Consider the following 57,671-nt stretch of genomic DNA (forward strand, 5'->3'; position numbering starts at 1 on the left):
CGCCACCGGATAGCCGCGTATGCCCGCGCTGTTCCAAAGCGGGGTCAGCGGAAAGGCGCACATCGTCTCTCCGGTCAGGCCGTCGATATAGGCCATCCTCTCCATCTGCCCGCCCAGATCACGGATCTGCGCGCCAAGCCCCAGATGGTGGAGACACTGGATACCGTTGGGCCAAAGCGATAGCCCCGCGCCGACAGGGCGCACCTCGCGGACCTTCTCGAAAATCCGCACCTCGAAACCGATCCGGCGCAGCGCAATGCCCGCGCAAAGCCCGCCAATCCCTGCTCCGATAATCATCACCGTTTTCGTGGACATGGCTGGCGCTCCCTGTGCAATCTGTTTTGTTCAGGCTAGCTGTCGGCGCAAGGCAACTCCAGCGTGTTCCGGCAGGATTTTTCACTTGTCCGCAAAACCCGTTGGAATTGCCCGTAAATTCGGCAGCAATCGGCAGGGCAAACAAAGCGTGACCCGTGCCTTTAAGCGCGCGGCAGGCTCCTGCATTTTGTAGAGCAGAACGTCTTTGCGGCGACCGGCATACGTCTTGTCGCCAAACCCGCACTCCGAAAGCCCAAGCCTGCAGGGTGTCGGCTGCCCTATCCGCATGAGCCTATCCGCACCATGGCAGATCGCCCCGCGAACGGGAGCACACGCGACATTTACGGATTACAGCGCGTAATAGCTGCGATACCAGTCCACGAAAGACTGCACCCCCTCGCGCACCGACGTTCTGGGCGCATATCCTGTCAGTGATTTCAGCAAGCTGGCATCCGCCCATGTGGCAGGCACATCTCCGGCCTGCATCGGCATCAGATTCTGGATCGCCTCACGCCCGGTCGCCGCTTCGATCGCGGCAATGAATTCGGTCAACTGCACCGCGTTGTTATTACCGATATTGACCACGCGATAGGGCGCCACCGGCGACAAGCTATCGCCCGCGGGCACATCGGCACAACGCTCGGGCACCACATCGACCAATAGGCGGATCCCTTCGACCAGATCGTCGATATAGGTGAAGTCGCGCTTCATATCGCCGAAATTATAGACATCGATCGGCTTGTCTTCGAAAATGGCACGGGTAAATTTGAACAGCGCCATGTCCGGACGCCCCCACGGCCCATAGACGGTGAAAAACCGGAACATGGTTACCGGTAGATTGAACAGATGGGCGTAAGAATGAGCCATCGACTCGGTGGATTTCTTGGTCGCGGCGTAAAAGCTCATCTGGTGATCCGCGCGATCGGTTTCGCGATAGGGCATCTGGGTATTGGCCCCATAGGCCGATGAGGTCGAAGCCAGCAGCATATGTTTGGGCGGATAGGCCCGCGCGGCTTCCAGCAATTCGAATGTACCGATGATATTGCCTTCAAGATACGCCCGCGGATTGTCGATCGAATAGCGGACCCCAGCCTGTGCCGCCAGATGGATCACCACATCCGGACGCTCCTCTTCCATGATGGACATCAGCAGACCGGGGGTCTCGACCATACCGATAATGTCACGGAAATCGGGCGAAAGGCGCAGCTTTGCCAGCCGCGCCTCCTTCAGAGTGACGTCATAATAATCGGTCATCCCGTCCAACCCGACGACACGCCAGCCTTCGGACAAAAACCGCTGGGACACGAAAGAGCCGATAAACCCGGCAGCACCCGTCACGAGAAGCGTCGGCATGAAAGACCTCCAAATTACCGAGGCCGTTATTGCCCCTTCGGACTGATGTGGCAAGCCTCCTTAACTTGCCAGACGGTCCTCTTCGGCGCCGAGGTCCAGCTCGCTACAGCGGAAATACCCCACATCCTCGCTCATCGTGTTGATTCCACGCTGCAACATCTGGACAGCGGCCGAGCTTTCCTCGGCCATCGCGGCATTTTGTTGCACGGCACGGTCGAGGTCGCTTACGGCGCTGTTCATCTCGTTCAGACCATTGCTCTGTTCCTGCGCCGAAGAGGCGATCTGCTGGATCGAATCCCGGATACCGGTAATCGATTCATCGATCGATTGCAGCGCCTCGCCTGCCTGCCCGACAAGCTCGACCCCCCGTCCGACCTGACGGGTCGACGCCTCGATCAGCGTCGCAATCTCGCGCGCGGCATCCGAAGACCGCTGCGCCAGTCCCCGCACCTCGGAGGCCACCACGGCAAATCCGCGCCCCGCATCCCCTGCACGGGCCGCTTCGACCCCGGCATTCAGCGCCAGAAGATTGGTCTGGAAGGCAATATCGTCAATCACACTGGTGATGCGCGAAATCGACTGCGAACTTGCGGCGATTTCATTCATCGCGGTGACCGCATCATTGACCACAAGGCTCGAACGGTCGGATTGTTCTTTCGCCTTTTCCGCCTTCGCACGGGCGGTCAGGGTCATATCGGCAGCCCCGCGCACCGAGGTGGTCAGCTCTTCCAGCGCAGCGGCACTTTCTTCCAAGGTCGCAGCCTGCCGTTCGGACCGGCGCGACAGCTCTGTCGTGCCCGCTGTAATCGAGGCCGCTTCCTGCGCAATCGAGGCCGTTTGTTCCAGAACCCCGACAATCACACGTTCGATCCGGCTGATCGCATCGTTGAACTGTTGGCGCAGCGTGTTGAATTCCCCCAAATCCTGATCGATGCGCGTGCTCAGATCGCCTTCGGACAACCGGCCCAAGCTCTCGGCCATAACGCGGTTCATACGCATGTAAGGCGTGGTATCCACCGCGAATTTCACCACCTTCACAACCTGCCCTGCGGCATTCTTGATCGGGTTGTAGCTGGCGCGAATATGGACTTCCTTACCGTTTTTACCAACACGCAGGAAATCGCCCTCAAGGGTTTTGCCCTTCCGCAAATCTGCCCAATGATCCTTGTAGCTCTGGCTCTCACCATAGCCCGGTTCGACAAACATGCGATGCGACTGACCGATGATCTCGGCGCGCTCGTAGCCCATCACCTTACAAAACAGGTCATTGGCCGAAACGATCTTGCCATAGGGATCGAACTCGATCACCGCCTGCACCCCTTGAATGGCGTGGATCTGCCCTTCCGCATCGGCGGCCAAGTTGCGCGCTTCGGTGATGTCAAAGGCATATTTCACCACCTTGAACGGGCGGCCCTCGGGGTCAATCAGCGTCTCGTAGGTTGCCTGCAGCCAGCAGAATTCACCATCCTTGCGGACACGTTTCACCTGCCCCGATTCCGAAGACCCCTTGGCCAGACGTTGCCAGAACTGCGCATATTCGGGCGTATCAAGCGCGTCCTTGGGCATGAATATCCGGTGAGGTTTACCACGGATTTCCTCAATCGTGTAACCGGTCGCCTTCAGGAAATGATCATTGGCATCCAGCACATTGCCTTTCAGATCGAACTCGATCACCGCCATCGAACGTTTCAGCGCATCGACCTGGCTCCGGTTGTCGCGACGGCGCATATGCATATAGGTGATCTCGCGGGCGGCAATCAGCACATGCTCGCTGACCCCATCCTTGTTCGTGATCGGCGAATAGGTCGTATCCAGCCAGATCTCCTCGCCTTTGGCATTCAGCCGCGGTTCGATCTTGTTGACGGGCGTGCCCTGCTTGAGAACACGCCAGATCTCGTTGAAATCCTCCTGTTCGAGGTCTTTCTCACGCACGAGGGTATCATAGTTGTTCCCAAGGGCGTCCTCACGAGAAATTCCGAAAGTTTTTGCAAACAAATCGTTTATATACAAAAACTTACGATCAAAATCCACGCGTGCAACCGCATGGGAGTTTTCGAATGCACTGACTTCGCGTTTCAGCTCGTCAATCTCTTGATGCAGTTTCTTGGACTTGAACATCGGCTCTCCCGCGAGTCGTAAGAATCACTTAGTACCCACCGAGGCTACGCAAAATATGTTAAGCTTAGCTTTCCGGATCACGGGGGCCTGCCCCTTCCCCGCGGGGAAGATTGCAAAGAGCAGAATTGACAAAATCGGAAAAACACCGCATATAGGCATTGGTACCGCGCTGCCGCGTGAGCAAGCCGCGTCCGTTTGACGCATCGGCACCAGACCCACCCGTTCCCCATCACGCAGGGTTCGTATCGTCCGGCCAAAGCAGACGGGATCCGCCCGTGGCTTTCGAGGTCGCGGCGTCACACCCCTCAGGCCGCCTCCCCGCGGCCACGCCCAGCCATGATGGCATCGGGTAGCAAAGGATATTTATGTTCGATTTCGATATGCTGGGGCTGTCCCCGGCGCTGAAAGATGCGCTGAAAGCGCAAGGCTTTACTGAGCCGACCCCGATCCAGAACAAGGCCATTCCGCTGGCCATGCAAGGCCATGACATTCTGGGGCTCGCCCAGACCGGCACCGGCAAAACTCTGGCCTTCGGCCTGCCGCTGATCGACCAGTTGCTGCAGGCCCCGGGCAAGCCCGCGCCGAAAACCGCCAAGGCGCTCATCCTTGCCCCCACCCGCGAACTGGTCAACCAGATCGCCGACGGGCTGCGCGCGCTGACCAAAGGCACCCGCATCCATATCATCACCGTGGTGGGCGGCCAGTCGATCAACCGTCAGATCGGTGCGCTGCATCGCGGCTGCGACATTCTGGTGGCAACGCCGGGCCGTCTGATCGACCTGATGGACCGCGGGTCGGTCGATCTGTCGCAGACCAAACATCTGGTGCTCGACGAGGCCGACCAGATGCTGGATCTCGGCTTCATCCATGCGTTGCGCAAGATCGCGCCGCGTCTGGGCACGCCGCGCCAGACCATGCTGTTCTCGGCCACCATGCCCAAACAGATGGAAGAACTCTCCAAAGCCTATCTCAACAACCCCCAGCGCGTGCAGGTCAGCCCCCCCGGCAAGGCCGCCGACAAGGTCAGCCAGTCGGTCCAGTTCATGGACAAGGCCGAAAAGCCCAACCGTCTGCGCAAGATCCTGTCCAATGATATGGGCGCGCTGACACTGGTCTTCTGCCGGACCAAGCACGGGGCAGAAAAGCTCAAGAAAAGCCTCGAGAAAGACGGGTATCCGGCCGCCTCGATCCACGGCAACAAAAGCCAGAACCAGCGCGATCGCGCAATCGAGAGTTTCCGTGCCGGTTCGACCACCATTCTGGTCGCCACCGACGTGGCTGCCCGCGGCATCGACATTCCGGGCGTGGCCTATGTGATCAACTTCGATCTTCCCGAAGTGCCCGATTCCTACGTCCACCGGATCGGCCGGACCGCGCGTGCGGGCCGCGAAGGTCAGGCGATTGCCTTCTGCTCCGAGGAAGAAGTCGAACTTCTGGCACAGATCGAAAAGCTGATGAAGATCGATATTCCGGTTGCGGCAGGCACGCGCCCCGAAGGCACCTCCCCTGCCCCGCGTGGCCGTCGTCGCGGCGGTCCGCCGAAAGCCGGTGCCGTGCGGGCCTTCAAACCCGCGAATGAGGCCAATTCCGGTGGCCCGCGTCGGCGCCGGAACAAACCGCAGGGGGCCAAACGGGGCCCCGCCGATCCGGGAGCGGCCAAACGCCGCGCACCGCAATCCTGATCTTTCCTGCGCCCTGCCGGTTCTCTGGCGGGGCGTTTTCCTGTCAGACATGCGCGATAATCTGGACGCGCTGGATCTGGGGGGCCACGCTGCGGATTACCGCCTCCAGCGTTGCCCGCAGATGCGTATCGATATAGCTCGCCTGAAATTCGGAGCCTGCCCGCAGGACAAGCGTCTCACGATCCTCCGAAAGCACCGATAACTGGGCAAACCACGCGCCCCAAGCCGTTGGATGATGGCGCTGCAAACGGCGGGCGACCTCCGACCAGATCCCGTCGCTGGGCATATCGGCCACCCGTAGCGGCACCACATTGGTCTGCGGCGCACTCTGTTCGACCGGAGCCAGACGCTCCACCAGATCTGGCCCGATCTTGGCCCAACCCTCGCGCGTGTCTTCAAGGATCTGCACCACGTTCAGCCCGTAAAGCGCGACCCTGCCCCGTGCAGCCGGACGCTTTTCAACAAGCCAGCCGCGTTTACGCAGTGCCGCCATCTCGCGTTTAACGGTGCGCACATCCACCGACCACAGTTTCGAGATCTCGTTCTGGCCAATCGAAAGTTCATCACTTTGCCAGTTATATCGCGCAGTTATCAGGCAAATCAGGCGCAGCGCCTGTTTCTGGACATGCTTGTCCTGAGACAATGCATAGCTTCCCAATACAGAAAGCAAATCGTATTTACGTGTGGCCGCACCGCGACCCACTGCCTTTTTCATCATGACACTGCTCCGGCGCTTTAGGGCGCTTCATTTTTCGGACGCTATTTTGCGCCTCGTTAGCCGAGAGTAGCACGATGGCCCACCGCAAGACAACGCTTTCCTCTCGATGTTGGCTATTTGCGTCCGCCAATCCGATTCTGTCAAGCCCGTGGCAATTTCAAGACCCCAACCGATAAATTCAAATCTGAAAAAATGGTAATTATAGGTTAAGGGGGACGCCCTGTATGTCCCCTAAATCGCCCCTATTTGTCACCTTAACTCTGCAAAACGCCTCGGTTTTGTCCCCCAAACCCGGGCGGGCGACTCATCCAAACGGGCCGAATCGCAACAGATTCGATTCGTGTTCGGGCAGCGTTATTTCCTTGGGCGCGGACGCTGTTTGAACTTCTCTCTATATTTATAACTTTCTTTTTGCGTCATTGGCAAATCCGGCGTATTTCTGTTGTCAGAGATAATCAACGTCCGAATGAGGCATATATGTTTACGCATGAAAGTCTGGAGGAGCTGCACTCGCGCTCTCTCAAGATGCAGGCAGCGATCCGCAAGCAAACCTTCTCGCCCGAGCACGAGAAGACCCTGCGCCGGTTTTCCAGCTGGGAGGTTTCCGAGCTGATCCTGAAGGTGAACCAGTCCACATTCCGGGGCCGTCTGGCCTCAGACCCCGACCTTCCCGGCGGGGAAGTCGAGGAAGAGGGGCGCCAGCGCTGGTTCACCCTGCCCGAGATCAACGAGATGCGGCGCAAGATGAAGGTGAACCGCCGGTCGCTGCAGCCGCCGCGTCCGCATAACAAGCGCGCCATCCGCGTGGCGATCTCGAATTTCAAAGGCGGCGCGGGCAAATCGACTGTCGCCCTGCATATGGCACATGCCGCAGCGCTTGACGGCTATCGTGTGCTGCTGGTGGATTTCGACCCGCAGGCAACCCTCACCCATTCGATGGGGCTGACGGATGTGTCCGAAGAGCTGACCGTCTGGGGGATCATCGCGCGCGACCTCATCCGCGAAACGGAGCGCATGAATAACGCGCCGCGCGCGGCAGAATCCGGCACCGCCCTGCCCCAGCGCAAGCTGCCCGGCTCGATCCTCGATCTGGGGCTCGATACCCTGCGCATCACCGACTTTATCCGCCCGACCGCATGGCCGACCATCGACATGATCCCCTCCTGCGCCAATGCGGCCTTTGTCGAGTTCGCATCGGCCCAGTATCGGCACCTCAACCCCGACTGGTCCTTCTTCGCCGCCGTCGCGCGCTATCTCGATGCCCTGCCCCATGACAGCTATGATGTCATCGTCTTCGATTGCCCGCCCGCCATCGGCTACCAGTCGATGAATGCGGTCTTTGCCGCCGACGTACTCTATATCCCTTCCGGCCCCGGCTATTGGGAATATGACTCCACCACCTCCTTTATCGGCCAGCTTTCCGAGGCTCTGGGCGATCTGGCGCACGGCTTCGAGGGCACCTTCCCCGCGGGGAATATGACATTGCCGAAGGAATTTCTGGATGTCCGCTTCCTGATGACGCGCTTCGAGCCGGGCAACGACCTGCACCGCGCGATGTTTGAAGCCTTCCGTAATGTTTTCGGGGAACGCTTGGCAGACCACCCGATCGAAATGACGCGCGCCGTCGAACAGTCGGGGCGGTTCCTGTCGTCGGTCTACGAGATCGATTACCGTACGATGACGCGCGAGACATGGCGTCGGGCGCGGGCGTCGTTCGATCGGGCCTATGATGAATTCCGCGCCACCTTCTTGGGCGCATGGGACAAATTGGAGGAGATTGAATGAAGAAGCGTCGGACCTTCGCCATCGACCTTCCCGAAGAGGACGAGGCCGAGACCTTCCCCGCGGGGAATAACACCCCCGAGGTGCCGAGCGCCCATCCGCGGCGGTCGCCGATGGCTGCGGCGATCAGCGAGAATGCCGCCAGCCTGCGCGACCGGACTGCGCTGGAAGCGCAGATCCGTGCGGAAAATGATGCGCTGGCGGCAGAGCATGTGCGCATGAAAAAGCTCGGGCTGATCGTGGATATGATCCCGCTCGGGCAGATCGAGACATGGAAACTGGTGCGGGACCGCGCCAAGGATGATGATTTCGAACTGTCCGAGCTGGTCAAGTCGATCCGCGAGATCGGCCTGTCTAATCCGATCCGTGTTGAGGCGCGGGATGATGGAAAATACGAGCTTATTCAAGGCTTTAGGCGTATGTCGGCCTATAAGGCCTTACTGGAGGAGACCGGCGATGCCGAACGCTGGGGCGCCATTCCGGCGGGCATTCTTCCCCGCGGGGAAGGTCTGGAGGGGCTCTATCGGCGGATGGTCGACGAGAACCTTGTCCGGAAGGATATCTCCTTTGGCGAGATGGCCGGGCTGGCCTTGAATTATGCCAAGGATCCCGGCACCGCACAGATGGACCCCGACAAGGCCGTGGCGGAGCTGTTCGCAAGCGCGGGCTATCAGAAGCGCAGCTATATCCGCAGCTTCATCAAGCTGGTGGATCGACTGGGCGAGGATCTGAAGTTCATCCAGCATGTGCCGCGCTCGCTTGGTCTCAAATTCGTGGCGGCGATGGAAGACCGCCCCGAGATCGTGACGCAGGTGCGTGAGGCGCTGAAGGGCTGGGACAACCATTCCGCCACCGACGAGCTGGAGGTGCTGCGTCAGGTGATTGGCGAGGAAACCGAGCGTCCGGGGCTGGTGGCGAAAGCCGCCCCGAAGCAGCGCAGTGGCAAGGCGCGCACCGTGTTTCAGGTGCAGACGCGGACGGGGGCGGCCAAGTGTACGGCGTCGAACGGGCGTCTGGAAATCCGGCTGGATCGGGATTTTTCCACGGTGGACCGCGCCAGTCTTGAACGCGCGTTGCGCGATCTTCTGGATGGTCTCAAATAGAACCTTCCCCGCGGGGAAGACGGGGGCGGCAGATTTCTCTGCCGCCTTTTTTATGGCCGGGTGGCAGGGCGGTTGTCGGGGGCGCTCTGCGCGGCGAAATAGCGTGCCAGCAGCACCTCTGTCTCGGCCGCTACGCCATCGATATGCTGGCGCATCACCTCGCAGGCGCGCTCGGTATCGCGCGCAAGGGCCGCTTTGGCCAAGGCGACATGATCGGCGCTGCGGTCGCTGAGCTTGCGGATGTCGATCAGCCCCCGATAGCGGCGCTGCGCAATGGCGATCTGTCCGATCAGGTCATGCAGGCGCGGCATCTTGCAGGCCGAGACGAGGGTCAGGTGGAAGTCGCGATGCGCCATTTCCCATTCCGGCGACCCGAAATTCGACTCGGTGTTCTGCAGCCGATAGAGCGCCGCCGTCACGTTGCTTTCCCATGTCAGGTCGCCATCGCGGATCGCGCGTTCCAGCGCGAAACACTCGCTGTTGCGGCAGATTTCCATAACTTCACGGAAATCTTCCATCGAGACATCGGCCACGGTATAGCCGCGCTGGTCCTCGAACTGGATCAGCCGCGTCGCCGTCAAGCGTGAGATCGCCTCCCGCAGCGGGCTGATCGACACGCCAAGCTCGCCGCGAAGCCTGTCGAGATTGATCTTCTCGCCGGGTTTCAGCTCATTGGCAAGCAGGCGGTCCAGCAGCGACTGGTAAAGAGCCGAGACAAGCGTTGTTTTACGCATGGTCACCCAAAGGTACGAGTTATATACATGTTAGCTGGGCAGTATATAGAAAGCGGGGGCCATCTGGCAATATCATCCACGAAATCGGGATCGTCGATGTTGTCGCACCTGCCTCCGCAGTCCTGCGGATGGGGCCCTGCGGATGGGGCTTTGACGCGCGCGCCTGCGCGGGGTAGATCTGGGCGAATGTGAAAGGAACGGTCTATGGCCAAGCTCATCTATATCCTGAACGGACCCAATCTGAACCTGCTGGGAAAGCGGCAGCCGGAGATTTATGGCACCGATACGCTGGCCGATATCGAGATCCGCTGCCGGCAGTTGGCGCAGGCGCAGGGGGCGGAGATTGCGCTGTTCCAGTCCAACCATGAGGGCGAGATCGTCGAGACCATCCACGAGGCGCGCGAGAAGGCGGCGGCGGTCATTATCAACCCTGCGGCCTATAGCCATACCTCGGTTGCGATTCTGGATGCGCTGAACGCCTATGAGGGCAAGGTGATCGAGGTCCATATCTCGAACATCCACAAGCGCGAGAGCTTCCGCCATCATTCCTATGTGTCGGCGCGGGCCGACGGGGTGATCTGCGGTTGCGGCACCGAGGGCTATGAACTGGCGCTGCGCCATGTGCTGAGCCTTCTGGGCTGACGCATGGGCAAGGGGCTGAGGTGGCGCGGGCCGGTTCTGGCCGATGACCGTGGCACGATCCGTCACCTGCAGGAGACCGTTACTGCGGGCGGCGGCGTGCGGGTCGGTGAGGGCGCGGTTTGTGCGATTGCCCCGGGATGGATCGAATGTGCCACCTCCGGCAGCAGCGGTGCCCCGAAACGGATCCGCCGGACCGTTGCAAGCTGGACTACGAGTTTCGCGCTGAACGCTAAGCTTTTCGGCCTCGACGCGCGGTCGGTCGTGGCGCTTCCCGGAACCATGGCGCAATCCCTGACCCTTTATGCAGCGCTTGAGGCGCAGTGGAACGGGGCCGCGCTTGTGGATCTGTCTGTCCATCGCGGGGATCGGCATCTGGCGCATATGGCGCGGTGGGGCACCACCCATGTCTATGCCACGCCAGCGCAGGTGGAGGTGATGCTGAAAGGGCAGGGGGGCTGTCCTTCGCTGCGTTATTGGATCATCGGGGGCGGGCGGTTGTCGGCGGATCTGCGGGCGCGGCTTGCGCTGCGTGTGCCTCAGGCGCGGATCATGCAGTTTTACGGTGCCTCCGAGACAAGTTTTATCACGCTAGATCGCGGCGATGCGCCGGAAGGATCGGTCGGTCGGGCCTATCCTCAGGTCGAGATCGCGGTGGATGCGGCGGGCGAATTGCGGGTGAAAAGCCCCTATCTGTTCACGGAATATGCGCTTGGCAGCAGCCCTGACACCTGCTGGCATGCCGACGGGTTTCTGAGCATTGGCGAGATCGGGCATGTGGATGCGCAGGGCTTTGTCTATATTCGCGGGCGCAAGGGGCGGATCGTGCAGGTGCTGGACCATCTGGTCAGCCCCGAACCTGCCGAGGCGCGGCTGGCAGACTGGTTGGGCTGTGACGTGGCCGTTGTGGCGCAGCCCGATTCGCTGCGCGGGGCACGGCTTTGGGCGATGGTCGGGGAGGGGCCTGCCCCCGAGGCCGTCGAGGCGGCGCTGGTCCGGTTGCGGCAGGAACTGGGGGCGGTGGCCTCTGCGCATGGCTGGCAGCGGGTTGCGCCCTTCCCTCTGCTGCCGACAGGCAAGCCCGACATACGGGCTTTGGAGGCGCGGCTATGAGAGCGGTGCGCGTGGTGGCGGCGCGGCGCTCGGCGGTGGTGCCGCGTGGCGGTGCCTTTGCCGGATTGGACCCGCATCAGCTTGCCGCGCCGGTGATTGCCGCCTGTCTGGCCGATGCCGGTCTTGCGGCGGGGGCGGTTGACGAGCTGATCTGTTCCAATGCCATCGGGCCGGGCGGCAATCTGGCGCGGGTCGTGGCCTTGGCGGCGGGGCTGCCGCAAGAGGTGGCGGGGCTGACGGTTGACCGGCAATGTGCGGGCGGGCTGGATGCGCTTTTGCTGGGGCAGGCGCTGATTGCCGCGGGGCAGGCCGATGTGGTGATTGCGGGCGGCGTCGAGAGCTACTCCCGCCGCCCTTTGCGTGCTTTTGACGGGCCGGAGGGGCCTGAATTCTATACGCAGGCCCCGTTTACGCCCTGGCCAGAGCGCGACCCCGATATGGCCGGAGCGGCGGACCGGCTGGGCCAGATCTGCGATATTCCCCGTGGGGAAGCCGATGCATGGTCCGTAATAAGTCATGAAAAAGCAATGGCTTCGAAATTTCCTGAAATCGTGGAAATAGCCGGTATCGCAACCGACCCCTATCCCCGGCAGATGGCCGCAGGGGTGATGCGGCGGGCTCCGGTTCTGGCCGGAGCGGTCACGGTTGCCAATACGGCGGTGGCGGCGGATGCGGCGGCGTTTTTCGTGCTGATGGCCGAACCGCTGGCGCGGGGCAGGGGGCTTTTGGTCGGGCGCGGGCGCAGCTTGGGCGGGCAGCCCGACCTGCCGGGGCTGGCGCCTGTTGCCGCGATCCGCGCGATTGACGGTGCGGGCGCGGATCGGGCCGAGATCATGGAGGCCTATGCCGTTCAGGCGCTGGCCTGCGTGCGGCAGGCGGGGCTTGATCCGGCGCGGGTCAATCTGAAGGGCGGAGCCTTGGCGCGGGGCCATCCGATCGGGGCCTCAGGGGCGATTCTGGTGGTGCGCCTGTTTCACGACCTGTTGCCGGGGGAAACCGGACTGGCGGCGATTGCCGCAGCCGGCGGGATCGGCACCGCGCTGCTTTTGCACCGCGATCCCTGAGACAGGTCTAGTCGAAGCCGCGCAGCGTGGCATAGCTGTCCAGCGGCTCGCGTTCGGTGCGGAAGCCGTTGATCACCGCATGTTCGTCGGGATAGCCGATGGCGATGCCACAGAGCACCATTTCATCCGGCGGCAAAGCCAGCGTTTCATGCACGACATCGGCGTAATTGGCCATCGCGCCGATGCCCACGGTGCCCAGCCCGCGATCCTGCGCGGCCAGCATCAGCGCCATGATGGACATGCCAAGATCCATGAACCCGCCTTCGCCCATGTGCCGGTCGATCGAGACGATGATGCCCAAGGGCGCGTCGAAGAAGCGGTAATTGGCTTTGAACTGCCGCCGCCGCCCGTCGATATCGCGGCGCTCGATGCCGAGTGCCTGGTACAGCGCGTAGCCCGCAGCCCTTTGGCGGGCCTTCAGATGTGGCGGGATAGGGCGCGGAAACCATTCATATTCCGCGACCTGTGGCCGGTTGTCGTCGATGGCGGTGGTCAGGTTGGTGACCAGCCCCGCCAGCGCGCGGCCTGTCAGGGCGTGAAAGCTGCCCGGTTGCAGATTGGCCCCCGAGGGCGCACGTCTTGCGGCCCAGAGCAGGTGCTCGGTTGTCTCGCGCGAGACCGGATCGGGCAGGAAGGCGCGGGTGGATTGGCGCGCCTTCAGCAGGTTTTCCACGCTTGTCGGCATGCGGTGGGGTCGTCCTTGTTTGTGGCGTTATTTCGCGCGCGAGAGAACGCTTTGTGGGCGGGCTTTGGCGAGCCCCTGAGTGATGAAGCCCGCCAGCACTGCCTTCACAATATCGCCCGGAATGAAGGCAGTGGTGAGCCATGTGGCTTGCAAAATGGTTTTGTCCAGAACAATCGACATACCGATGATGCCCGCTGCATAAAGCACGACGACCCCGCCCAGTACCGAGCCCAGAATGCCCGAGACCGTCAGCGACAGGCCGCGTGTTTTTTCAACGAAGAGGCCGGTGACGAAGGAGGCGATGGGCCAGCCGATCAGGAAGCCCGCCGTCGGGCTGGTGAAAACGCCCAGACCGCCGCGTCCGCCCGACAGAAGCGGCAGACCAAGCGCGACAAGCATGATGAACAGCAGCGAGGACAGCGCCCCCCGTTTGGCCCCCAGCACGGTGCCGGCCAGCATCACGCCCAATGTCTGCGCGGTGATCGGCACGCCAAAGCCCAGTGTGAGGTTGGGCAACAGGCCCAGAGCGGCGGTCAGGGCGGCAAAAAGCGCCACCAGCGTGATAGAGCGTTCCATAGTCAGTTGTCCTCCCTGACAGGTTGGGATTGGGCGGGCGGAATGACCCCGCCCCGCGCGCGCAGGGCTTCGGCTACATGTTCCGCATCGTCTAATGCCAGAATCCCCAAGGGAAGCACAAGATGCCAGTTGGTCCGTCTTGGCGAGCGGGCGCGCCAGCTTTGCGCCAGAAGCTGGCCTTTCTGCGCCAGAATCGGGGTGAAGCGGATGGTCAGGGCCATCGCCAGTTCCAGCGCACGGGTGTTCAGCCCCAGCCGTGCGACGGGGCGCAGCAGCGTATTGAGCGCGTCGATCATATCTGCCAGCCGCGTGGTCATGGTGACCAGATTGGCCAGCGCCACGGCGGCGCTGAAACGGGCCACGATCCGCAGCCCTTCTACCCAATCGGCGGTCAGCCCGTGCCAGAGCGCCAGCACCAGCACCAGCGGCCAGAGCGGGCGCAGGGCGCGCAGCCCCGCCCGCGCAAAGCGCCCCCCGCCTGCCAGATACAGCCCCGCAGCCCCCGCCAGCGCCAGCAGCGGCGGCCAGAGGCCCGGCGTCATGAACAGCAGGGCCGTGGCCAGACACAGGGCGACCAGCTTGGGGCCTGCGGGCCAGTGATGGGCGCGGGTCTCAACCGGCGAGGTCAGAGAGATCATCGCCCAGCCCCGCTTGGTTCATATAGGCCAGATAGTCGGGAAGCACGGTCTTGGCATGGCCCGAACGGTGGATGCGGCCCTCATGCACCCAAAGCACATGGTCATAGCCCGCAAGGCAGTCCGGATCATGGGTGATATGCACCAAGGCCTGCGGCAAGGTCTCGAACAGGCGCATCAACTGGCCGCGGATTGCCAGATCAAGGCCGGAGAAAGGTTCGTCCAGCACAATGAGCTGCGGCTGCATCAGCAGGATCGCCATCAGGCAGACCAGTTGCTTCTGGCCCTGTGACAGGGTCGAGATCGGGGCCTCCTGCCAATGCGCCTTGCCGAACCGCTGCAGCATCGCCCGAACAAGCTCTGCGGTTTCGGTCTTGCCATGCCCCTGTTGGCGCAGGCCGAAAGACAGCTCTTCCTGCACGGTCGGGAAGATGATCTGGTGATCGGGATTCTGGAACAGGATGCCGATGCGGTTGAGCGCGGCATGGCGGTCCTTGGCGGGATCGATGCCGTCAAGGCGCAGGCTGCCCGCATCGGGGGCGATCAACCCCGAGATCACCCGCGCCAGCGTCGATTTGCCAGAGCCGTTGCGGCCTACGATACCGAGCCTGCGCACCTGTAGATCAAGGGTGATGTCCGACAGAACGGTTTTGCCCGCAAGGTCGAGCCGGAGATCGGTCAGGGTAAGGCGGGGGCACTGCGCCATGAGTATCAAGTCACCGGATCTTGTCAAAAGATGCCCTGTCCTGCCGCAAAGCCGCAGCTTTTGCAAGAAGCGGCACGCTGCGGGCCGCGGTCAAGGGGGGCAAAAGGGGGGGCAAAAGGGGGGCAGATCCCGCGCCCCGCTGCCGCATGGCGCGAAAGGCCGCCCCGCCGGTGTGACCGGCAGGACGGTTTCGGGGCATGGAGGCGTTACCCCAGATGGATCTCGCCTTTGGGGTAACGCAGCCTTGGCACGGAACGGGTGGCCAGAAAGAAGCCGAGGGTCAGCGGGCCGACCCGCCCGAGGAACATCACCAGAATGATCACCGCCCGACCGAAGCCGTTCAGCTCGGGGGTATAGCCGCGCGACAGGCCGACCGTGCCGAAGGCGCTGGAGACCTCGAAGGCGATATCGAGGAAGGTGCCGTCATGGGTGATCAGGATCAGGAAGGTCGCCACAAAGACCAGCACGGTGCTGATGGCGGTCAGCGCCATGACCTTGAGCACGGCCTCGAAGCCGATCGAGCGGCCAAAGGCGTTGAGCTGGGTCTGGCGGCGGAAGAAGGCGATGGTGGCAAGGATCATCACCACGAAGGTCGTCACCTTGATACCGCCCGCCGTCGAGGCCGGTCCGCCACCGATCAGCATCAGCGAGATGAACATCAGCACCGTGCTGTCATGCATGGCCCCGATATCGGTGGTGTTGAACCCTGCGGTGCGGGTGGTGACGCCCTGAAACCAGCTGATCATCAGCTTGCCCCAGACCGAATAGGGGCCAAGCGTTCCGGGATTGCTCCATTCGAGCACGGCGAACATGATGACCGACCACGGGATCAGCACGCCCGTGCCCAGCAGCATGATCTTGGTCGACAGGCTATAGCGTTTCCAGCCCTTGCCCGAGGCGACCTCGCGCAGGACCGAATAGCCGATCCCGCCCAGAATGAAGAGCGCGGGGATCACCAGATTGATGACCGGATCGGTGGCATAGTCCACCAGCCCGTCGGAAAAGGTGGAAAAACCGGCATTGTTGAAGGCCGAGACCGAATGGAAGACTGCCTGCCACAGGCCGTTCCAGAAACCGAGCCTTGGCACGAAACTCAGGCACAGGAGGGCTGCGCCAATGGCTTCGCAGATCAGCACCGCTTTCAGGATGACCCCGACAAGCTGCATCAGACGGTGCATCGAATTCTGGTTGAGATCCTCACGCAGGTAGATCTGGCCGGTCAGCCCGATGGGCAGGCCAAGCGCCCCCAGCACCAGAACGGCAAAGGTCATCAGCCCCAACCCGCCAAGCTGGATCAGGAAGGTCAGCACGACCTGCCCGAAAAAGGTCAGTTTGGTGCCGATATCAAAGACCACCAGCCCCGTTACCGTGACCGCCGAGGTGGCGGTGAAGATGGCATCGGACCAGCTGATTTTGGCGGTATGGGAGACCGGCATCATCAGGGCGGCCGCCCCCAGAAGGATCGCTGAGGCATAAAGCACCGACAATAGCAGCGGCGGCGGCATATGGATCAGCTTGCGCTGGCATTTGCGCCAGACAAGTTGGGTGGTCTTTTTCACAGCGCATCCCCGAAAGCGCGCAGCTCGGGGCGGCGCCCCAGCACCAGCAGCTTGTCCTGCGCGGCCAGTTCCAGTTCGGGGGTGGTGCAGGGCAGGAATTCGGTGCCGCGCATCAGCCCCAGCATCCGCACGTCATGGCGGCTGCCGATTTCCAGCGAGGCAAGTGTCCGGCCCTTTAGCCGCTCCGGCACCGCCATTGTCACGACGCTGAACCCGTTGCCCAGATTGACGTAATCCTGCACGACGGGGTTGTTCAGCCGCTGGGCGACATGTTTGCCCATCTCCTGTTCGGGCAGGATGATCCTGTCCGCCCCCAGCTTGGAGAGGATGCGGTGATGGGTTTTGTTGATGGCTTTGACCCAAAGCTGGTCCACGCCAAGCACGCGCACATTCATGGTGGCGAGGATGCTGGATTCGATGTCATGGCCGATGGCCACCAGCGCCACATCATAGCGGTCCACCCCTGCCTCGCGCAGGGCCTGTTCGTCTGTCGCGTCCAGAATGATGGTCGAGGTCAGGGCTTCGGCCAGCTTGGCCACGCGGGATTCGTCTTGGTCGATTCCCATCACGGTATTGCCGAAGCGCGCCAGTTCGCTTGCCACAGCCGAGCCGAAGGCCCCGAGGCCGATAACTGCGAAAGTGCGGTTTTGTTTGGGCATAGGCTATCCATTGGCCGTTTCGAGATGCTGGGAGGTTTGGCGCAGAATAAGGGAAAGTCAATTCACGCTCGGTTTTGCGAGAGGCGGATGCGGGGGCTCAGCGATTCTGGACATGGCTGCGGTCGGCCTGCGGCGGGGTGCCGAAACGGGCCCCGTAGCGCGTGGTGAAATGGGCCTGTGAGGCAAAGCCCGTCATCTGCGCGATCTCGCTCAGCGGCAGGGCGCTGCGCTGGACTAGGGCACGGGCCACATCAAGGCGCATGTGGCGATAGACCTCCATCACCGGCGCCCCGAGCGTGGCATTGAACTGGCGTTGCAGCTGGCGCTCTGACAGGCCCGCCAGATCGGCCAGTTGCGCGGGCGAGAGCGGGTCGGCGATATGGGCTTCCATCAGTTCCAGCGCCGCCTCGACCATCGGGGGCAAAGCCCCGTAACGTGCGGCAATCGAGCTTTTCTGCGGTGTTTCGGAGGGGCGGACCTGCGCCTGAATGAACCAGTCCGAGATCTCGTGGGCAAAACGTGCGCCATGATCGCGGGCAATCAGCATGTGGATCATGTCCAGCGGTGCCGAACCGCCCGCGCAGGTATACCGGTCGCGGTCGATGACGAAAAGTTTGCGCTCCAGCAGGAGGGTCGGGTCGATATGCGCGATGTCGTCATAATGGTGCCAGTGCACCGTAAAGCGCCGCCCCTCCAGCAGCCCCGCCCGCGCCAGCAGCACCGCGCCGCCCGAGATGCCGCCAAGCTCGACCCCCGCACGGTCGGCGCGCCGCAGCCATGTGTCAAGCGCGGGCAAGCGCAGCCGCATCGGGTCGCCCCCCGCCACGACGAAGACCAGATCGAAGGCCATGCCCGCCTCCGCCAGCGGGATGGCATCAAAGCGCGCCCCCAAAGACGAGGTGGCAAGCGTCCCTTCGGGCGTGAGGATGCGGACATCGTAAAGATCGCGCCCCGCAAAGCTGTTGGCGGCGCGCAGCGGATCAAGCGCCGCCGCCGTTGACAGCATGGCATACCCGTCAATCAGCACGAATCCGATACGTCTGATGGTCATCTTTGTCCCTAAGTGAAAACAGAATGTCCGTGGCGCGAAAATATCACGGGTTTGAACGCGCTACTATCCCCCTCGTTCCAGTGGCAAGGCAGGCCCCGAGGGAGCTTGTGAATGTAAGGAGATTGCCCAGATGACCGATGCGCGCACCGCAGATACTATCGCAGCCCAGACTGTCCGAGAAACCCGCGTAGGGACGACGGTTTTGTCGGAACGTTCCGATATGGCGCTGATTTCGCTGGGTGTGAAACGGGGCGCGCAGGTGCCCGTGCCGATGGGGGTTTCCCTGCCGGGGCCGGGGGCATGGCATGGGGGCCGTGGTCTGGGGGCGTTCTGGACTGGTCCGGGCCAATGGATGCTGGAAGCCGAGCATATGTCCGAGGTCGATATGACCCGCAATCTGCGTCACGGCATGCCGGGCCTGTCGATCAGTGCGCAGGGCGCCCATCGGGTGATGCTGGAACTGGTGGCCTGCGATGCCCAGACGGTCGAGGCGCTGATGGCACGGTTGACGGATCTGGAGATCGACAGTTTCGCACCGGGTTCGGCACGCTCGGCGCATCTGGCCGGTAGCGAGGTGTTTGTGATCCGCCGCGCCCCGAACCGTCTGGCGCTCTTGGTGGCACGTAATGACAGCAGCCGTGTCTGGCAGGTCATGAACCGTGCGATGGTCGAGCGGGCTGCAGGCCTGCGCGGTGCGCTCGAGCCGGTTCTCTAGGGTCAGGCACAGAGGAAAGGCCCCGAAAACGGGGCCTTTTTCACAGGCTGTTACAGCAGCAGATCATCGGTCAGGATGGACAGGTCGGGGATATTGGCCGCGACACTGGTCGTTGTGTCATCATTGAGGTCGGTCAGGTCATACCGTCCCTCGCCAATCGTCAGCCACGAGACGGTTTCGTAGACGTGGCCGACCTCGCCATCGCGCGACTGTTCTTCTTGCAGATACAGTGCGGTGCCTTTGGCGGTGTCGAGGCTGCGCAGCACGATTGTGTCACCGCCCAGATAGGATTGCACATCCGCGAAGAGCACCTGATCCTCGTTCGCGTCAATCAGGCTGGCCAGATGATTGACCGAGCTGGTATCGCCCGTCACCAGAGACCCCGAGGCGTCTTCCACCGCGGCCCATTGCACGACACGGCTTGTGCTGCTGGAGACACCGGAATCGGCCTCTTGCGCGGCAAGGCGCAGCGTGGCGCTGTCACTGTCGACATCGCTGATACGATGGGTCACCGTCTGGCCGCCTTCGCCCGAGACCGAGGCCAGAATGGTCGGTGTGCCGTCAAAGCCGTCATAGCCGAGGGTGACCTGTTGGCTGCCGGTCACCTCTTGCGTGCCCAGAGTGATCTTCGTCCCGTCCGAGAGCATATGCGCCCCTTCCGTGCCCGCCATCCACGAGATGGTTTCGCCGGTATGGTTGCCATCGAGATAGCTCCATTCGGACAGGCGCAGGTCGAACCCCTCATCGGTGATATTGCGCAGCTCCGTCGTGACCGCATGGCCGCCATTGGTGGTGATCGGACCCAGCACCACGACCGCATCGGGAATAGCCTCGCTGAAGCTGACATGGACCCAGCCATCGGCACCTGCCGTGCGACCCAGACTGAGCGTGCCAACCTCCAATGCGCCCTCGGTGGTGTTGGACAGGACCGGATCGCTTTTGACTTCTGTCTCGCCCGTTGCCTGTAGCGTATAGCTGCCGGTGGCCAAGGCGCTATAGGCCACATTTTCCGCAACATGGCCCGTTTCGGCATCGCGCGACTGTTCTTCCGCAACTCTCAGATAGGTCGAGCCGTTGCTGGTGGTCTGACGCAGGGTCGCGGTGTCACCGCCTGCCATAGACTGCATATCGGCAAACAGCGCGGTTGCGCCGGTCGTGCCGATGGATTGCCACCCGCTGGCCAGCCCGACCGAACCGGAGGTCATCAGCGTGCTGCCGTTCTCGATCACCACATAATCGAAGCTGCGGGCCTCGGTGGCCTCGGTGCCGCGCTCGGCTTCTTCTGCCTGCATCCGCACCTGAAGCTGATCGGCGGAGACATCCACCAGACGGTGGGTCAGAATCTGGTCGCCCGTGCCGACAAGCGAGCCATAGGCCGTGACAGAGCTGCCCGCCTCATAGCCGTCCAGCGCGATGGTCGTGTTTCCGGCGCCCGAAATATCGGCCGAGCCGAAGGTGATCTTCGTGCCGTCGCTCAGGAGATAGTCCCCCGCTGTTCCGGCCATCCACGAAACCGATTCAAGCGTATGGGCGCCGTCGAGATAGGCCCATTCGCTCAGGCGGATGTCGAAGCCCGTGCTGGTGACGTTCTGGATTTCGGGGACAAGCGTATGCCCGCCGTTCGAGGTGACGGGGCCAACCACAACCACCGCATCGGTAATTTCGGCGCTAAAGCTGATATGCACCCAGCCATCCGTATTGGCATGGCGCATAAGATCGGTCACGCCCACTTCCATCCGTGCCGTGCTGGCCGTGCTTGTGGCAGGCTCGCTGGTGGTGGGCTCGCTGGTGGTGGGGGTGGTCGTGCTGGGCGTCGTCGTGCCGGTCGCCGTGCTGGGGGGGGTGATTGTCACCGGTTGCAGGGCGGTTCCGTCAAGAATGCTGCTGGCCGCAATCCAGCCGCTGCCGATCACGGGGTCGAGATCGGAGACATTGCAGCTGCCATCCGCGAAAGACAGCGTTTCGATATTGGTCAGGATATCGGTATCGGTGCCGTTCCTGATCTGGAGCTGTGTGCCGCTGAAGAAGACCAGCGCATCATCGGAGGCGAATTCGTAATAGGCGGTATCCTGGCCTGCGCCGCCATCCAGTGTATCGCTGCCGGCATTGCCGATCAGCGTGTCATTGCCCGCATCCCCTGCCAGCAGGTCATTGCCATCCCCGCCCTGCAACAGATCGCTGCCCTGCCCACCGCTGAGCTGGTCGGCGCCGGTGCCGCCCGAAAGCTGGTCATTACCATCGCCGCCGGAAAGCTGGTCCGCCCCCGCGCCGCCGAAGATCTGGTCTGCTCCGGCCCCGCCTGACAGCACGTTATTGGCGCTGTTGCCGGTAATCGTGTCATCCCCGCTGCCGGTCGAGACATTCTCGATGACGGTGCCGACCGCGATGGCGAGGTTCATCGTGCGCCCCCCGATATCGGAGAAGCTGCCCGGGGTCAGGTCGATGCGCTGGTCCGCGCTGCGGCTGTGCAGGTCGATGACATCGGTGCCGCCTGCATCGACAATGGTTTGCGCGCGGGCATCCAGCAGGGTCTCGCCGCTATCGCCATAGGTGGTATTGCCGCTATGGACCTTGCTGGAGGTGCCATAGAGTTGCTGGATGGCAAAGACATCCGCAATCTGCGGCGTGACCACATAGGAAAAGCTTGCCCCCGTATCAGCGCTGAGCGTCTGATAGAAATAGGACATGATCGAATATTGCCATGTATCATTGGCAAAGGCGGCATCCGAGGCAAAGGTGGCCGAGCCGTTATAATTGCCGGTATGGCCAAGACCCAGCGCATGGCCGATCTCGTGGATATAGGTCTGCAGCATATAGGCGCTGGAGGCGAAGCCCTCGTCGATATTGACTTTCGCGGATTTGGTGATTCCGGAGGAATAGACCGACGAGGTCCATGCCCCCGAGGCACTGTCGCTAAAGGTGATCTGCGCCGATCCGGTGGTTTCGACAAAGCTGATCCCCGAAGCATCGGTCCATGCCGAAAGCGCATCGCGGGCATAGGCCTGACTGGTGGCGCTCAGCGCGGAGAGATTGACCGTCAAAGAGCCGGAGGCCGTAATGTTGAACTTGTGGCTGCTGCTGCCCTTGTCCTCCCAGTAGCCGTCCTGAAGATAGGTGGCGATTTGCTCCACGCTCCAGACCGGTTTGCTGCTTGAGGTGCCCGAGGCAGAGGTCGTGGCGGTTGCCAGATCCGTCAGAGGCGCGAAATGGAGTGGATTGCCGCAAAGTGAGCACATGGAACAGATCCCTGAGGAATGACCGAGGTGAGAGCAGCTTTGCTGCAATCTGTACGCACGTTTTGCGCGCTTCCGCGGGGAAGGGTCGATCTTTACCGCTTCCCGATAGCCTCTGGATCCCATTTACGGGTGGTCACGGCGTGCCCGAATTCGGGCGAAAATCGGGCAGTTGGATTCAGCTTTAATAGAACATGAAATGTTTTTGCGCCCCGTTCGCAGGCGGGGCGCATTCTGGTTGGGGGAGCGGAAGGCCGTTCGCTCCGGAGATCGCGGGGCAGGGCGGATCAGCCGTGCCGTTTCTCGGTCAGGGCGTAAAGGAAGGCCAGCGCGGGGGCGAGAAGCCCCAGACCCGCCGCCAGAGACCAGCCTCCGGCCACATAGGCCCAGACCCCTACTGCCGAGCCCAGAGCCCCGCCAAGGAAGAAGCTGGCCATGTAGATTCCGTTCAATCTGGCACGGATGCCCGCATCCAGCAGGAAGATCTCGCGCTGCCCCAGCACCAGATTGGTGGTCACGGCGAAATCCAGTATCAGGGCGGCGGTGACCAGCCCTGCGAGGGCGACGATCCGGTTGTGCGGGACCGCAAGGCACAGCACGAATGCCGCCATGCCTGCCAGCAGCGCAAGCCGTGTGGCCGGATATCCCCAGCCGCGATCGGCGATCCGGCCTGCGACGGGCGAGGCGAGCACGCTGGCGGCACCGACTAGGGCAAAGATCGCGATCCCGCCTTGGGTCAGGCCGATGGCGGGGCTGGCCAGCAGCAGCGGGGTGACCGTCCAGAACAGGCTGAATGCGCCGAACATGGCCGCATGATAAAGGGCGCGGCGGCGCAGGACAGGGGTTGTTATGGCGATATGCCCGATCGAGCGCATCAAAGCGCCATAGCCCATCCGGCTTGCGGGGTGGCGCTCGGGCAGGCGGCGGGCCAGCACGATGCCAAGGATCACAAGCGCGAGCGCGGCCAGCACAAAGACGGTTTGCCATGCGAAAGAACCGGCAATAAAGCTGGAGACGGGGCGGGCCAGCATGATGCCCGCCATCAGGCCGGACATGACATTGCCTACCACTTTGCCGCGATGGGCGTCATCGGCAAGATGCGCGGCATAGGGCACCAGAACCTGCACGGCCACCGCCCCGAGCCCCGTGCAGAAACTCGCGGCAAAAAACAGCCATTGGCCGGGCGCGAGGGCCGTTCCCGCAAGGGCCAGAACGCTCAGCCCGATCAGGGTCAGGACCAGACGCCGGTTCTCGAAGATATCGCCCAGCGGCACCAGAAGGATGAGGCCCAGACCATAGCCGAGCTGTGTCAGCGTCACCACAAGCCCTGCAAGCCGGTCGGGGATCTGCACGGTCTGGGCGATCAGGCCGACCAGTGGCTGCGCATAATAGATATTCGCGGCAAGGACACCGCAGGAGAGTGCCAGAAGAAACGAGATCCCTGCGCCGGGTGCCTTGTTGGGGGCAGGGGCTGGAGCGGTGGCAGGTCGGGGATGGGGCATCGGGTTTTACACTTTATAAAACGATCATTCCCTAATTTGGCGCAGGGCAATGACGAGGGGCGGAAGGGATTAGGCGAAGAGTTGCAGTAGAGTATCGATAGGGTCGGCGGGGTCGCCTTCGGCATAGCCGATCTTGCCCGCAAGGCGCATGCCTTGCAGTGTATACAGCAGAAGACGCGCGGTTATGCGCGGGTCCGTGGTCAGCGTCAGGCTACCATCGGCCCGCCCCGCATCGAAAATCTTCAGCAGGGTCGCTTCAAGGCGCTCATAGGCTTTCAGGACGGGCAGGGCCATCCGCTCGTCAAATGTGGTGATCTCGGTCAGGGCCGAAATCACCATACATCCGGTGCGCCCTTCACGGCCCTGGCTCGCATCGACATAGACCGAGATGAAGGCACGAAGCTGGTCGCGCCCTGTCTGGCCCTGTGCCATGCGCGCAGTCAGCGCCGCGTTTCGGGCGGTCAGATAATGGTCTAGCGCCGCAAGGAAAATGCCGAGTTTGTCTTTGAACGCCTTGTAGAGGCTGCCTGATGTCAGGCCTGTGGCCTGACACAGATCGCCGATCGATGTCGCGTTATAGCCCTTTTCCCGAAACACCAGCACGGCCTGATCAAGCACCTGCGGGAGATCGAACTCGCGCGGGCGGCCGGGGCCACGTTTGGAATGCGGGGTCTGGGCGGTGGAATCGGTCATGACTCCTCAATAGGAAATGACCTGTTCCAAATCAATCGGATATGTACAGGGTGCCGCGAGGAGAAGCAGGGCCGGTCCGCAGGAGGGCGGTCCCTAAGCGCCTCGCGCGCGGACGGGCCGGCTTTAGCCGGTGTAATGCTGCGCCAGAGACTTGGCGATATCGCGGATGGCGGCGCCGAGTTCGGTCTGTTTGACCTGACTGGCTTCGGCGCTGGTCATCGAGATGGCGATACCCGCGACGGGGCTGCCCGCGGGGCCGAGGATTGGGGCGCCAAGGCAGACCATGCCCTCGCGGATTTCTCCGTTATCGATGGCATAGCCGTTCTGCCGCCAGATCTGCGCGTCGGCCTCGAAGGCGGCGATGTCGCGCACGCTATTGGGCGTGAAGGGGGCGGGCCAGGGCAGATGCAGGATGGCTGTCCGCTCGGCCTCGGGCAGATGGGAAAGCATCGCCTTGCCTGTGGCGGAATAGACCGCCGGAAGGCGCATCCCGATCTGGAAGGTAAAGCCCAGAGGGCGGTCCGAATTGCGGCAGGCCAGGTAGACGACCTGCCCCTGTTCGAGGGTCGATAGGGTGACGGTATAATTGGCCAGCCGGTCATCGCGCGACAGAACCCGCTGGAATTCCGAGATCAGCGAGGAGCGTGTCAGATAGGCGCTGCTCCAGCGCAGGCAATGGGCGCTGAGGCTATAACCGTCTGGCTCCGAATGCAGCACACCGGCCGCGACAAGTGTCTCGCAGATTCCGTAGACCGAACTTTTGGGCAGGCCCATTTCGCGGGCCAGTTCCGAGACCCCTAGCGGCGAGGGATGCGCGGAGAGCTTGTCCAGTATCAGGATTGTCCGCTCTGCGGCGGGGGCGCGTCGTTTGGAGGGTTCTGCCATCTGCCATTTCCTTTGAGCCGCAGTCTTACGCGAAGATGTGAGCGATTGACATAGGTGTATACATCGGCATACGTTCCATATAGCAAACGTCGTTTCATATATGGAACGATACTGCAAGACCTACGCAACTCCAAACGATGAGGCCCGCAATGTCCCAACTCAAAGACCCGTCGCTGTTGAAAGATGCCTGCTTGGTCAATGGCCAGTGGGTGCATGCCGCCTCCGGCGCAACGATCGATGTTCTCAATCCCGCTGATGGATCCGTTGTCGGGACGGTGCCCGCGCTCGCCCCCGAGGAGATCCCGGCCGTGATCGAGGCCTCGCGCAAGGCGCAGGCCGAATGGGCGCGCTGGACCGCCAAGGAGCGGGCCGCCGTCTTGCGTAAATGGTTCACGCTGATGGTCGAGCATACCGACGATCTGGGGCTGATCATGACGCTCGAACAGGGCAAGCCCCTGAAAGAGGCCAAAGGCGAGATCGGCTATGCGGCCTCGTTTGTGGAATGGTTCGCCGAGGAGGCCAAACGCGTTTATGGCGACACGATCCCCGCTCCGGCGCGCAACCAGCGCCTGACCGTGCTGCGCCAGCCGATTGGTGTCACGGCGGCGATCACGCCTTGGAACTTCCCGGCCGCGATGATCACCCGCAAAGCCGCGCCCGCTCTGGCGGCGGGCTGTTCGATGATTGTGCGTCCGGCCGATCTGACGCCGCTGACCGCGCTGGCCTTGGGCGTTCTGGCCGAACGTGCGGGGATTCCGGCAGGCGTGTTCCAGATTGTGACGGGACCGGCGTCGAAAATCGGCAAGGTGCTGACCGATAGCGATATCGTGCGCAAACTCTCCTTCACCGGTTCGACCGAGGTGGGGCGTCTGCTGATGGCGCAATGTGCCGACACGATCAAGAAAGTCTCGCTGGAACTGGGCGGCAATGCGCCGTTTATCGTGTTCGACGACGCCGATCTGGATGCGGCGGTGGAAGGGGCGATGGCCTCGAAATACCGCAATGCCGGTCAGACCTGTGTCTGCGCCAACCGCATTCTGGTGCAGCGCGGGGTCTATGAGGCCTTCGCGCAGAAACTCTCGCAGAAAGTCTCGGCGCTCAAGGTCGGGAATGGCACCGAAGAGGGCACTGATATCGGTCCGATGATCGAGGCCAAGGCGCTGGATAAGGTCGAAAGCCATATCGAGGATGCGGTGTCCAAGGGCGCGACCCTGCTGCAGGGCGGCACACGTCTGGGCGGGCTGTTCTTCGAACCGGCGATCCTGACCGGCGTCACCCCCGAGATGAAGGTCGCCAAGGAAGAGACCTTCGGGCCGCTGGCGCCGCTCTTTGCCTTCGACACCGAGGAAGAGGCCGTGGCGATGGCCAATGACACGATCTTCGGGCTGGCCGCCTATTTCTACACAAAGGATCATGCGCGGATGGTGCGTGTGTCCGAGGGGCTGGAATATGGCATGGTTGGCCACAATACCGGCCTGATCTCGAACGAGGTCGCGCCTTTCGGCGGTGTCAAACAGTCCGGTCTGGGGCGCGAGGGCTCCAAGTACGGCATCGAGGAATATCTCGAGCTGAAATACATCTGTAGCGCGCTCTGACCCTTTTGGTAAGTCCCGCGGCCTTCCGGGCGCGGGACAGTTGTGTTTTTCTCTTCAAGGACAAGATCAATGACTGATGGTATCAAACCGTTCTCCTTCGACACACCCGGCTCCACCTTGGTGGAATGGGGTGGCGCGAAGCGGATGGGCGAACTTCTGGGGGCGTGGTTCCCGGAACGTAACCTGTTGATCGTGACCGACAAGTTCCTGCATGAAAATGGCTTGCTCGATCCGGCGATTGCGTCTCTCAAGGCGCATGGCTTCAGCGTCACCGTATTTGATGATGTGGTTGCCGATCCGCCGGAGGCCGTGCTGATGGCCTGTGTCGAACGTGCGAAATCGGCAGGCTCCGATATTGTCATGGGGCTGGGGGGCGGCTCGTCGATGGATATCGCCAAGCTGGTGGCGGTGATGCTGGTCTCCGAACAGCCGCTGTCCGAGCTGTATGGGATCGGCAAGGTCGAGGGCAAGCGCACGCCCTTGGTGCAGGTGCCGACCACGGCGGGCACCGGATCGGAAGTGACCAATATCACCATTCTGACCACCGGCGAGACCACCAAGATGGGCATCGTCTCGCAACAGCTTTATGCCGACCGCGTGCTGCTGGATGCCGAACTGACCACCGGCCTGCCGCCGGTGCAGACGGCTGCCACCGGTATCGATGCGATGGTGCATGCCATCGAAGCCTTTACCGGCCAGCACAAGAAGAACCTGATGTCGGATGTCTTCGCCAAGGAAGCGCTGCGTCTGATGAGCGCGAACCTGATCACGGCCTGTCAGGATGGCACCAACCGCGCGGCGCGTGAAGCGATGCTGCTGGGGGCCAATCTGGCCGGTCAGGCGTTCTCGAACAGCCCCGTTGGCGCGGTCCATGCGCTGGCCTATCCGCTGGGCGGGCATTACCACCTGCCGCACGGGTTGACCAACGCGCTGATGCTGGGCCCGGTCCTGCGCTATAACATGGCCGGTGCCGCCGCGCTTTATGCCGAGCTGGCGGATGTGGTGATCGGGCCGTCCGACGAAGGCACGCAAGCCAAATCGGCCAATTTCGTGAACTTCATGCAGGATCTGATGGACCGCTCCGGCGCGCCGCTGAAGCTGCGCGATGTCAAGGTACCCGAGGCCGATCTGCCGATGCTGGCACGTGATGCGATGCTGCAGACCCGACTGTTGGTCAACAACCCTGTCGAAGTGACGGAACAAGACGCGCTCGCGCTGTATCGCGAAGCGTTCTGACCCTCTTGTCAGGCGCCTCGACGCATCGCAGGTGGGGCGCCTGACACAAAACATTCTCGCCCGGGAGGGAAGGGCGAACTGCGTAGATTACGAGGAGACTTCTGTGAGACAACAACGCATCGACGGGCAGGAAACGCCCTATTGGCCGGCGGGGCCGTTCAAAATCCGCCTGCCATTCCTTCACTATCGGTTTGAATGGCCGGACTATTTCCAGGGCCTTCTGATGTGTGCCGTGGATCTTGCGGCGATCCCGCTGATGGTTGAGCTTCTCAATATGCCGTTCGAGGTCGCGCTGGCGGTCGTGATGATGAACGGCATTCTGTATCTGACCCACCACCTGCTGGGTGACCCCGTCGTGCCGGGCTGGATCACCCCCGCGATCCCGCTGCTGATGGCCTATTGCGCGGCCTTCCCCGAAGGCCCCGAGCGGGTGCATGCGCTGATCGCCTTCCAGTTGATGCTCGGGGTGTTCTCGATCTTTATCGGGGCCTCGGGGCTGGCGCATCGGGTCGTGCAACTGATCCCTCAAGCCATCAAATCCGGTATCATCATCGGTGCGGGGATCGCGGCGGTGATCTCGGTCTTCAAGGTAGGGGGGCGCTTTGACAGCTTTCCCTTCACCATCTCCATCGCGGTCGGTATCGCCTTCTATGTGATTTTCTCGCGCCATTTCGCCAAGCTGAAAAATGTCAGCCCCTTCTGGGGGATGGTCGGCAAATTCGGGATCTTCCCGATTGTGGCACTGGCTATCGTGATCGCGCCGATCTTCGGCGAGGCCCCCTGGCCCAAGATCGAATGGGGGATCTCCAAGCCCGATTTCGTGACGCTGTGGAAAGAATATACCGTGTTCGGGCTTGGCTTTCCGCCACTGCATATGTTCGTGTCCGCCGTTCCGACGGTGCTGGCGGCCTATATCGTGCTGTTTGGCGATGTGCTGCAAAGCAAGGCCATTCTGGACGAGGCCGATCACGAGCGTCCCGATGAGGTCGTGCATTACAATCCTGACCGCGCGCATATGATTTTCGGGGCGCGGAACTCGATCATGTCGATCATCGGTCCCGATGTCGCGATGTGTGGTCCGCTTTGGGCGGCGATGCATGTGGTGATTGTCGAGCGGTTCTCGCAAGGCAAAAAGGCGATGGATTCCATCTTTGGCGGGGCGGGGTCGTTCCGTTGGGGGACGAATACCGGCCTTCTGCTGATGCCGATCGTGACCCTCGTGCAGCCCATCCTCGGCATTGCGCTGGCGCTGACCCTGCTTATTCAGGGCTATGTCTCCGTGCGGATCGGGGTGATGGAAGCCCGCTCGCAGCGCGATCTTGGTATCGCGGGTATCGTCGCCGCTGTTCTTGCGACGCGGGGTGCGGCCTGGGCCTTCGCGGTTGGGGTTGTGCTGTGCATTCTTGTCTATGGTCGGGATTTCTTCCGCGGCGAAACCGACAAGACCTTTGTCAAGGACCAGCAAAGCTGAGCCATATGGCGATGATCCGGAACGGGGGCCCGCAGGCCCCCGTTTTCATTGGCGATAGGGGCCTGTCCTTTCAGGACGGCCTGCTATCAGGCTGCAGCGCGGCCGAAGAGCGACCGGAGGCCGGATGCCCATCGGTGTCGGATTGTGACCGCAGACCGGTCCTCCTTTGTCCGTGTGCGACCGGCGTGCGGCGCAAAGGGTGGACTCTCCCGCAGGGTCAGTCTTCGCGCAGGGCATAGGCCATATAATCGGAGAGCGGTTTGACCAGAACCGAGGCGGGGCTGCGTGCGCCTGTCCGGATGAAAGCTTCAAGCGGCATACCGGGTTGGAGCGGCAGATCGCCAAGCGCCTCATTCGCCTCCGGCGTCAGTTCAAGCTCTGCCGTGTAATAGGTGCTTTGCGTGTTCGGGTCGGTGATCGTGTCGGGCGAGACGGTCCGCAAGGTGGCGGAAAAGCTCGGTGTCGTGCGGCTGTTGAAATTCGGGAACCGCACCATCGCCGATTGTCCGGCATGGATCCGGTCGATCTGCAGCGGGTCGATGCGGACCATGAAGATCAGCGGCACGTCTTGCGGCACGATGGACACGACTTCCTGTCCGGCCGCGATCACCCCGCCAATCGTGTGGATTTTCAGCCCGAGCACGCGTCCCGACATGGGAGCCCGCAGGACCAGCCGTCCCAGACGGGTCTCTGTGACGCCAAGCTGTTCGCGGATTTGCAGCTCGTTGGGCTGCTCGCTGCGCAGCGCGTCTTGCGATTCCTCCCTGCGGGAGGCTTGGGTGCGCAGTCCCTCGATCTCATATCCGGCAATCGAGCTGCGAGCCTCGGCGATCGAGGCTTCGAGCTGGCCGATATTTCCTTGCAGTTCCGCTTCCTGCCGATACAGCGCCGAGACACGGCTTGCCTGTGTCAGCCCCCGATCCAGCAGGCTCGCCTGATCGGTCAGTTCCTGCCGGATCAGTTGCAGCTGGCGGTTGCCGGCCTGAACCTGACGCTGATAGCCCCCGATCAGGGATTGCGTCTGTTTCTTGCGCTCTGTCAGCTGTTCCAGCGTGCGGGCCTGCGTATCACGGCGGGAGTCGAACAAGGCGGTTTCCGAGGCCAGAAGCCGTTGAGTCTGGGCATTTACCGTCGCATCCGCCAGAAGTTCCTCATCGAATGTGATGGTTTGTGCATCGCTGACCTCGGCCTGAAGCCGGTCGATCCGCGCCAGTGTTTCGGTCAGATTGGCATGCAGAAGGGCGCGTTGCGCCAGCAGTTCGGAATCGTCGAGCCGGATCAGCGGTGCCCCCGCTTTGACGGTCTGGCCGTCGCGCACGAAGATTTCGGCGACCATCCCGCCGTCCGGATGCTGGAGCGTCTGGCGACGGGCTTCCACCTCGACACGGCCTTGGGTCACCACTGCGCCGTCGATTTCGGTGGCGACGGCCCACGCCACGAAGCCGCCGCAGCCCAAAGCCAGCACCGCAAGCCCTGCCATCATCGGTCCACGAACAGAATAGCGTGTCATGTCAATTCTCTCCAACTGCTTTGGGGCGCACGAAGTTGCTGGCATTTTTCACGTGGCTGCGCAGGACCTCGTCACGCGGGCCGAAGGCGCGGATCTGTCCTTTGTCAAGCAGCAGCACCTTGTTGCAATGTGCCAGTGCCGAGGGACGATGGGACATCACAAGGGTGATCTGCCCCTGTTTGCGGGCGATCGAAATCGACTGGTTCAGCGCCTTCGTGCCCGCATCATCCAGACTGGAATTGGGCTCGTCGAGCACAAGCAGGATCGGGTTGCCGAAGATCGCGCGGGCCAGCCCGATCCGCTGTCGCTGACCGCCGGAAAGTTCGGGCGCCCCGTCGCTGAGCGGGGTGTCATAGCCTTGCGGCAGCGACAGGATCAGCTCATGGGCAGCGGCCGTCTGGGCCGCGTAGACGATGTCCTTCGGGTCGGCATTAGGGGTGAAGCGGGCGATGTTCTCGGCCACGGTTCCGGCAAAAAGCGTGACCTCCTGCGGCAGATAGCCCAGCAGCCGCCCAAGGGCCTCGCGTTCGAAATGCGCCAGCGCCGCGCCGCCAAGGCGGATTTCGCCATGCAGGGTGGGCCAGAGCCCGACCAGCGCACGGGCCAGCGTGGATTTTCCCGATGCAGAGACGCCGATGACAGCAATCGCGTCCCCTGCAACCGCTTCGAAACTGAGCTGGTGGAGGGTGGGCGTGCGGCTGCCGGGCGGGGCCACCAGAATATCGCTGACCGTCAGCTCCGGCTTGGGGCGGGGCAGCGACATCGGGGCTTCTTTTTCGGGGGTCTCGTCCAGCAGGCGCGACAGGGATTTACGTGCATTCCACGCATTCTGGATCGCGGCCCATTGCCCGACGGTCTGTTCGACGGGGGCAAGGGCGCGCCCGAGCAGGACCGAGCCCGCAATCATCGCGCCCGCCGTGAGCATATTCTGCAAGACCAGCCATGCGCCCAAAGCCAGCATGGCCGACTGGATGAACATCCGGAATGCTTTCGTGGCCTGTGTGAAGCCACCGCTGCGATCGGCAGCCTTCATGCCATGCAGCAAGGCGCGATCACGGGCATTTTGCCAGCGGTCGAGCATCTGGCGGCTCATCCCCAGTCCGCGCAGGGTTTCCAGCCCGCTGCGCATGACCGTGCTGCGCATCTCGGCTTCGGCGGCGGCGCGATTGGCCTCGGCATGGGCGGCGTGGGTATAGCGCTGGTTGAGCACCGCAAGCGTGAACACAATGACCAAAGAGGCGATGGCAAACCACCCCATCAGCGGATGGAAGAAAAACAGCAGGGCGACAAAGATCGGGGTGAAGGGCAGGTCGAATACCGCCCCGAGCGCCGGAGACCCGAAAAGCGCATTGATCCGGCTGAGCTCTGTCGCGCCGGTGGCGGGCTGGTTGCGATAGGTGGCCGAAGCCGTGCGTTCGAGCGTGGCGCGCATGATGCGGGCATCCAGCCGTTCAACAAGCTGCGCGCCGATCCGCGCCAGAATGCGGCCACGGAAATAGTCCAGAAGCCCCATGACGGTGAACAGGAACCCGACGATCAGGAACAGCACCAGCAATGTCGAGCTTGAGCGCGAGCCGATCACACGGTCATAGACCTGTAGCATGAAAAGCGGTCCGGTCAGCAGCAGCACGTTCACTGCAACGGAGAATAAGGCAATCGCCCAGAGCGCCCCGCGGGCGGGACCAAAGATGTGGCGTAGCTCGCCAGACGGCTTGCTATTTCGTGGTGCGACCATGCGGAGCCCCCGTTTGTGTCGATTAGCCTTAATGCGCCAGTATTAGGCGCGTTTGGGTTAAGGATGTCTTGTGATGTGATCGCGCGTGGACGGATCACTAAAGATGCTAGCATTTTTCTGCAGGGCTGGCAGGCCCACAACTGCCTTGCAACCGTCGCGTAAGCGGATATATGCGCGCCGAGTGACGGCACGTTATTTCGGGTCTTTCGGGAATTCCCGTATGGCGGGAGCCATGCCGCCCATGCTTGCGCGCTTGGATTTTATGGGTTCTAAGGCGGTTATGACACATGTCCCATCAGATCCCTTTATGCCGCCCTTGCCGCAGGGCGGTTTCCGTTTTGTCGCTCTGGATGTGGAGACGGCGAACCGTGATCGCAGCAGTATCTGCCAGATCGGGCTGGCCTTCGTGCATCCGGGTGTGGCCCCTGCCAATAAGATCGAGACATGGTCCTGTTATATCGATCCGGCAACGGCGGACTGGTCGTGCAGCTGGGTGCACGGGATTACGGCCCAGACCGTTCTCGGGGCGCCGTCTTTCGCGCAGGTGATCGAGATCTTGCGACCCGCGTTACAGGGGCTTGTGATCTATCAGCATTCCGGCTTCGACCGGAGTGCCATCGGACGGGCCAGTCTGCAGGCGCAGTTGCCTGCGCCTGATTGGGAATGGCGCGACAGTGTGATCGTGGCGCGTAAGGCCTGGCCGCAGCTCAAGGGACGGGGCGGGCACGGGCTTGCCTCGCTGAAAGACCATCTGGGGCTGAGTTTCGTGCATCACGATGCGGGCGAGGATGCACGGGCGGCGGCTCTGGTGGTTTTGCATGCCGAGGCCAAGACGCCGGTCATGGCGGGATGATCCGCGCGGGGGCGGGGGGCTGTGTCGCGGGTCACGCGACGGCCGTCGGGGGCACTTGCTATGTGGCGAGCTTGCTTTTAGGGTTCGCGGCGATTGCTAGGCTTTATTGAGAGGTGGCTGTCTGGTCCTGTCGTGGTGCAGGTCCGGTTGCCTTGGATTTGATGGATACCCCGATGGATCTGCCCGAACCGTTCCGTTCTGAAGACGAAATGTCGGATAAAACCCAGCCGCCCATCCGTTTCTTGCGCTTTGATACCCCTGCCGAACTCTACGGGGCCGAACCCTATCTTACACGGATGACCCAGCTTCGGCCCGGAGCCGAGGAAACCGGATTAAATTTCCTGTTGCGGCTGCGCGGCTCCACCACGCCGGAAGAGGCCGTGATCTATACGGCGTTTGCGGCGGTGCCCCATCTGGTGGTCTGGTGGGCCTATGAGTGCCTGCGCCGGACCCTGCCCGAGCCCACCGCGCCGGACCGCGCCATTCTGGCGCTGGTGGCCGATTGGACGCGCTCTTCGGATGCGACCAACCGCTGGCGGGTGATGCAAAGCGCGCTTTTTGCGCCGGTGCGCAGTCCGGCGGTCTATCTGGGTCTGGCTGTCGGCTGGTCGGGCGGTGCCATCGCGCCCAATGATCCGGCCCCCGTCCCCAGCCACCGGATGCCGCAGGCGATCAATGCCGCCATCCTGTCTGCCGTTGCCATGCAGGATCTGCGCGACCGCCCGATCCTGCTTGCGAAGATCATTGACGAGGCCGCGCGCCTTTTTGCGGCACATTGACGCCATGGCCCGGCCCCTGTCCGTCTTTCGCCCCTGTTTTGTTAAAGCTGTTCAAACCCGATGACCCTGATCCTAACTCTCGAGAATGTCGATCATCTTGACACTGGCGGACCGGTTTCCCTGCCGCTGGATGGCCGTGAGCTGCATGTGGGGCGGCGCAATGCGATGGATTGGGTGCTGCCCGACCCCTCGCGCCTGATTTCCGGCCATCACTTCACGTTGCGGATGGAAAACGGGCAGTATTGGCTGATCGACATGTCCACCAACGGCACCTATCTGCAGGGGCAGTCGCATCGTCTGCAGGCACCGCACCCGCTACGGGCAGGCGAGCGCTTTCTGGTCGGGCGCTATGTCATCGTGGTGCAGGAACAGGGCGCGGCGCTGCCGCCCTCTACGGGCCATGCGATGCCCGCCGCCGAACCCGCAGCGCCGGCGCCGGATGACCCTTGGGATTTCGGTTTCGCACCGGCCGTTGCGGCCACGCCTTTGGCGCCCGCATCGCGTTCGGGCGATATCGACCAGTCTCTGGGCGGCTTCGTGCCGCTCGCGTCTCCTGCACCGCAGGCGCAGCCGCAAGGCTGGCCCGCGCCCCCGCCCATGCCGGCCTTCCCGCAAGGCCCGGAGGGGGCGGCACCGCGCCCCGATCCGATCCCGCCGCTTTCGCCACCGGAATTCATGTCCGGTGCCGGTCCGCAGGGTGGCCCGCCCAATGCGCCCGAACCGCGGCCTTTCGTGCCGCAGCGCAGTGCCGAAGCGCCGCCGCGCGATCAGGGGCAGGATATTCTGCAGGCCTTCTGCGAAGGCGCAGGGCTTGACCCGGAGCTTGCCAAAACAACCGATCCGCTGGCCTTGGCGCGCAGCCTTGGCGAGGCCAGTCAGGTGTCGACCGCGCTGATCATGGCCATTTTACGCGAACGCGCGCATGTCAAACAGTTCACCCGCTCCGGAGAGCGCACCATGCGTGCCGCAAGCGGGAATAACCCGCTGAAATTCATCCCGAATGTGGATGAGGCGGTGACGGCGCTCTTCTTGCAGCCGCGTGACGGTTTCCAGAGCGGTGCCGAAGGTGTGGGGGCGGCGCTGCGGGATATCCAGCGCCACCAGCAGGCCATTTTTGCGGCCTTGCAGCCCGCGCTGAGCGCCGTGCTCAAGGATCTCTCGCCCGAAGAGGTGGAAGAGGGATTGCAGGGGGGTATCCTGCCGGGGGCGCGCAAGGGACGGGCATGGGATGAATATGTGTCCCGCTGGGACAAACGTGCGGCAAGTGGCGAGAACGGAATGCTGGATGTCTTTCTGGAGGCTTTCGCGCAGGCCTATGCGCAGGCTCATAGCGATCATGGCTAAGGCGGGTCTTGGCCATCCGGTCCGCAACTCTATTCTGGGAGAGCGATCATGAATATGGAAAAGCTGCTGACCCCCGTCAGTGCAGAGGCCCCTTGCGGTGCCGATCTGAGCGCGTTGATGGATCCGGATTACGACGAGTATTATTTCGGCGCGCTTGGCCGGTTGCCGGATCGTTACTTTGTGCCCGGTGTCTCGCGGCCCGATGGCAGTTTGTCGCCGGATCGGGTTTTCGACCCCTCGGAAGTGGATCTGGCCGCCGAGCTGAAACAGATCGACACATTGCTGGCGCGCAGCCGCGACCTGCGGCTTCTGGTGCTGCGCGCGCAATGGCAGGCGCTGGCCGGTCGTTTGCTGGATCTGCCCGAGACCTTCGAGACAATCGCCGCTCTGATGAAGACTTTCGGCGACGATCTGCACCCCTCGATGCAGGACGGGCCAAGCGAACGGCGCGAGGCGCTGAATGATCTGGCGGCGCCGGTGACGATGGTGCAGGCGCTGCAATTTGCCGGTCTGACCGGCTCGACCGAGGTCACTTTGCGCAAGTTGCGCGTGGCCTCGGGAGAGCTGACCGCGTTGCAGAACGAACAGGATCTGGATGGCGAGGCCATGACATCGCTGCTGGCCGATGCCGGTCAGGCCTCGCGCGTCGAAAAAATCGCGGATGCCGTGGATCGGGTGTTGGCCGCCATTGCGGAAATCAGCGCGGCCAGCCTGCGCGGCAGCCATCCGATCACGCTGGGATTAACGCCGCTGACGGCGGTGCTGACGCAGATTTACGATGTTCTGGCCCATGCCCGTCCGGGAATGGTGCGCCGCGCCGATCAGGACATCGCGCAGGCGGCAGCGGAGCCCGCGCCGGAGATCGCCGATCCGGCACCACAACCGGTTCCGCCCGCGCCCGTCAACCCTGCGGCGGGGCCACGGGTGGAAAGCCATGACCATGCGCGGGCGGTTCTCGAGAAGGTCGAGCAATATTACCGCCAGTCCGAACCCTCATCGGCGGCGCTGGTTCTGGTAACGCAGGCGCGGCTGCTGATTGGGAAATCGCTTCTGGAGGCCATCGAGACCCTGATGCCCAACCGTCTGTCCGAGGCGCATATCGATTTTGGTCCGGCAACGGGCTTCGTGCTCGATAGTGCAAGGCTGCAAAAACTCAGCGCCACATTGCCCGAGGCGGCGGTGGCCGAGAAAAAGCCGCCCCTGCCTGCCGTGGCCGATATCCTGGATGGGCAGAAAGCCGCCGAAGCCATTGCGGCGGTCGAGGCGTATTTCCGCCGAAGCGAAAAATCGAGCCCCGTGCCCCTACTCCTTGCCCGAGCGGCAAGCTATATAGGACGGGACTTTCAGGGAATCCTGAAGGAATTTCTAACGAAAAAAGCAGACGGGTAGGAAATTATACGTTTCAAATCAAATTTTTCGCAGAAACTTCATGCTGTCTGCCTAAACAGAGATTGACAAGAAACGCCTCTCGGGGTTCTTACTCACTACATTAATTAATTATCAAGGAGTTGGTTTTCCATGGCTTCAGATTCTGGTTCCAATTTTGTAAAGCGCAACCGTCCGCCGCGCGTTCAAATTCAGTATCAGGATCCCTACGACAGCGAGAAAATGGTCGAGTTGCCGTTTGTCATGGGGGTGATGTCTGATCTGTCAGGCAACAATCCCGGCGTGGAAAAACCTGCTGTTGAAGATCGTGGCTTCTCGGATGTGACCAGCGCGACGCTTGATGACTATATGGGCTCGGTCAAACCGGGCGTCAGCTTCGTCGTCAAGAACACTCTGGACCCGAACTCCACCGACCGCATGGGCGTAAATCTGCAATTCGAGAAAATGGACGATCTCGAACCGGCTGCGATCGCCCGTCAGGTTCCGGCACTGAACAAGCTGTTGCAGGCGCGCGAGCAACTGGCCAACCTGCAGCGCTATCTTGCCGCGAAACCCAAGGCGCAAGAGCATATCCAGCGCCTTCTCGAAGACCCCGAACTTCTGGCCGCGCTGGCAGATCGTGCAGAGCGCGAGGCTGCCGAAGCGGACGCAAAATCTGGAGATGACGTGCAATGACTGATTCCCTTCAGGCCCAAGGCGGCCAGCCCGCCGCAGCTCTTGACGAGCTCTCGGAGTTCTCCGACATCCTCAAGCAGACCATCAAACCGCGCAGCGAAGTGGCCGCGCGCGAGGTGGATAATGCAGTGGGTGCGCTTGCGCGTGAGGCGCTTCTTTCGCAGGATCTGATCTCGGAAGATGTGGTTGATACGCTGGATGCGATGATTGCCAAGCTCGACGAGCAGCTGAGCAATCAGGTCAACGAGATCATGCATGCGGAAGAGTTCCAGAAGATCGAGTCCGCATGGCGCGGTCTGGCCTATACGGTCAATAACTCCGAAACCGATGCCTCGCTGCGGGTGAAGGTTCTGAACATGTCCAAACCGGAACTGCAGGCGATGATGCGCCGCTATCCGGGTGCAAAATGGGACAAGTCGCCGCTGTTCAATGCGGTTTACGAGCAAAATCTCGGCACGCTGGGCGGCAAGCCCTTCGGCTGCCTGATCGGGGATTACTACTTCGATCATTCCTCGCCGGATGTGAATCTGCTCAATTCGCTGGGCAAGATCTCGGAGGCCGCCCTTGCGCCCTTCATCTCTGGCACGGCCCCCGAGCTTCTGGGTCTTGATAGCTGGAACGAGATCGGCACCCCGCCGGATCTGTCCGAGGTCTTCGAGACCCCCGAATATGCACAGTGGAACAGCCTGCGTGACAGCGAGAATTCGCGCTTTCTCGCGCTGGTGGCCCCCCGTGTTCTGGCGCGCGAGCCCTATGGCCCGAACTCCAATTCAGTTGTTGAAGAGTTCAATTTCGAAGAAGAAACTGACGGTCATGACGGCAAGAAATATGCCTGGATGAACGCGGCCCATGCGATGGCGACCAATATCAACCGCGCCTTCAAGGAATACGGTTGGACGGTGCGTATTCGTGGTGTGACTTCGGGTGGCGAAGTGGCAAACCTGCCGACCCATCTGTTTGACACCGGGGATGGCTCGAAGGACATGAAATGTCCGACCGAAGTGTCGATCACCGATCGTCGCGAGGGCGAGCTGTCGAAAGCCGGTCTGATCGGGCTGATCCATCGTCAGCATACCGACAAGGCCGCCTTTATCGGTGCGCAATCGCTCTATCGTCCGAAGACCTATGTCGATGACCTTGCAACGGCCTCCGACAATATGTCTTCGCGCATTCCCTACATCTTTGCTGTGTCTCGGTTTAGCCATTACCTGAAGGTGATGGTGCGCGATAAAATCGGGACAAGCCCCGACCAGCTTCAGCTGCAAAAACAGCTGCAGGCCTGGATCAACAAATATGTTTCGGGCAATCCTGAAAGCGCGAGCGAGCTTGAAAAAGCCCGTAAACCGCTGGCAGGTGCAAAGGTGGAGGTCGTCGAAGACGAGCTCAACCCCGGCTATTACCAGGGTAAGTTCTACCTTCGGCCTCACTTCCAGCTGGAAGGCATGGATATCGGCATGTCGCTGGTATCGAAGCTGCCGGCAGGGAAGTAAGCATCGCACAAAACCAAGTTTTTCTGAAAGCGCAGCAAACTAGGAGACCGCGCTATGGCAATTGATTGCTTTTTGAAACTCGAAAACAACATCAAGGGCGAGTCCCATGATGACAAACACAAAGACTGGATCGACGTCCTGTCGTGGAACTGGGGCCTGAGCCAATCCGGCACCACCCACCAAGGCCACGGTGGCGGCGGCGGTAAAGTCGATGTTCAAGACATTACCATCACCAAATACGTCGATGCGGCAACCCACGACCTGATCAAGCGCTGCTGCTCGGGCGAGCACATCACCGGCGGTCAGCTGGTCGTGCGTAAATCGGGCGGCACCGCACCGGTGGACTACCTGAAAATCGACCTCAAAGACGTGATGATCACGTCCTACCTCACCGGTGGCACCAAGGATGGTCTGGACCGCGTTCAAGAGACGCTGACCCTGAACTTCCGCGCCTTCCAAGTGACCTACACCATGCAGGAAGAAGATGGTGGCGCAGGTCCGGAAAGCGCAGCCGGTTGGGAAATCGCAGAAAACATTGAGTGGTCGGCCTAATCCGCCCATTCGGATCTGTGATCCAGATCACTGCGGGAGCCGGCTTGTCCGGCTTCCGCTTTCTGATGCTCTGGCAGGCCTTCTGGGGTGGGCCGGACTGTGCGAAGGGGACGTGTGATGGCCGCCCGTGATCCAGCGCAGCCGAAATCCGGTTTCAAACACTGGAACGGACATGAACGCGCCAAAATCTCGATCTTTCAGGTGTTCCGCTCGGCCTTCGAGGAACATGATGCCCGTCGTGCCAACGGTCCGGCGCAGGGCGGCGAGGTTGAGGTGACCCAGCGTTCGAAGCCCCGCCGCGAAGGGGTGTCTGCCGATCAGTTGCGTCGCCATCTCAAAAGCGATCTCGACGCGCTTCTCAACACGATCCGTCTGGATGCCGCACAGGATCTGGACGACGCCCCCTATGTGGCCGATTCGATCCTGAATTACGGGTTTCGCGACCTGTCTTCCGTGTCGCTGGCCGAATTGCAGCGGCAGGATCTTGTGCAATCCATTCGTGAAAGCCTTCTGCGCCACGAGCCGCGCCTTCTGGCCGAAAGCCTGCATGTGCGCGTGGTGGAGCCCGATGGCAATGCCCGCCAGCGGCTGTCCATTTCGGTTGAGGCCGAGATGGCGGGGGATCCTGTCGATATTCCGGTCGATTTCGATGCCGAGGTCGATCTCGGATCGGGCAATATGAAGATGTCGACGCTCAGGGTGAAAGCATGAACCGCGCGTTCCGTGATGCCTATAACCGCGAACTGGCGCTGCTGAAGGAACGCACGGCGGAGTTTGCCGCCGATTATCCCGGCCTTGCGGACCGCCTGGGTGGCCTGCTGGCCGAAAATCTGGACCCGACGGTTGCGGGGCTGCTGGAAGGCTCTGCCTTTTTGGCGGCACGGGTGCAGTTGAAGATCGATGAAGAGTTCAAGACATTCACCGAAACGCTGCTGGAGCAGATTTTCCCGCAGGCGCTGGCCCCTGTGCCCTCGGTGCTGCTGGCCGAGGCCAGCATTCCCGCGGATGCTTCGGCGATTACCGAGGGGCTGCGCTTTGCGCCCGGGGCCTATATGGATGCCCGCTTCCGTGATGCTGACCGTCGCATTGCCTGCCGCTTCACGCTGGCCGCGCCGCTGACCATCTGGCCGATCGCCCTGACGGGAGTGACCTATCACGGCGGGGCAGGGCCGATCGGAGCCTTGGGGCAGGAGCCGCATTCCGACACCCGTGCGGGGCTTGTGCTGGATCTGGCACGGGTTGGCACGAATGGTCTGACAGACGGCTCCGCGCCTTTGGCGGAACTTTCGATGGACCGGCTGGAGCTGCATCTGACAGGCCCGATGGCCGAGGCCTGCGCGCTTTATGAACAGCTTCTGGCCGATACGACCCGCATCAGCCTGCGCTGGCTTGATGGCAACGGCGATGCCTGCTTTGCCCGCCTGCCGAAAGAGGCGCTGGAGCAGGGGGGCTTCGATCTGGACGAACGGCTGCTGCCGCATCATGACCGCCTTTTTGACGGCTATGCGCTGCTGCGCGAGTTCTTCATTTTTCCGCGTAAATTCCTCAATCTGCGCCTTACGGGGCTGGCGGCCTATCTCAAGCGTCTGCCGGGCTCGGAGCTTCAGGTGATCTTCGAATTCGACCAGCCCAATGGCCGTCTTGCCCAACGGCTGGGGCGGCGCGATCTGGCGCTGCATTGCGTGCCTGCGGTGAATCTCTTCGAGGAAATGGCCTCGACCGTGCGGGTGGACGAGCGCCATAGCGAATTTGTCGTCATGCCCAATTCGACGCCGATGACGCATTACGAGATCCATGCGATTACGGGGGTGCAGGCGCATTTTGCCAGCCTGCAAAGCAAGGCCGATGTGCTGCCGCTTTACGCCCAGCCCGAAGGCGGCACCGACCCGCGCCAGAGCTATTACTACACCTCCCGCCGCAAACAACGCCGTCTGACGGCGAAGGAACGCCGTCTGGGGATGCAGCGGTCGCAGTATCGCGGGACCGAGACCTTCATCTCGATCTATGAACCGCCCGGACAGGAAGAGGTGCAGCGCCTGCAGGTCAAGGCTTTGGCTTCGAACCGCCATCTGGCCGAAAGCCTGCCGATTGCCGAAAGCCGTGATGATTTTACGCTGAACGATGACCAGTCCGTCACCTTGGGCGTGCGCTCGGGCCCGTCGGCGCCGCGCTATCCGCTGGCGCAGGACGCGACGCTGGCGGGGGTGCGCGGTCAGGAGGGGCATGTCTACTGGCGGCTGATCTCTTTCCTGTCGCTCAACCAGTTCGGGCTGAGCGGGCAGGGGCGCGAGGATGGGGCGGCGGCGCTGCGCGAGATCCTGTCGGTGTTTGCCAATCATGCCGATCCGGCCGCACGGGCCGCCGTGGCAGGGGTGACCCATCTTGCCACACGCCCGATTACCCGCACCGTGGCGATGGCCGATGGCTTCCATGCCGCGCGGGGACTGGAAGTCACGCTGACCTTCAATGACGATGATTACGAAGGCTCCGGTCCCATTCTGATTGGCGCGGTGCTGGACCGGTTTCTGGCCGAATATGCGGCGGTCAATGCCTTCACCCAAGTCAGGATCGAGACCCGCCAGCGCGGTCACATCCTGACCTTCCCCCCGCGCACCGGACGGGGGCCCTTATTGTGAGCGCCGAGACCGCCCCTGTTCTGGACCCCACGCGCAGTGCGGTGTCGCAGGCCAGCACCGTGCTGGCACGCCGCGAGGGTGAAATGGCGCGGGCGGTGGGCAGGGGATTGCTGGCGGCGCTGCGCCGGATCGAGCGCGAGGCCCCCGCAGGTCGGCCCCGTATCGGGCGGAATACGCGGCTCAAACAGTCGCTTGTGCGGCTGGGGCAGGACCCGTTCCTGAGCTTCCCCGCGCAGGATCTGGCGCGGATGGGCGAGCGCGGGCAGGTGCCCTCGGTGCGGGCGCAGTTTCTGGGGTTCTTCGGGGCCTTCGGGGCGCTGCCGCTGAACTGGACCGAAGAGGTGCTGCGCTGGTTCGAAAGCGGCGATGGCAGTTTTGCCGCCTTTACCGATATTTTCGCGGCCCGCTTTCAGGAGCTGTTTTTCCGCGTCTGGTCGGATGCGCGCGCGATCACCCAGTTCGATCATCGCGACGACAGATTTACCGCGTTCCTGCAGGCCTTTACCGGCACCGCGACTCCCGACAGCTACCCCGATCAGGCGCTGCCCGCCACCAGCCGTGCCTATCTTGCGCCTTTTGCGATCGGGCGTGTGAAAAGCCCCGTCAAGCTGCGCCAGATGCTGTCGGTGCATTTCGGCGCGGGCCTGCGTGTCGAGGTTGAAGAGATGGTGCCGACATGGCTGCGCATCGAACCCGAGGCGCGTAGTGCGCTGGGGCTGCAATGTGCGGGGCTCGGGCGCAATCTGCATCTGGGGGCGCAGGTGCGCTCGATCGGAGAGAAGATCACCATCCATCTGCATGTGCCGGATATGGTGCAGTTCAACCATATGTTGCCCGGCGCACAGGGGCATGCCGAGTTGCGTGACCTCGTGCGCTGGTATCTGGGCGTTGTGACCGAGGTGGATGTGGCGCTCTGGTTGCCCAAACCGCAGATCATGCCTGCGGTGCTGGGGCAGTCGACGCGGATCGGCTGGATGGCGTGCATCGCCCCCGATCCGGGCCGTCCCGAGCAGCAGGTCCATGCCACGCGCTACACGCTCAGCCTTCCCGACGGCGATCAGACGCCGCCCCGACCCCAAGGGATCGCGGCATAGGCCGCGCCCCCTTTCTTACATTTCCAGTTCCAGACGAAAGCCCTTTTGATGACAGAAATCACCATTGAAACCTATGCCGGCAAGATGAACCGCGTGGGCTATGATGCCTTCTTGCAAGGGATGCGGCAGGCGCGTTCGGAAGGGCATCGCCATGTCGATCTGGCACATTGGGTCTTTGCCTCGCTGTCCAACCAGCAAAGCGATCTGTCCCTGACGCTGACGGGTTTGGGGCTGGATCGTGGGCGCGCGCTGAAGGACCTCGACCGGATCCTGTCCGAGATGGACCGCAATGTGACCACCATTCCGGGGATTTCGGAATTTCTGGCCGATGCGCTGAACCATGCCTGGACCTATGCGACGCTGTTTTTTGCCGAGGCGCAGATCCGCACCGGCCATGTGCTGGTGGCCCTTTTGTCGGACCCCACGCTGAAACGGCAGTTGATCTCGCTGTCGTCGGTCTTTGCGCAGATCCCGCCCGAGCAGGTGGCTTCCGAGGCGCGCAGCCTCTGGGCCGGTTCGGATGAAGAGGACATGCGCCCGATGGACGGCTCGGGGCTGGTGGCAGGCGGCGATGCAGCCTCGACCGCCTCGGGCAAGGGGCAGACGGCTTTGGGGCGTTTTGCGCAGGATCTGACGGCAGAGGCGGAAGCGGGGCGTCTTGATCCGGTGGTGGGCCGCGATGACGAGATCCGCCAGATCACCGATGCGCTTTTGCGCCGCCGCCAGAACAACCCGATCCTGACCGGCGAGGCCGGTGTGGGCAAGACCGCCGTGGTGGAAGGTTTCGCGCAGGCACTGGCACGCGGCGAGGTGCCGCCCGCGCTGAAGGGCACGCGGCTTTACATGCTGGATATTCAGGCGATGCAGGCAGGCGCCTCGATGAAGGGCGAATTCGAGCAGCGCCTGAAGGCGGTCATCGACGAGGTGCAGGCCTCGCCCGTGCCGATCATCCTCTTTATCGACGAGGCCCATACGCTGATCGGCGCAGGCGGGCAGGCGGGCACCGGCGATGCGGCCAACCTGCTGAAACCGGCGCTGGCGCGCGGCACTCTGCGCACGATTGCCGCCACCACTTGGGCCGAATACCGCCAGTATTTCGAGAAAGACCCCGCGCTGACCCGTCGCTTCCAGCCGGTGACGGTGGACGAGCCCGACGTCGCCACCTGCTGCACCATGTTGCGCGGCGTGCTGGCACCGATGGAAAGCCATCATGGCGTGCGTATTTCCGACGAGGCGGTGGTGGCCGCGGTTGAACTGTCGCAACGCTATATCCCTGCGCGTCAGCTGCCTGATAAAGCCGTGTCGCTTTTGGATACCGCCTGTGCGCGGGTGGCCGTCTCGCAGGCCTCGACGCCTGCGCGTATTGCCGATCTTCAGGCCAAGATCCGCGCGCTGGACACCGAGATCGGCGCGAAAGAGGCCTCGGGTGATCTGGGCGAGGATGGCTCGGCCCGCATTGCCGAGGCGCAGGCCGAACGTGCCGAGGCCGAGGCAAGCCTTGCCACGCTAGAGGCGCGTTTTGCCACGCAGAAAAAGCTTGTGGACCAGATCATTGCGCTACGGGCGAAGATTGCGGAAGGCGCACCTGCCCCCGAGCCGGTTCTGGAACCCGCCGAAGCGGCGGAGGGGCCGGCCCCTGAAACGGATGCGCCGCAGGTACAGGACGACCCCGCCCAACTGCGGGCAGATATGCTGGCGCAGCTGGCCGAGCTTGAGGCCGAAGACCCCGAAAACCGCATGGTCTTTGCCCATGTCGATGCGCAGACCGTGGCGCAGGTGGTCTCTGACTGGACGGGCATCCCGACGGGGCGCATGGTGCGCGACCAGCTGGAGGCCGTGCTGACGCTGCAGGACACGCTGAAGGACCGCGTGATCGGGCAGGACCACGCTTTGGGCGCCATCGCGCGCCGGATCGAGACCGCGCGGGCAGGGCTTGCCAACCCTGAAAAACCGCTGGGGGTCTTCATGTTGGCAGGCCCCTCGGGGGTCGGTAAAACCGAAACCGCCGTGGCACTGGCCGAGGCGCTTTACGGTGGCGCGCAGAACATGATCACCATCAACATGTCCGAATTTCAGGAGGCCCATACGGTCAGCCTGCTGAAAGGCGCGCCTCCCGGATATGTGGGCTATGGCGAGGGTGGCCGGCTGACGGAGGCCGTGCGCCGCAAGCCCTATTCGGTGGTGCTGCTTGACGAGATCGAGAAGGCCCACCCCGATGTGCATGAGCTGTTCTTCCAAGTGTTCGACAAGGGCGTGATGGAAGACGGCAATGGCCGTGCGATCAATTTCCGCAATACGCTGATCCTGCTGACCTCGAATGTCGGCACCGAGGTGATCATGGAGATGGCCGATGAGGGGCGCAAAATCCCTGACCTCGATCAGGTAACCGAGGCCCTGCGCCCGCATCAGCTGACGGTCTTCCCGCCTGCGCTTCTGGGCCGCATCGTGACCATCCCCTATCTGCCGCTCTCGCAGGAGGTGCTGGGTGGCATCACTAAGCTCAAGCTGCAAGCGGTTGAAAAACGGCTGAAATCCGCCCATGATGCAGAGCTGTCCTATACCGGTGACGTGATCGCGCATATTGTCTCGGAATGCCGTGACCCGGATTCGGGCGGGCGGATGATCGACAATATCATCACCAACACGATTTTGCCCGAACTCTCGCGCGAGGTGCTGCGCCGGATGGTCTCGGGCGAGGATATTTCCCGCGTGATCATCGCGATGAAAGACGGAGCCTTTGCATATGAAATTGTCTAGTTCTTGGCTGATGATGACGGCGCTTCTGGCGCTGCCGCTCATGGGGCCGGTCGCGGCGCATGCCGATGTCGACGAAGACTGTGCCAGCGCCAAGACGCAGGTCGAGATGAACCAGTGCTATGACAAAGCCCTGACCGAGGCCGAGGCCAAGCTGCAGGCGGCCTATACGAAGGCACTGGAAAACAACAATGCCGAGGAGCCGGGACTGGCGGCAATGCTGGAAGTCGCCGAACCCGGCTGGCTGGCCTATCGTGACCAGCAATGTGCGCTGGAAAATTACTATTCGCGCGGTGGCTCGGGCTATGGTGTGTTTGTGGCCTCTTGCCGCATCAAGATGACCGAGGCACGCACGGCCTTCCTGACCGATATGGTCGAGGCGCCCTGATGTGATGCGCTGCGCGCGTGATAGGGGTGGGGATCTTCCTCCGGCGCGCGGGGCGTCTTTTCCCCTTTTACTTTACAAACAAGGATTTCTTTATGGCCGATGTTCAACCGCTTTCCAATGTGCAGATCGCGCCGACCAAAGGGTCGCTGACATGGAACTCCGAAGGCACCGAGGGGGGCTATTACCATTCGCGCAGGCTGCATGTGCCCAGCAGTGCGTCGGGCCTTACGATCGGGCGCGGCTATGACATGAAAGAAAAGACCAAAACGAAGATCATGGCCGATCTGAAGCGCGCAGGTGTCAGCACCGAAAACGCCACGCTTATCGCGGGGGCTGCGGGAAAATCGGGCGCGCAGGCCGAGAAATTCATCACCGATAACAAGCTGGAGAAATTCGAGATTTCCCAGCAGGGCCAGAAGGTTCTGTTTGATATCAGCTATGCCGAGACAGAAGCTGTTGTGATGCGCATCTGTAGCAAGGCCGACACGGTCGCCACCTATGGCGCGGTTAATTGGGGCAAGCTGCATGGGGCCATCAAGGAGATGCTGGTCGATCTGAAATTCCGCGGGGATTATGATCCCAGATCACGCAAATTCCTGCAAAAGCATGTGGCTGCTAACGATCTGGCGGCGTTCGGGGCGGAGATCGTGAAACGGATGAACTGGCTGGGCGTGCCGCAAGACCGTTTCCAACGCCGTAAGACCTTCATGGAAAAGGCGATGAAGGCCGCCAAGGTCGCGGCCTGAGGTCGCTCAGCCCGCGTCTGCCCGCGCCAGTATCGTGTCGATGGCGCGGCGATAGGCGCGGGTGGCGGGGCTTTGTGTGCTGGCCAGCGGCAGCGATGCCGTGCTTTTTCCGCCAACCTTGCGTTCCGCCCAGATCTGCAGGTCGGCTATGCTGCGCCCTGTCAGGAACGGGTTGGCCGACACGACATTCGCCCCCATCACCGTACTCACCAGCGCATCGGGATCGGCCCGCAGCGCCTGTACCGCGCCCTGCGGCCCCAGAAAATGCGCCAGATACAGCCGTCCCGCTGTGATCGGAATGCGGTTTGCGGCCAGATAACGGCGGTTCTCGCGGGTCAGGGCATAGACCATCTCGACGGACAGAACCGGATCGGTGCGCAGCGCCAGCACCTCGTCGCGGGTCAGGGTTTGCATCAGTTCGGGGTGATATTGCGAAATCATCCGCAGCCATGTCGAGATGATGAACTGCCCCGGACCAAGCGCGCTGGACCGCGGATTGCGCGCATTGGCCTGCCCGCCGCTTTCGACATGGATGATGCGGGCGATCAGGGTCCGGATCGCCTGATCATCCTCGTCCGCAGGGCCGCTTGCGGACGGGTCCGTTCCGGCAGGCGGCAGGGCTCCGTTTGCCAAGGGGGTGGCGGCACCGGCACAGGCCCATTCGCCCGCCTCTTCGACAACATAGCACTGGCGCGGCGCGTGGCCGGCGGTTTCGGCGGGCAGCCCGACATAAAGGATCTGCCCCAGCGCTCCTTCCTGTTCTGCCGCACCCGTTACCCTTAGCAGTGTGATCTTCTCCTCGGGCTGGGCGCGCCTGTCCAGACTGAAGCGCTGCGCCACCATGGCCACCAGATTGCCCGCCACGCTTTGGGACAACCCGCTTTGCAATGCGGTTGTGTAAAGCGCATCCAGCAAAAGCGGCGGGGCGTTTTCCGTGCGGAAGGCTTTGGCCGCGCGTGCGGGCAGCTCCATGCCGTCCCACGGATTGGCCGCGCGGACCCATCTGCCAGACCCGACCTGTGCCAGACTGCCGCGATACCCTTCGGGGCCATAAAGCGAGACCTGCCGAAGCTGGTTGGCCTTGGTTGTGGCTGTCGAAGGTTCCAGCCGCAGCGCCATGACCGATTTTGCCGGCAGCGCAGATGTCTTTGCGCCGGTATTTGCGTCGCTCCCTGTGTCGGGCGCTGCGTCTGTCCGTGCGGTGGAGAGCGGTGCAAGCTGGCGCATGACGGCTTGTGCACCGGCCTGCGAAAACCCCGCCTGTTCCAGCAAACCCGCCCCCGATGCCTCGCGCCGTGCCAGCAGGATCTGGTCCTGAAACAGCGCGCGGCGTTGGGCCTGCGGACGGGCAATGATGGCCAAACGGTTGGCGGCGGGCCGGAAGGGGGCAGAGCGTCTTTGGGCCAGCGCACGATTGCGGCGGGCCTGATACAGGGCGAAATCTTCGGGGCTGGAGGGCGGGTTGAGCTGGAGCCGGTCACTATCGACCGCCAGCCGCGCCTGCGACAGATGCAGCGCCAAGCTTCCTTGCAGCCGCGCGGCTGGCAGGCCGTCCTCGGCCCGCGTGGCAAGGGTGCGCTCGGTCTGCGCATCGGGTTGCGGCAGCCATAGCATCAGCGGATCGCGTGGCAGGTTCAACAGCGCCACGAACGGGTCGGGTTTGGTGGCTGTGTCAGGCGGGACGGGCGGGTCTTCGACCATCGCCAGATCCTGATCTTCCGAAATCGCGCCCGTTTGTGCCGCAAGGGGGCGGGGGGGTGCGGGCCCCTCAAGGGGTGCAGTCTGGCCCGTCTCGGGGGAAGGCTGCCACCACCATGCCAGCGCAACGGCCCCAAGCGCCAGAGCGGCTGCGCCAAGGAGCAGACGCCGTGCAATCCGTGCGCGCCGGCGCGCGCGCGCGCGCGCATTTGCGGCACGGAACGCGGGGTCGATCCCGTCTTTAGGGCTCATTTGTACACCCCGTTCATCAGCCGCAGCTTCTTGATGACGGGTGTATCTTCTTTCGGCGCGGCAGGCGGGGGCGCGGTGCGCTGGGGCGTTTGGCGGACGGGCGATGTGCGCGGTGTCTCTTCCCTGACGACGGTTTTCGGCGCGGGGCAGGCCACATCGGGGGCCAGAATGATCTGGCGATAGAGGGCGGCTGCGGCGTCTTCGGTGACGGCTTCGCTTGTGTCGTCACGCTCGTTGAAATAGCCGCGCACGGCCGCGCGCGAGCCCGCACCCCATTTGCCATCGATGCTTTGACGGTAACAGCCCATGCGTGCGAGTTCGGTCTGGATCGCGCGGGCCATCTGTGCGGCAGGCGGGTCGAAGGCACCTTCATTGACCAGCGCCCGATAGGTTTCGGGATTGTCCTGACGCAGGGCGATCCGGCTGGCGAGATCCCGCGCTTGGGTGCCATCTTCGGGCGTGGGTGTCAGGAAGGCAGGGCCGATCAGCCCCAGAATGATCGAAGGCTGGGGCAGACCTTTTGCGATCGGAATGGCGGCCAGTGTCTCGTCGGGCACCTGCGTCAGATCCGCACCTTGCGGCGGGGCGTAACGGAATGCGGCGGGCAGGGGGGCGGCGCTGCTGTCCTCGGGGGCCGGAGCCGAGATCTGCACCGTGGCAGGGGCCGTTTGGGCAACCGGTGTCAGCATCAGATCCGGCGCATCGGAGGCCGCATCGCTCCAGAAGCCCGCGAAATAGGCCGAAACCGGTTGTGCGGAGGCCAGATCACCGGCCTGTTGCAGCCGCGCAAACAGCCGGTCTCCGCCGTCGGGGCAGGTCTCGCCCGGCGCGGCGCTGGCAATCAGCCGGATCCGGTCCGATCGTGGCAGGGTGCGCGGAGCGGCAGGGGCACCGGAGGCCTGCGCACAATTACCGCTCAGCAGCACGGTCTGTGACAGGCCACTCTGGATGATCAGGTTGCGCAGGGCGCTTTCGGTCAGCCGCGCGCCGCTCTGTGCCATATCGCCATAGACTGCCACCACCATTCCGCGCCCTGCCTGATGCGCCTGCCCCAGCGCTGTGGCGATTGCCGCCTGATCCGGCGCGCGGGCCACGGTTGTGCGGGTGGCACCGGCAGTGGTCAGGGCCTTCGCGGCACTCTGGGGCAGGCCCGCCCCGTTTTGCGTCAGGTCGACCACCAGCGCATCCCAGATTTCGGCGGGGGCGTCCTGTGCCATTGCCTGTCCTGCACCAAGGCCGAAGCCCGAAGCCAAGCCCACCCCCAGGCATGTCATAACCAAGCTGGGGCCGTCCGGCAGCCTGCGCGCCGCTTCTTTCTCGGGGGGCGTGTCGATAGGGTGATTACGGCGCATCGGGATAGACAGAGAGCGTAAAGCCTCTTTCCTCTTTCGTATCGACTTCCAGATAGCGCGCTTCGAGATAGCCCCGTGCAAGGCAGTCGCTCTCACCGCGGATGTCGAATTGTTGCGGTGCGGCGCACATCGGGGTGGCTCCCTCGACCAGCACCTTTCCGAACGGGTCGGTGGCCAGCACATAGACAAACCGCGCATGTAACGGCTGGTCGGTCAGCTGCGCGCATTGGCCCGGCCCGATCACCCACCAGCCTTTCGTTTCAAAGAGATCGTCGCGGGACTGGCCGAATGCCGCGCTGAAGACATCCAGTGTTTCATTGCACAGCCGGAAGCCCGCCGGTTCGGTCTGTGCCGCGCTCCTGTCTGCGGCAAGCCCCCCGATTGCGCCCGCCAGAAGCCCTGCCACCAGCCAACTGCCCGCGCAAGGGCGCAAGCGGGAGCGGGGCTGCTGTATCGCGGCGGCGGTCATGTCGCACTCCATGCGGGCAGTCGCGGCGCAGGCGCGGGAAGGGAAAGCACGGGCTTTCACGTCACGGCCTCCGGGGGTCATCATATCCCAAAGCATAGCACATGGGCCTGTGGCAAGCCCATGTGTTTTCCTGATCTGGCGCGCGGCTCAGGGATTGGCTTTGGCCGCGGTGCCTGCGCGCAGGGCGTCCATCTTGGTGCGGGCCTCTTCCTGCGCCTTGGCAAGATCTTCTGCCGAGAGCTTTTCTTCCAGCTGGTCACGCAGCTTCGCTGCGTCGGGATGGTTCCGTGCGGCTGCCAGATTGGCGTAGACATAGGCCTCGCCCAGATCTTCGGTGATGCCGGTGCCGCTCTGATAGGCCAGCGCCATCTCGTACAGCCCCAGCGCATTGCCCTGATCGGCGGTCTTCTGGAACAGCGCCACGGCCTTGGCGGGATCGGCCTTGATGCCGGTGCCATTTTTCAGCGCAAGGCCCAGAAGGTTGCGGGCCGCGATATGGCCCTGATCGGCGGCTTTGGTCCATTCTGCCACGGCTTTGGCCTCATCCTTGGCCATGCCGCGCCCGTTCATATAGACGACACCGCAATTGAACGCGCCATTCGCATCGCCTTGGTCGGCGGCCGCGCAGACCAGCCTTGCGCCCTCTTTGTAATCGCGCACCACGCCGCGCCCGTCGAGATACATCAGGCCCAGACGGTTCTGTGCCTCGGCGGACCCCTTCTCGGCAGCGGCGCGATAGAATTCGGTCGCGCGGGCGGGGTTCTTGGCGGTGCCCAGACCCAATTCGTAGAACCGGCCCAGATAGAACCCTGCATCGGCATTGCCGGCATTCCACGCGTCTTCGAACCCTTTCGCGGCCGCTTTCACATCGCCCTTGTCAAGCGCGGCCACTGCCGGTGCAAGAGGGTCATCTGTCGGGGCGGTCTGGGTTTGCTGGGCCAGCGCCGGAATGGATGTTGCCGGAAGCGACAGGGGCAGGGCGCAAAGCGAAAGAAGAACAATAGGGGACAAGCGCATGATCTGATCCTGATTAAATAGGTCTAATGATGATTGGCCCATCGCTAGAGCGACAGGCCCGTTCATGCAAGCCCGTAAAACAGCTTCTTGCGGCAATTCGCATCCCGACTTTCGGGACGCGCGCCGGGTCGAGGCGGTATAACCGGACACGATTTCTCTCACAGGCAGAGATATTCAGCATTTATTAGAACTTGGGGCTTGCCGTACACGGTCGATCATTAATAAGAGAGGATAACTTTCTTTTCTGATCGCTTTCTATCTCGATATTCTTTGGGGGCTGGTGTGGTAATTCGTCATTTCATTGTTACAAAGTTCAAGCGTAACGATTTTGCAGCAGTGGCCCGCCCCCCGCGCGGCAAACGGATTGCCCTTCTCCTGCGCACCACGGCTCTGGCCTTGGCAATGATGGTCGGCGCGGGTCAGGTCTGGGCGGATAGCTATATCTGGACCGGCTCTGATGGCCAGTGGAGCGCGGATGCCAACTGGGATCTCGCCGCGACGCCGGGATCGGATGTCGCAAATCACGATACGGTCACCTTCAGCGATGGCGCAACGACCCGGCAGGTCGACCTCGACGGGCAAAGCTGGTCGCTCAGCGGGATGACCTTTGACAGCACCACGCCCTACACGCTCAGCGATGGCAGCATCATGCTTGTGGCAACAGATAGCGGCGATCCTGCTGCGTTGAACTTCCTCGGCCCGACCAGTCCCGATCTGACGGGCGTGGGTTTCCTTCTGGCCGCCGATACCGAGATCACCAACGCGGCCCCGCTGACCACCATCGCGGCGAATTTCTCCGGCGCAGGCAACCTGAGCGTGGACGCAGGTGATGGCAATACCGTGGTGTTTACGGGCCTCAACACCCAGTTGGGCGACACGTCGGTGCAATCGGGCACCCTTGAGGTAATCGGCGGCTCGGCCCTGAGCGATTATGGGGTGGTGTCGCTGGAGAGCGCGGGCACGGCGTTGATCGTCGAGACCGCCGAGACCGTCGGCGGGCTCAGTGGTGTCGCGGGCAGCACGGTCACGCTCAATGATGACCTGACCGTGGCGAGCGGGATGACACCCTTTCCCACCACTTATGGCGGGGTGATCTCGGGCACCGGGTCTTTGATCGTCGCTGGCGCGGATCTGACGCTGTCGGGGGTCTCGGAGTATAGCGGATCGACGGAGGTCAGCGGCGGCACGCTGACGGTGACCGGGACGGGGTCTCTGGCCAGCCGGTCGGTCGAGGTGGGCGGTTCGGGGCAGCTTGCGACCGCAGGCGGGGCGCTGGATGCCGAGGCCTCGGTGGTGCTGGATGGCGGCTGGACGCTGTCGGGCGACGAGACGGTGGCGTCGCTGTCGGGCACGGGGGCTCTGGGGCTTGGCGATGCGGATCTGACGCTGGGCTCGGTCGGGTTCTCGGGCACGGTGGAGGGCACGTCTGCGGCGGTCCTGTCGGTTGCGGGCAGCACGGGCAACAGCCTGAGCGGCGATCTGTCGGGCTTTGCGGGCACGCTGGCCCTGAGCAATGCGGACCTGTCGATTGCCGATGATCTCTCGGGCCTTGTGACGCTGTCTTCGGGCACGCTGTCGACCAGCGCGGCGGCGCTGTCGGCGGGGGTCTCGGTGACGGGCGCGGGCGCGATCATGGCCACGGGCAGCGGCGAGACGCGGCTGTCGGGGGCGCTGGATCTGTCGGGGGCGCTGTCTCTGGGCAGCAGCGACGGGCTGGCGCTGGATATGACGGCGGGGGTGATCGACAGCGGATCGACGCTGACGCTGACCTCGGGCAGCCTGCGGCTGGTGGATCAGGAGGCGGCGGATCTTCTGGCGGCGCTGTCCTCGACCGAGGTACAAAGCGGCGCGGTGCTCGATCTGGACGGTCAGGCGCTGACGCTGGCGGATCTGCAGGGCGCGGGCGAGGTGAGCAGCACGTCGGCGGCGGTTCTGACGCTGGCCGATGGCACGTTCAGCGGGGCGCTTTCGGGCGCGCTGTCGCTGGTCTCGACCGGCGATCTGACGCTGTCGGGGGTCTCGGAGTATAGCGGATCGACGGAGGTCAGCGGCGGCACGCTGACGGTGACCGGGACGGGGTCTCTGGCCAGCCGGTCGGTCGAGGTGGGCGGTTCGGGGCAGCTTGCGACCGCAGGCGGGGCGCTGGATGCCGAGGCCTCGGTGGTGCTGGATGGCGGCTGGACGCTGTCGGGCGACGAGACGGTGGCGTCGCTGTCGGGCACCGGGGCTCTGGGGCTTGGCGATGCGGATCTGACGCTGGGCTCGGTCGGGTTCTCGGGCACGGTGGAGGGCACGTCTGCGGCGGTCCTGTCGGTTGCGGGCAGCACGGGCAACAGCCTGAGCGGCGATCTGTCGGGCTTTGCGGGCACGCTGGCCCTGAGCAATGCGGACCTGTCGATTGCCGATGATCTCTCGGGCCTTGTGACGCTGTCTTCGGGCACGCTGTCGACCAGCGCGGCGGCGCTGTCGGCGGGGGTCTCGGTGACGGGCGCGGGCGCGATCATGGCCACGGGCAGCGGCGAGACGCGGCTGTCGGGGGCGCTGGATCTGTCGGGGGCGCTGTCTCTGGGCAGCAGCGACGGGCTGGCGCTGGATATGACGGCGGGGGTGATCGACAGCGGATCGACGCTGACGCTGACCTCGGGCAGCCTGCGGCTGGTGGATCAGGAGGCGGCGGATCTTCTGGCGGCGCTGTCCTCGACCGAGGTACAAAGCGGCGCGGTGCTCGATCTGGACGGTCAGGCGCTGACGCTGGCGGATCTGCAGGGCGCGGGCGAGGTGAGCAGCACGTCGGCGGCGGTTCTGACGCTGGCCGATGGCACGTTCAGCGGGGCGCTTTCGGGCGCGCTGTCGCTGGTCTCGACCGGCGATCTGACGCTGTCGGGGGTCTCGGAGTATAGCGGATCGACGGAGGTCAGCGGCGGCACGCTGACGGTGACCGGGACGGGGTCTCTGGCCAGCCGGTCGGTCGAGGTGGGCGGTTCGGGGCAGCTTGCGACCGCAGGCGGGGCGCTGGATGCCGAGGCCTCGGTGGTGCTGGATGGCGGCTGGACGCTGTCGGGCGACGAGACGGTGGCGTCGCTGTCGGGCACCGGGGCTCTGGGGCTTGGCGATGCGGATCTGACGCTGGGCTCGGTCGGGTTCTCGGGCACGGTGGAGGGCACGTCTGCGGCGGTCCTGTCGGTTGCGGGCAGCACGGGCAACAGCCTGAGCGGCGATCTGTCGGGCTTTGCGGGCACGCTGGCCCTGAGCAATGCGGACCTGTCGATTGCCGATGATCTCTCGGGCCTTGTGACGCTGTCTTCGGGCACGCTGTCGACCAGCGCGGCGGCGCTGTCGGCGGGGGTCTCGGTGACGGGCGCGGGCGCGATCATGGCCACGGGCAGCGGCGAGACGCGGCTGTCGGGGGCGCTGGATCTGTCGGGGGCGCTGTCTCTGGGCAGCAGCGACGGGCTGGCGCTGGATATGACGGCGGGGGTGATCGACAGCGGATCGACGCTGACGCTGACCTCGGGCAGCCTGCGGCTGGTGGATCAGGAGGCGGCGGATCTTCTGGCGGCGCTGTCCTCGACCGAGGTACAAAGCGGCGCGGTGCTCGATCTGGACGGTCAGGCGCTGACGCTGGCGGATCTGCAGGGCGCGGGCGAGGTGAGCAGCACGTCGGCGGCGGTTCTGACGCTGGCCGATGGCACGTTCAGCGGGGCGCTTTCGGGCGCGCTGTCGCTGGTTTCGACCGGCGATCTGACGCTGTCGGGGGTCTCGGAGTATAGCGGATCGACGGAGGTCAGCGACGGCACGCTGACGGTGGCGGGCAGTGTCGGGGATGTCGATGTGGCCGCCGGTGCGCAGATGGATGTGCTGACTGGCGGCTCTGCGGGGCAGATCACGCTGGCGGGATCGGGCAGCAATGCGGGCGAGATCTCGGGGCTGGTGCAGAGCGCGGGCAGCTTTGTGAACAGCGGCACCATTACCGGTGCGGTCGGCCTTTCGGGCGGGCAGTTGGAGAATGACGCAGAGGGTGCGATCGCGGGCGTGTTGGCGGTTTCTGGCGGGGCCGTGGTCACGAATGCGGGCGCGCTGGCCGCGCTGAGCCTGAGCGATGGCACCGTGACCACAACCGGCACGTTGGGGACGGCGACGGTTACGGGCGGCAGCCTGCTGAATAGTGGCATCCTGTCAGGGGATGTGCTGCTCTCGGACGGGACGCTGGACAATAGTGGCGAGCTGTCGGGCGCGACCACGGTTGAGGGCGGTACGCTTGAGAATAACGGTCGTGTCAGCGGCAGCGTGACGCTTGCTTCGGGCATGGTGAACAATACCGATACCATCACCGGTCTGGTGACGGTGGAGGGCGGCACCTTTACCAATGATGGCGCGCTGGCCGGACTGGATATTTCTGCCGGCACGCTGGTCAATCATGCAAGCGCTCAGGTGACGGGGGCGTTGACGGTCTCCGGCACGGGGCTTGTGACGAATGCGGGTTCGCTGGCCTCGGTCGAGATGACGGGCGGCACGCTGGGCAATAGTGGCACCCTGACCGAAGCCGTGGTGCAGGCGGGGGCGCTGACCAATGACTTTGGCGGGGCGATTGGCACTCTGCGCCTGAGCGAGACCGGCAGCGTGATCAATAGCGGCACTCTGGCCACGGCGATTGTCAGCGGGGGAACGCTGACCAATAGCGCCAGCGGCACCCTGACATCGGCCCTGTCGCTTCTGGCTGGCAGTGTTGTCAATGAGGGCGTGATCTCGGGCGATCTGACGCTGACCGGCGGCAGCCTGACCAATAACGGCGCCATCCGCGCGGATCTCGATATCAGCGACGCGACGGTCACCGGTGCAGGCACGATCACTGGCGATGTGACGCTGCGCGCCGGCGGTGACCTGACGGTGACCAGCATGCTTGACGGCTCGGTGGCGGTGCTGCTGGGCGGCACGCTGACGCTGTCGGATGCCGATGTTTCGGGCGGGATCGACAATGCGGGCACTGTCGTGCTGAGCGGGTCGGTCAATGTGGATGGCGATTTCACCAATACCGGCACGCTGACCACCTCCGGCAGCACGCCGGTCCTGCTGACGCTGACCTCGGGCAGTTTCTATGCCGGTGGTGATATCGATGCCT

At 63.0% G+C, this 57,671-nt stretch carries 46 protein-coding genes (2 of these 46 running past the window's edge); 24 read left to right on the plus strand and 22 right to left on the minus strand.

Annotated elements, in window-relative coordinates; genetic code table 11:
• From hpxO to WDB86_RS15310, 3 genes are all read right to left on the minus strand, one after another.
• Positions 1–315: the beginning of an FAD-dependent urate hydroxylase HpxO gene (gene hpxO, locus WDB86_RS15300; RefSeq protein WP_341485895.1), read on the minus strand. 879 nt of this gene lie to the left of the window's left edge; only the first 315 of its 1,194 coding nucleotides appear in the window; its start codon is at positions 313–315; its stop codon lies beyond the left edge, outside the window.
• 348 nt (positions 316–663) lie between these two features.
• Complete coding sequence (locus WDB86_RS15305) at positions 664–1,668, minus strand: NAD-dependent epimerase/dehydratase family protein (RefSeq protein ID WP_330647259.1); 1,005 nt, start codon at positions 1,666–1,668, stop codon at positions 664–666.
• A gap of 60 nt (positions 1,669–1,728) precedes the next feature.
• Complete coding sequence (locus WDB86_RS15310) at positions 1,729–3,786, minus strand: PAS domain-containing methyl-accepting chemotaxis protein (protein ID WP_341485896.1); 2,058 nt, start codon at positions 3,784–3,786, stop codon at positions 1,729–1,731.
• Positions 3,787–4,151: 365 nt separating this feature from the next.
• On the opposite strand from WDB86_RS15310, the gene WDB86_RS15315 reads away from it, so the two are divergent.
• Complete coding sequence (locus WDB86_RS15315; RefSeq protein ID WP_330647257.1) at positions 4,152–5,468, plus strand: DEAD/DEAH box helicase; 1,317 nt, start codon at positions 4,152–4,154, stop codon at positions 5,466–5,468.
• A 43-nt stretch (positions 5,469–5,511) separates the two neighbouring features.
• Here the strand turns inward: WDB86_RS15315 and WDB86_RS15320 are convergent, their stop codons facing one another.
• Positions 5,512–6,186 (minus strand): hypothetical protein, encoded by a 675-nt coding sequence (locus WDB86_RS15320; RefSeq protein WP_330647256.1) that lies wholly within the window; start codon positions 6,184–6,186, stop codon positions 5,512–5,514.
• A 477-nt stretch (positions 6,187–6,663) separates the two neighbouring features.
• Here WDB86_RS15320 and WDB86_RS15325 point away from each other — a divergent pair, with 477 nt between their 5' ends.
• Positions 6,664–7,971, plus strand: coding sequence for an AAA family ATPase (locus tag WDB86_RS15325; RefSeq protein ID WP_330647255.1), 1,308 nt, complete (start codon positions 6,664–6,666; stop codon positions 7,969–7,971).
• Positions 7,968–9,071: a ParB N-terminal domain-containing protein gene (locus WDB86_RS15330; protein ID WP_330647254.1), complete on the plus strand. Its 1,104-nt coding sequence runs from the start codon at positions 7,968–7,970 to the stop codon at positions 9,069–9,071. Before WDB86_RS15325 ends, WDB86_RS15330 begins: the two co-directional genes overlap by 4 nt.
• Before the next feature lie 50 nt (positions 9,072–9,121).
• Here the strand turns inward: WDB86_RS15330 and WDB86_RS15335 are convergent, their stop codons facing one another.
• Positions 9,122–9,805 (minus strand): GntR family transcriptional regulator, encoded by a 684-nt coding sequence (locus WDB86_RS15335; RefSeq protein WP_341485897.1) that lies wholly within the window; start codon positions 9,803–9,805, stop codon positions 9,122–9,124.
• A gap of 204 nt (positions 9,806–10,009) precedes the next feature.
• On the opposite strand from WDB86_RS15335, the gene aroQ reads away from it, so the two are divergent.
• From aroQ to WDB86_RS15350, 3 genes are read left to right on the plus strand one after another with little or no spacing between them, the layout of a single operon-like run.
• Positions 10,010–10,447, plus strand: a complete 438-nt coding sequence (gene aroQ / locus WDB86_RS15340; protein ID WP_339109771.1) for a type II 3-dehydroquinate dehydratase — start codon at positions 10,010–10,012, stop codon at positions 10,445–10,447.
• 3 nt (positions 10,448–10,450) lie between these two features.
• A complete protein-coding gene (locus WDB86_RS15345; RefSeq protein ID WP_341485898.1) occupies positions 10,451–11,557 on the plus strand; it encodes an AMP-binding protein in 1,107 nt (368 codons plus the stop codon).
• Positions 11,554–12,621: a thiolase family protein gene (locus WDB86_RS15350; protein ID WP_341485899.1), complete on the plus strand. Its 1,068-nt coding sequence runs from the start codon at positions 11,554–11,556 to the stop codon at positions 12,619–12,621. The genes WDB86_RS15345 and WDB86_RS15350 overlap by 4 nt, the downstream gene beginning before the upstream one ends.
• A gap of 7 nt (positions 12,622–12,628) precedes the next feature.
• Here the strand turns inward: WDB86_RS15350 and WDB86_RS15355 are convergent, their stop codons facing one another.
• From WDB86_RS15355 to WDB86_RS15385, 7 genes are all read right to left on the minus strand, one after another.
• Positions 12,629–13,306 (minus strand): nitroreductase, encoded by a 678-nt coding sequence (locus WDB86_RS15355; protein ID WP_330647249.1) that lies wholly within the window; start codon positions 13,304–13,306, stop codon positions 12,629–12,631.
• A gap of 27 nt (positions 13,307–13,333) precedes the next feature.
• A complete protein-coding gene (locus tag WDB86_RS15360; protein WP_330647248.1) occupies positions 13,334–13,882 on the minus strand; it encodes a biotin transporter BioY in 549 nt (182 codons plus the stop codon).
• Positions 13,883–13,884: 2 nt separating this feature from the next.
• On the minus strand, positions 13,885–14,520 hold the full coding sequence (locus WDB86_RS15365; protein ID WP_341485900.1) for an energy-coupling factor transporter transmembrane protein EcfT: 636 nt from the start codon (positions 14,518–14,520) through the stop codon (positions 13,885–13,887).
• Positions 14,495–15,223 (minus strand): ABC transporter ATP-binding protein, encoded by a 729-nt coding sequence (locus tag WDB86_RS15370; protein ID WP_341485901.1) that lies wholly within the window; start codon positions 15,221–15,223, stop codon positions 14,495–14,497. The genes WDB86_RS15365 and WDB86_RS15370 overlap by 26 nt, the downstream gene beginning before the upstream one ends.
• Before the next feature lie 206 nt (positions 15,224–15,429).
• Positions 15,430–16,728 carry a TrkH family potassium uptake protein gene (locus WDB86_RS15375; protein ID WP_341485921.1) on the minus strand — a complete coding sequence of 433 codons (1,299 nt, stop codon included), beginning with the start codon at positions 16,726–16,728 and terminating at the stop codon, positions 15,430–15,432.
• A gap of 50 nt (positions 16,729–16,778) precedes the next feature.
• Complete coding sequence (locus WDB86_RS15380; RefSeq protein ID WP_330647245.1) at positions 16,779–17,441, minus strand: TrkA family potassium uptake protein; 663 nt, start codon at positions 17,439–17,441, stop codon at positions 16,779–16,781.
• 97 nt (positions 17,442–17,538) lie between these two features.
• A complete protein-coding gene (locus WDB86_RS15385; protein ID WP_341485902.1) occupies positions 17,539–18,492 on the minus strand; it encodes a GlxA family transcriptional regulator in 954 nt (317 codons plus the stop codon).
• A 130-nt stretch (positions 18,493–18,622) separates the two neighbouring features.
• On the opposite strand from WDB86_RS15385, the gene WDB86_RS15390 reads away from it, so the two are divergent.
• Entirely contained in the window at positions 18,623–19,207 is a 585-nt protein-coding gene (locus WDB86_RS15390; RefSeq protein ID WP_330647243.1) for a hypothetical protein, read from the plus strand.
• 50 nt (positions 19,208–19,257) lie between these two features.
• Here WDB86_RS15390 and WDB86_RS15395 read toward each other — a convergent pair whose 3' ends face one another.
• The 4 genes from WDB86_RS15395 to WDB86_RS15410 all read right to left on the minus strand — a co-directional run bounded on the left by WDB86_RS15395 (position 19,258) and on the right by WDB86_RS15410 (position 25,520).
• Positions 19,258–22,443, minus strand: coding sequence for a M10 family metallopeptidase (locus WDB86_RS15395; RefSeq protein WP_341485903.1), 3,186 nt, complete (start codon positions 22,441–22,443; stop codon positions 19,258–19,260).
• Positions 22,444–22,727: 284 nt separating this feature from the next.
• Complete coding sequence (locus tag WDB86_RS15400) at positions 22,728–23,942, minus strand: MFS transporter (RefSeq protein ID WP_341485904.1); 1,215 nt, start codon at positions 23,940–23,942, stop codon at positions 22,728–22,730.
• Positions 23,943–24,011: 69 nt separating this feature from the next.
• Positions 24,012–24,635, minus strand: a complete 624-nt coding sequence (locus tag WDB86_RS15405) for a TetR/AcrR family transcriptional regulator (RefSeq protein ID WP_341485905.1) — start codon at positions 24,633–24,635, stop codon at positions 24,012–24,014.
• 123 nt (positions 24,636–24,758) lie between these two features.
• Entirely contained in the window at positions 24,759–25,520 is a 762-nt protein-coding gene (locus WDB86_RS15410) for an IclR family transcriptional regulator (protein ID WP_330647239.1), read from the minus strand.
• Positions 25,521–25,669: 149 nt separating this feature from the next.
• Between WDB86_RS15410 and WDB86_RS15415 the strand changes: the two genes are divergently transcribed.
• The 3 genes from WDB86_RS15415 (at position 25,670) to WDB86_RS15425 (ending at position 29,822) form a co-directional block, all read left to right on the plus strand.
• On the plus strand, positions 25,670–27,115 hold the full coding sequence (locus WDB86_RS15415) for an NAD-dependent succinate-semialdehyde dehydrogenase (RefSeq protein ID WP_339109780.1): 1,446 nt from the start codon (positions 25,670–25,672) through the stop codon (positions 27,113–27,115).
• 69 nt (positions 27,116–27,184) lie between these two features.
• Complete coding sequence (locus WDB86_RS15420; protein WP_330647237.1) at positions 27,185–28,351, plus strand: iron-containing alcohol dehydrogenase; 1,167 nt, start codon at positions 27,185–27,187, stop codon at positions 28,349–28,351.
• A 103-nt stretch (positions 28,352–28,454) separates the two neighbouring features.
• The gene (locus WDB86_RS15425) at positions 28,455–29,822 is read left to right on the plus strand and encodes a hypothetical protein (protein ID WP_341485906.1); all 1,368 of its coding nucleotides are present in this window, start codon (positions 28,455–28,457) and stop codon (positions 29,820–29,822) included.
• A gap of 217 nt (positions 29,823–30,039) precedes the next feature.
• Here the strand turns inward: WDB86_RS15425 and WDB86_RS15430 are convergent, their stop codons facing one another.
• Entirely contained in the window at positions 30,040–31,332 is a 1,293-nt protein-coding gene (locus tag WDB86_RS15430; RefSeq protein WP_341485907.1) for an HlyD family type I secretion periplasmic adaptor subunit, read from the minus strand.
• Between the two features lies 1 nt (position 31,333).
• Positions 31,334–33,067 (minus strand): type I secretion system permease/ATPase, encoded by a 1,734-nt coding sequence (locus WDB86_RS15435; protein ID WP_341485908.1) that lies wholly within the window; start codon positions 33,065–33,067, stop codon positions 31,334–31,336.
• A gap of 307 nt (positions 33,068–33,374) precedes the next feature.
• Here WDB86_RS15435 and WDB86_RS15440 point away from each other — a divergent pair, with 307 nt between their 5' ends.
• The 13 genes from WDB86_RS15440 to WDB86_RS15500 all read left to right on the plus strand — a co-directional run bounded on the left by WDB86_RS15440 (position 33,375) and on the right by WDB86_RS15500 (position 47,764).
• Positions 33,375–33,920 (plus strand): exonuclease domain-containing protein, encoded by a 546-nt coding sequence (locus WDB86_RS15440; RefSeq protein WP_339109782.1) that lies wholly within the window; start codon positions 33,375–33,377, stop codon positions 33,918–33,920.
• Between the two features lie 173 nt (positions 33,921–34,093).
• Positions 34,094–34,699, plus strand: coding sequence for a DUF6931 family protein (locus WDB86_RS15445; protein WP_339109783.1), 606 nt, complete (start codon positions 34,094–34,096; stop codon positions 34,697–34,699).
• Positions 34,700–34,759: 60 nt separating this feature from the next.
• The gene (tagH, locus tag WDB86_RS15450; RefSeq protein WP_341485909.1) at positions 34,760–36,043 is read left to right on the plus strand and encodes a type VI secretion system-associated FHA domain protein TagH; all 1,284 of its coding nucleotides are present in this window, start codon (positions 34,760–34,762) and stop codon (positions 36,041–36,043) included.
• A 48-nt stretch (positions 36,044–36,091) separates the two neighbouring features.
• On the plus strand, positions 36,092–37,432 hold the full coding sequence (locus WDB86_RS15455) for a type VI secretion system ImpA family N-terminal domain-containing protein (protein ID WP_341485910.1): 1,341 nt from the start codon (positions 36,092–36,094) through the stop codon (positions 37,430–37,432).
• Positions 37,433–37,561: 129 nt separating this feature from the next.
• Positions 37,562–38,104, plus strand: a complete 543-nt coding sequence (gene tssB, locus WDB86_RS15460; RefSeq protein ID WP_341485911.1) for a type VI secretion system contractile sheath small subunit — start codon at positions 37,562–37,564, stop codon at positions 38,102–38,104.
• A complete protein-coding gene (gene tssC / locus WDB86_RS15465; protein WP_330647228.1) occupies positions 38,101–39,594 on the plus strand; it encodes a type VI secretion system contractile sheath large subunit in 1,494 nt (497 codons plus the stop codon). The genes tssB and tssC overlap by 4 nt, the downstream gene beginning before the upstream one ends.
• Before the next feature lie 54 nt (positions 39,595–39,648).
• Positions 39,649–40,146: a type VI secretion system tube protein Hcp gene (locus tag WDB86_RS15470; RefSeq protein WP_330647227.1), complete on the plus strand. Its 498-nt coding sequence runs from the start codon at positions 39,649–39,651 to the stop codon at positions 40,144–40,146.
• A 117-nt stretch (positions 40,147–40,263) separates the two neighbouring features.
• Entirely contained in the window at positions 40,264–40,857 is a 594-nt protein-coding gene (gene tssE, locus WDB86_RS15475) for a type VI secretion system baseplate subunit TssE (protein ID WP_330647226.1), read from the plus strand.
• On the plus strand, positions 40,854–42,782 hold the full coding sequence (gene tssF, locus WDB86_RS15480; RefSeq protein WP_341485912.1) for a type VI secretion system baseplate subunit TssF: 1,929 nt from the start codon (positions 40,854–40,856) through the stop codon (positions 42,780–42,782). The genes tssE and tssF overlap by 4 nt, the downstream gene beginning before the upstream one ends.
• A complete protein-coding gene (gene tssG, locus WDB86_RS15485; protein WP_341485913.1) occupies positions 42,779–43,876 on the plus strand; it encodes a type VI secretion system baseplate subunit TssG in 1,098 nt (365 codons plus the stop codon). The genes tssF and tssG overlap by 4 nt, the downstream gene beginning before the upstream one ends.
• Before the next feature lie 48 nt (positions 43,877–43,924).
• Positions 43,925–46,633, plus strand: a complete 2,709-nt coding sequence (tssH, locus tag WDB86_RS15490; protein WP_341485914.1) for a type VI secretion system ATPase TssH — start codon at positions 43,925–43,927, stop codon at positions 46,631–46,633.
• Positions 46,620–47,018, plus strand: a complete 399-nt coding sequence (locus tag WDB86_RS15495) for a lysozyme inhibitor LprI family protein (protein ID WP_341485915.1) — start codon at positions 46,620–46,622, stop codon at positions 47,016–47,018. Before tssH ends, WDB86_RS15495 begins: the two co-directional genes overlap by 14 nt.
• A 92-nt stretch (positions 47,019–47,110) precedes the next feature.
• On the plus strand, positions 47,111–47,764 hold the full coding sequence (locus WDB86_RS15500) for a hypothetical protein (RefSeq protein ID WP_330647221.1): 654 nt from the start codon (positions 47,111–47,113) through the stop codon (positions 47,762–47,764).
• Between the two features lie 6 nt (positions 47,765–47,770).
• Here WDB86_RS15500 and WDB86_RS15505 read toward each other — a convergent pair whose 3' ends face one another.
• The 4 genes from WDB86_RS15505 to WDB86_RS15520 form a co-directional block, all read right to left on the minus strand.
• Complete coding sequence (locus WDB86_RS15505; RefSeq protein ID WP_341485916.1) at positions 47,771–49,714, minus strand: hypothetical protein; 1,944 nt, start codon at positions 49,712–49,714, stop codon at positions 47,771–47,773.
• Complete coding sequence (locus WDB86_RS15510; protein ID WP_406737081.1) at positions 49,711–50,994, minus strand: peptidoglycan-binding protein; 1,284 nt, start codon at positions 50,992–50,994, stop codon at positions 49,711–49,713. The genes WDB86_RS15505 and WDB86_RS15510 overlap by 4 nt, the downstream gene beginning before the upstream one ends.
• Positions 50,995–51,055: 61 nt before the next feature.
• The gene (locus WDB86_RS15515) at positions 51,056–51,535 is read right to left on the minus strand and encodes a DUF1036 domain-containing protein (RefSeq protein WP_339109791.1); all 480 of its coding nucleotides are present in this window, start codon (positions 51,533–51,535) and stop codon (positions 51,056–51,058) included.
• Positions 51,536–51,682: 147 nt separating this feature from the next.
• Entirely contained in the window at positions 51,683–52,552 is an 870-nt protein-coding gene (locus tag WDB86_RS15520; protein WP_330647218.1) for a tetratricopeptide repeat protein, read from the minus strand.
• Positions 52,553–52,888: 336 nt separating this feature from the next.
• Here WDB86_RS15520 and WDB86_RS15525 point away from each other — a divergent pair, with 336 nt between their 5' ends.
• Positions 52,889–57,671, plus strand: the beginning of a protein-coding gene (locus tag WDB86_RS15525) for an autotransporter-associated beta strand repeat-containing protein (protein WP_406737082.1). 5,684 nt of this gene lie beyond the right edge of the window; only the first 4,783 of its 10,467 coding nucleotides appear in the window; it begins with the start codon at positions 52,889–52,891; the stop codon falls past the right edge of the window.

Source organism: Thioclava sp. GXIMD4215, assembly GCF_045291555.1.
GTDB lineage: Bacteria > Pseudomonadota > Alphaproteobacteria > Rhodobacterales > Rhodobacteraceae > Thioclava > Thioclava litoralis.

Excerpts from the sequence above, each read along its gene's own strand:
- WDB86_RS15305 (WP_330647259.1), bottom strand. The coding sequence starts at position 1,668 with ATGCCGACGCTTCTCGTGACGGGTGCTGCCGGGTTTATCGGCTCTTTC.
- WDB86_RS15310 (WP_341485896.1), bottom strand. The coding sequence starts at position 3,786 with ATGTTCAAGTCCAAGAAACTGCATCAAGAGATTGACGAGCTGAAACGC.
- WDB86_RS15315 (WP_330647257.1), top strand. The coding sequence starts at position 4,152 with ATGTTCGATTTCGATATGCTGGGGCTGTCCCCGGCGCTGAAAGATGCG.
- WDB86_RS15320 (WP_330647256.1), bottom strand. The coding sequence starts at position 6,186 with ATGATGAAAAAGGCAGTGGGTCGCGGTGCGGCCACACGTAAATACGAT.
- WDB86_RS15325 (WP_330647255.1), top strand. The coding sequence starts at position 6,664 with ATGTTTACGCATGAAAGTCTGGAGGAGCTGCACTCGCGCTCTCTCAAG.
- WDB86_RS15330 (WP_330647254.1), top strand. The coding sequence starts at position 7,968 with ATGAAGAAGCGTCGGACCTTCGCCATCGACCTTCCCGAAGAGGACGAG.
- WDB86_RS15335 (WP_341485897.1), bottom strand. The coding sequence starts at position 9,805 with ATGCGTAAAACAACGCTTGTCTCGGCTCTTTACCAGTCGCTGCTGGAC.
- aroQ (WP_339109771.1), top strand. The coding sequence starts at position 10,010 with ATGGCCAAGCTCATCTATATCCTGAACGGACCCAATCTGAACCTGCTG.
- WDB86_RS15345 (WP_341485898.1), top strand. The coding sequence starts at position 10,451 with ATGGGCAAGGGGCTGAGGTGGCGCGGGCCGGTTCTGGCCGATGACCGT.
- WDB86_RS15350 (WP_341485899.1), top strand. The coding sequence starts at position 11,554 with ATGAGAGCGGTGCGCGTGGTGGCGGCGCGGCGCTCGGCGGTGGTGCCG.
- WDB86_RS15355 (WP_330647249.1), bottom strand. The coding sequence starts at position 13,306 with ATGCCGACAAGCGTGGAAAACCTGCTGAAGGCGCGCCAATCCACCCGC.
- WDB86_RS15360 (WP_330647248.1), bottom strand. The coding sequence starts at position 13,882 with ATGGAACGCTCTATCACGCTGGTGGCGCTTTTTGCCGCCCTGACCGCC.
- WDB86_RS15365 (WP_341485900.1), bottom strand. The coding sequence starts at position 14,520 with ATGATCTCTCTGACCTCGCCGGTTGAGACCCGCGCCCATCACTGGCCC.
- WDB86_RS15370 (WP_341485901.1), bottom strand. The coding sequence starts at position 15,223 with ATGGCGCAGTGCCCCCGCCTTACCCTGACCGATCTCCGGCTCGACCTT.
- WDB86_RS15375 (WP_341485921.1), bottom strand. The coding sequence starts at position 16,728 with ATGCCGCCGCCGCTGCTATTGTCGGTGCTTTATGCCTCAGCGATCCTT.
- WDB86_RS15380 (WP_330647245.1), bottom strand. The coding sequence starts at position 17,441 with ATGCCCAAACAAAACCGCACTTTCGCAGTTATCGGCCTCGGGGCCTTC.
- WDB86_RS15385 (WP_341485902.1), bottom strand. The coding sequence starts at position 18,492 with ATGACCATCAGACGTATCGGATTCGTGCTGATTGACGGGTATGCCATG.
- WDB86_RS15390 (WP_330647243.1), top strand. The coding sequence starts at position 18,623 with ATGACCGATGCGCGCACCGCAGATACTATCGCAGCCCAGACTGTCCGA.
- WDB86_RS15395 (WP_341485903.1), bottom strand. The coding sequence starts at position 22,443 with ATGTGCTCACTTTGCGGCAATCCACTCCATTTCGCGCCTCTGACGGAT.
- WDB86_RS15400 (WP_341485904.1), bottom strand. The coding sequence starts at position 23,942 with ATGCCCCATCCCCGACCTGCCACCGCTCCAGCCCCTGCCCCCAACAAG.
- WDB86_RS15405 (WP_341485905.1), bottom strand. The coding sequence starts at position 24,635 with ATGACCGATTCCACCGCCCAGACCCCGCATTCCAAACGTGGCCCCGGC.
- WDB86_RS15410 (WP_330647239.1), bottom strand. The coding sequence starts at position 25,520 with ATGGCAGAACCCTCCAAACGACGCGCCCCCGCCGCAGAGCGGACAATC.
- WDB86_RS15415 (WP_339109780.1), top strand. The coding sequence starts at position 25,670 with ATGTCCCAACTCAAAGACCCGTCGCTGTTGAAAGATGCCTGCTTGGTC.
- WDB86_RS15420 (WP_330647237.1), top strand. The coding sequence starts at position 27,185 with ATGACTGATGGTATCAAACCGTTCTCCTTCGACACACCCGGCTCCACC.
- WDB86_RS15430 (WP_341485907.1), bottom strand. The coding sequence starts at position 31,332 with ATGACACGCTATTCTGTTCGTGGACCGATGATGGCAGGGCTTGCGGTG.
- WDB86_RS15435 (WP_341485908.1), bottom strand. The coding sequence starts at position 33,067 with ATGGTCGCACCACGAAATAGCAAGCCGTCTGGCGAGCTACGCCACATC.
- WDB86_RS15440 (WP_339109782.1), top strand. The coding sequence starts at position 33,375 with ATGCCGCCCTTGCCGCAGGGCGGTTTCCGTTTTGTCGCTCTGGATGTG.
- WDB86_RS15445 (WP_339109783.1), top strand. The coding sequence starts at position 34,094 with ATGGATCTGCCCGAACCGTTCCGTTCTGAAGACGAAATGTCGGATAAA.
- tagH (WP_341485909.1), top strand. The coding sequence starts at position 34,760 with ATGACCCTGATCCTAACTCTCGAGAATGTCGATCATCTTGACACTGGC.
- WDB86_RS15455 (WP_341485910.1), top strand. The coding sequence starts at position 36,092 with ATGAATATGGAAAAGCTGCTGACCCCCGTCAGTGCAGAGGCCCCTTGC.
- tssB (WP_341485911.1), top strand. The coding sequence starts at position 37,562 with ATGGCTTCAGATTCTGGTTCCAATTTTGTAAAGCGCAACCGTCCGCCG.
- tssC (WP_330647228.1), top strand. The coding sequence starts at position 38,101 with ATGACTGATTCCCTTCAGGCCCAAGGCGGCCAGCCCGCCGCAGCTCTT.
- WDB86_RS15470 (WP_330647227.1), top strand. The coding sequence starts at position 39,649 with ATGGCAATTGATTGCTTTTTGAAACTCGAAAACAACATCAAGGGCGAG.
- tssE (WP_330647226.1), top strand. The coding sequence starts at position 40,264 with ATGGCCGCCCGTGATCCAGCGCAGCCGAAATCCGGTTTCAAACACTGG.
- tssF (WP_341485912.1), top strand. The coding sequence starts at position 40,854 with ATGAACCGCGCGTTCCGTGATGCCTATAACCGCGAACTGGCGCTGCTG.
- tssH (WP_341485914.1), top strand. The coding sequence starts at position 43,925 with ATGACAGAAATCACCATTGAAACCTATGCCGGCAAGATGAACCGCGTG.
- WDB86_RS15495 (WP_341485915.1), top strand. The coding sequence starts at position 46,620 with ATGAAATTGTCTAGTTCTTGGCTGATGATGACGGCGCTTCTGGCGCTG.
- WDB86_RS15500 (WP_330647221.1), top strand. The coding sequence starts at position 47,111 with ATGGCCGATGTTCAACCGCTTTCCAATGTGCAGATCGCGCCGACCAAA.
- WDB86_RS15505 (WP_341485916.1), bottom strand. The coding sequence starts at position 49,714 with ATGAGCCCTAAAGACGGGATCGACCCCGCGTTCCGTGCCGCAAATGCG.
- WDB86_RS15515 (WP_339109791.1), bottom strand. The coding sequence starts at position 51,535 with ATGACCGCCGCCGCGATACAGCAGCCCCGCTCCCGCTTGCGCCCTTGC.
- WDB86_RS15520 (WP_330647218.1), bottom strand. The coding sequence starts at position 52,552 with ATGCGCTTGTCCCCTATTGTTCTTCTTTCGCTTTGCGCCCTGCCCCTG.